General features: G+C 70.9%; 41 protein-coding genes, 1 tRNA gene and 1 pseudogene. 30 read left to right on the forward strand and 13 right to left on the reverse strand.

Annotated features, from left to right (window positions below; translation table 11 throughout):
* Positions 1 to 94 precede the first annotated feature (94 nt).
* Both ACWDS7_RS10825 and ACWDS7_RS10830 read left to right on the forward strand, forming a co-directional pair.
* Positions 95 to 904, forward strand: a pseudogene (locus tag ACWDS7_RS10825) (metallophosphoesterase); the annotation flags it as partial.
* A gap of 33 nt (positions 905 to 937) precedes the next feature.
* Positions 938 to 1,011, forward strand: a tRNA-Pro gene (locus tag ACWDS7_RS10830).
* Positions 1,012 to 1,052: 41 nt separating this feature from the next.
* On the opposite strand, the gene ACWDS7_RS10835 is transcribed toward ACWDS7_RS10830, so the two are convergent.
* The 4 genes from ACWDS7_RS10835 to ACWDS7_RS10850 all read right to left on the reverse strand — a co-directional run bounded on the left by ACWDS7_RS10835 (position 1,053) and on the right by ACWDS7_RS10850 (position 4,508).
* On the reverse strand, positions 1,053 to 2,018 hold the full coding sequence (locus tag ACWDS7_RS10835; protein ID WP_451929084.1) for a GDP-mannose 4,6-dehydratase: 966 nt from the start codon (positions 2,016 to 2,018) through the stop codon (positions 1,053 to 1,055).
* A gap of 3 nt (positions 2,019 to 2,021) precedes the next feature.
* Positions 2,022 to 3,296 carry a class I SAM-dependent methyltransferase gene (locus tag ACWDS7_RS10840; RefSeq protein ID WP_451929085.1) on the reverse strand — a complete coding sequence of 425 codons (1,275 nt, stop codon included), beginning with the start codon at positions 3,294 to 3,296 and terminating at the stop codon, positions 2,022 to 2,024.
* Positions 3,297 to 3,405: 109 nt separating this feature from the next.
* Positions 3,406 to 4,101, reverse strand: coding sequence for a hypothetical protein (locus ACWDS7_RS10845; protein WP_451929086.1), 696 nt, complete (start codon positions 4,099 to 4,101; stop codon positions 3,406 to 3,408).
* Positions 4,098 to 4,508, reverse strand: coding sequence for a cupin domain-containing protein (locus tag ACWDS7_RS10850; protein ID WP_306860671.1), 411 nt, complete (start codon positions 4,506 to 4,508; stop codon positions 4,098 to 4,100). Before ACWDS7_RS10850 ends, ACWDS7_RS10845 begins: the two co-directional genes overlap by 4 nt.
* Positions 4,509 to 4,885: 377 nt before the next feature.
* On the opposite strand from ACWDS7_RS10850, the gene ACWDS7_RS10855 reads away from it, so the two are divergent.
* The 19 genes from ACWDS7_RS10855 to ACWDS7_RS10945 all read left to right on the forward strand — a co-directional run bounded on the left by ACWDS7_RS10855 (position 4,886) and on the right by ACWDS7_RS10945 (position 24,357).
* Positions 4,886 to 5,731, forward strand: coding sequence for a phytanoyl-CoA dioxygenase (locus ACWDS7_RS10855; RefSeq protein WP_451929087.1), 846 nt, complete (start codon positions 4,886 to 4,888; stop codon positions 5,729 to 5,731).
* A gap of 4 nt (positions 5,732 to 5,735) precedes the next feature.
* Positions 5,736 to 6,866: a methyltransferase gene (locus ACWDS7_RS10860; protein ID WP_451929088.1), complete on the forward strand. Its 1,131-nt coding sequence runs from the start codon at positions 5,736 to 5,738 to the stop codon at positions 6,864 to 6,866.
* Entirely contained in the window at positions 6,835 to 7,581 is a 747-nt protein-coding gene (locus ACWDS7_RS10865; protein WP_451929089.1) for an rRNA methyltransferase, read from the forward strand. Before ACWDS7_RS10860 ends, ACWDS7_RS10865 begins: the two co-directional genes overlap by 32 nt.
* A 154-nt stretch (positions 7,582 to 7,735) precedes the next feature.
* Positions 7,736 to 8,758: a GDP-mannose 4,6-dehydratase gene (locus ACWDS7_RS10870; protein WP_451929115.1), complete on the forward strand. Its 1,023-nt coding sequence runs from the start codon at positions 7,736 to 7,738 to the stop codon at positions 8,756 to 8,758.
* Between the two features lie 40 nt (positions 8,759 to 8,798).
* The gene (locus ACWDS7_RS10875) at positions 8,799 to 10,184 is read left to right on the forward strand and encodes an NDP-hexose 2,3-dehydratase family protein (RefSeq protein WP_306860679.1); all 1,386 of its coding nucleotides are present in this window, start codon (positions 8,799 to 8,801) and stop codon (positions 10,182 to 10,184) included.
* A 5-nt stretch (positions 10,185 to 10,189) separates the two neighbouring features.
* A complete protein-coding gene (locus ACWDS7_RS10880) occupies positions 10,190 to 11,218 on the forward strand; it encodes a Gfo/Idh/MocA family protein (RefSeq protein ID WP_451929090.1) in 1,029 nt (342 codons plus the stop codon).
* Complete coding sequence (locus tag ACWDS7_RS10885; protein ID WP_451929091.1) at positions 11,215 to 12,186, forward strand: NAD-dependent epimerase/dehydratase family protein; 972 nt, start codon at positions 11,215 to 11,217, stop codon at positions 12,184 to 12,186. Before ACWDS7_RS10880 ends, ACWDS7_RS10885 begins: the two co-directional genes overlap by 4 nt.
* Before the next feature lie 349 nt (positions 12,187 to 12,535).
* Positions 12,536 to 13,603 carry a glucose-1-phosphate thymidylyltransferase gene (locus tag ACWDS7_RS10890; RefSeq protein WP_451929092.1) on the forward strand — a complete coding sequence of 356 codons (1,068 nt, stop codon included), beginning with the start codon at positions 12,536 to 12,538 and terminating at the stop codon, positions 13,601 to 13,603.
* Entirely contained in the window at positions 13,603 to 14,601 is a 999-nt protein-coding gene (gene rfbB / locus ACWDS7_RS10895) for a dTDP-glucose 4,6-dehydratase (protein WP_451929093.1), read from the forward strand. The genes ACWDS7_RS10890 and rfbB overlap by 1 nt, the downstream gene beginning before the upstream one ends.
* Positions 14,602 to 14,616: 15 nt before the next feature.
* Positions 14,617 to 15,645: an NAD-dependent epimerase/dehydratase family protein gene (locus tag ACWDS7_RS10900; RefSeq protein ID WP_451929094.1), complete on the forward strand. Its 1,029-nt coding sequence runs from the start codon at positions 14,617 to 14,619 to the stop codon at positions 15,643 to 15,645.
* Between the two features lie 319 nt (positions 15,646 to 15,964).
* Positions 15,965 to 16,618, forward strand: a complete 654-nt coding sequence (locus ACWDS7_RS10905) for a phytanoyl-CoA dioxygenase family protein (RefSeq protein WP_306860691.1) — start codon at positions 15,965 to 15,967, stop codon at positions 16,616 to 16,618.
* Positions 16,619 to 16,653: 35 nt separating this feature from the next.
* Entirely contained in the window at positions 16,654 to 17,925 is a 1,272-nt protein-coding gene (locus tag ACWDS7_RS10910; protein ID WP_451929095.1) for a nucleotide disphospho-sugar-binding domain-containing protein, read from the forward strand.
* Complete coding sequence (locus ACWDS7_RS10915; protein WP_306860695.1) at positions 17,922 to 18,920, forward strand: SDR family NAD(P)-dependent oxidoreductase; 999 nt, start codon at positions 17,922 to 17,924, stop codon at positions 18,918 to 18,920. Before ACWDS7_RS10910 ends, ACWDS7_RS10915 begins: the two co-directional genes overlap by 4 nt.
* Positions 18,917 to 19,639 carry a class I SAM-dependent methyltransferase gene (locus ACWDS7_RS10920; RefSeq protein ID WP_451929096.1) on the forward strand — a complete coding sequence of 241 codons (723 nt, stop codon included), beginning with the start codon at positions 18,917 to 18,919 and terminating at the stop codon, positions 19,637 to 19,639. Before ACWDS7_RS10915 ends, ACWDS7_RS10920 begins: the two co-directional genes overlap by 4 nt.
* Entirely contained in the window at positions 19,636 to 20,637 is a 1,002-nt protein-coding gene (locus tag ACWDS7_RS10925; RefSeq protein WP_451929097.1) for an aldo/keto reductase, read from the forward strand. The genes ACWDS7_RS10920 and ACWDS7_RS10925 overlap by 4 nt, the downstream gene beginning before the upstream one ends.
* A complete protein-coding gene (locus ACWDS7_RS10930; RefSeq protein WP_306860701.1) occupies positions 20,627 to 21,328 on the forward strand; it encodes an FkbM family methyltransferase in 702 nt (233 codons plus the stop codon). The genes ACWDS7_RS10925 and ACWDS7_RS10930 overlap by 11 nt, the downstream gene beginning before the upstream one ends.
* Positions 21,322 to 22,269: a phytanoyl-CoA dioxygenase family protein gene (locus ACWDS7_RS10935; protein ID WP_306860703.1), complete on the forward strand. Its 948-nt coding sequence runs from the start codon at positions 21,322 to 21,324 to the stop codon at positions 22,267 to 22,269. Before ACWDS7_RS10930 ends, ACWDS7_RS10935 begins: the two co-directional genes overlap by 7 nt.
* Entirely contained in the window at positions 22,266 to 23,087 is an 822-nt protein-coding gene (locus ACWDS7_RS10940) for a class I SAM-dependent methyltransferase (protein WP_451929116.1), read from the forward strand. The genes ACWDS7_RS10935 and ACWDS7_RS10940 overlap by 4 nt, the downstream gene beginning before the upstream one ends.
* A gap of 76 nt (positions 23,088 to 23,163) precedes the next feature.
* Positions 23,164 to 24,357, forward strand: coding sequence for a twitch domain-containing radical SAM protein (locus ACWDS7_RS10945; RefSeq protein ID WP_306860705.1), 1,194 nt, complete (start codon positions 23,164 to 23,166; stop codon positions 24,355 to 24,357).
* A gap of 115 nt (positions 24,358 to 24,472) precedes the next feature.
* Here the strand turns inward: ACWDS7_RS10945 and ACWDS7_RS10950 are convergent, their stop codons facing one another.
* The 4 genes from ACWDS7_RS10950 to ACWDS7_RS10965 form a co-directional block, all read right to left on the reverse strand.
* Entirely contained in the window at positions 24,473 to 28,276 is a 3,804-nt protein-coding gene (locus tag ACWDS7_RS10950) for a type I polyketide synthase (protein WP_451929098.1), read from the reverse strand.
* Positions 28,277 to 28,323: 47 nt separating this feature from the next.
* Positions 28,324 to 29,358 (reverse strand): ketoacyl-ACP synthase III family protein, encoded by a 1,035-nt coding sequence (locus ACWDS7_RS10955; RefSeq protein ID WP_306860709.1) that lies wholly within the window; start codon positions 29,356 to 29,358, stop codon positions 28,324 to 28,326.
* A gap of 256 nt (positions 29,359 to 29,614) precedes the next feature.
* On the reverse strand, positions 29,615 to 31,093 hold the full coding sequence (locus tag ACWDS7_RS10960) for a multicopper oxidase family protein (RefSeq protein ID WP_451929099.1): 1,479 nt from the start codon (positions 31,091 to 31,093) through the stop codon (positions 29,615 to 29,617).
* A gap of 26 nt (positions 31,094 to 31,119) precedes the next feature.
* Positions 31,120 to 32,568: an NAD(P)/FAD-dependent oxidoreductase gene (locus ACWDS7_RS10965; protein WP_451929100.1), complete on the reverse strand. Its 1,449-nt coding sequence runs from the start codon at positions 32,566 to 32,568 to the stop codon at positions 31,120 to 31,122.
* A gap of 194 nt (positions 32,569 to 32,762) precedes the next feature.
* Between ACWDS7_RS10965 and ACWDS7_RS10970 the strand changes: the two genes are divergently transcribed.
* Positions 32,763 to 33,701 (forward strand): putative sugar O-methyltransferase, encoded by a 939-nt coding sequence (locus tag ACWDS7_RS10970; RefSeq protein ID WP_451929101.1) that lies wholly within the window; start codon positions 32,763 to 32,765, stop codon positions 33,699 to 33,701.
* The gene (locus tag ACWDS7_RS10975) at positions 33,686 to 34,651 is read left to right on the forward strand and encodes an NAD-dependent epimerase/dehydratase family protein (protein WP_451929102.1); all 966 of its coding nucleotides are present in this window, start codon (positions 33,686 to 33,688) and stop codon (positions 34,649 to 34,651) included. The genes ACWDS7_RS10970 and ACWDS7_RS10975 overlap by 16 nt, the downstream gene beginning before the upstream one ends.
* On the opposite strand, the gene ACWDS7_RS10980 is transcribed toward ACWDS7_RS10975, so the two are convergent.
* Genes ACWDS7_RS10980 through ACWDS7_RS10995 form a run of 4 tightly spaced genes read right to left on the reverse strand, consistent with a single transcriptional unit; the run spans position 34,611 to position 38,900 of the window.
* Positions 34,611 to 35,225, reverse strand: a complete 615-nt coding sequence (locus ACWDS7_RS10980; RefSeq protein ID WP_451929103.1) for a dTDP-4-dehydrorhamnose 3,5-epimerase family protein — start codon at positions 35,223 to 35,225, stop codon at positions 34,611 to 34,613. The two genes, ACWDS7_RS10975 and ACWDS7_RS10980, sit on opposite strands and share 41 nt — an antisense overlap.
* A gap of 6 nt (positions 35,226 to 35,231) precedes the next feature.
* A complete protein-coding gene (locus tag ACWDS7_RS10985) occupies positions 35,232 to 36,488 on the reverse strand; it encodes a methyltransferase domain-containing protein (RefSeq protein ID WP_451929104.1) in 1,257 nt (418 codons plus the stop codon).
* A 14-nt stretch (positions 36,489 to 36,502) separates the two neighbouring features.
* Positions 36,503 to 37,624, reverse strand: coding sequence for a DegT/DnrJ/EryC1/StrS family aminotransferase (locus tag ACWDS7_RS10990; RefSeq protein ID WP_451929105.1), 1,122 nt, complete (start codon positions 37,622 to 37,624; stop codon positions 36,503 to 36,505).
* Between the two features lie 10 nt (positions 37,625 to 37,634).
* Positions 37,635 to 38,900: an acyl-CoA dehydrogenase family protein gene (locus ACWDS7_RS10995; protein ID WP_451929106.1), complete on the reverse strand. Its 1,266-nt coding sequence runs from the start codon at positions 38,898 to 38,900 to the stop codon at positions 37,635 to 37,637.
* 227 nt (positions 38,901 to 39,127) lie between these two features.
* Between ACWDS7_RS10995 and ACWDS7_RS11000 the strand changes: the two genes are divergently transcribed.
* The 7 genes from ACWDS7_RS11000 to ACWDS7_RS11030 all read left to right on the forward strand — a co-directional run bounded on the left by ACWDS7_RS11000 (position 39,128) and on the right by ACWDS7_RS11030 (position 46,375).
* Positions 39,128 to 40,267: a nucleotide disphospho-sugar-binding domain-containing protein gene (locus tag ACWDS7_RS11000; RefSeq protein WP_451929107.1), complete on the forward strand. Its 1,140-nt coding sequence runs from the start codon at positions 39,128 to 39,130 to the stop codon at positions 40,265 to 40,267.
* A 7-nt stretch (positions 40,268 to 40,274) separates the two neighbouring features.
* Positions 40,275 to 41,213 (forward strand): NAD-dependent epimerase/dehydratase family protein, encoded by a 939-nt coding sequence (locus ACWDS7_RS11005; protein WP_451929108.1) that lies wholly within the window; start codon positions 40,275 to 40,277, stop codon positions 41,211 to 41,213.
* Between the two features lie 126 nt (positions 41,214 to 41,339).
* The gene (locus ACWDS7_RS11010; protein ID WP_451929109.1) at positions 41,340 to 42,278 is read left to right on the forward strand and encodes a thiamine pyrophosphate-dependent dehydrogenase E1 component subunit alpha; all 939 of its coding nucleotides are present in this window, start codon (positions 41,340 to 41,342) and stop codon (positions 42,276 to 42,278) included.
* A complete protein-coding gene (locus ACWDS7_RS11015) occupies positions 42,278 to 43,240 on the forward strand; it encodes an alpha-ketoacid dehydrogenase subunit beta (RefSeq protein ID WP_451929110.1) in 963 nt (320 codons plus the stop codon). Before ACWDS7_RS11010 ends, ACWDS7_RS11015 begins: the two co-directional genes overlap by 1 nt.
* 18 nt (positions 43,241 to 43,258) lie before the next feature.
* Positions 43,259 to 44,296, forward strand: a complete 1,038-nt coding sequence (locus ACWDS7_RS11020) for a glycosyltransferase family 2 protein (RefSeq protein ID WP_451929111.1) — start codon at positions 43,259 to 43,261, stop codon at positions 44,294 to 44,296.
* Positions 44,293 to 45,342, forward strand: a complete 1,050-nt coding sequence (locus tag ACWDS7_RS11025; protein ID WP_451929112.1) for a hypothetical protein — start codon at positions 44,293 to 44,295, stop codon at positions 45,340 to 45,342. Before ACWDS7_RS11020 ends, ACWDS7_RS11025 begins: the two co-directional genes overlap by 4 nt.
* 10 nt (positions 45,343 to 45,352) lie before the next feature.
* The gene (locus ACWDS7_RS11030; RefSeq protein ID WP_451929113.1) at positions 45,353 to 46,375 is read left to right on the forward strand and encodes a glycosyltransferase; all 1,023 of its coding nucleotides are present in this window, start codon (positions 45,353 to 45,355) and stop codon (positions 46,373 to 46,375) included.
* 16 nt (positions 46,376 to 46,391) lie between these two features.
* Here the strand turns inward: ACWDS7_RS11030 and ACWDS7_RS11035 are convergent, their stop codons facing one another.
* Complete coding sequence (locus tag ACWDS7_RS11035; protein ID WP_451929114.1) at positions 46,392 to 47,150, reverse strand: phytanoyl-CoA dioxygenase family protein; 759 nt, start codon at positions 47,148 to 47,150, stop codon at positions 46,392 to 46,394.
* Between the last annotated feature and the right edge of the window lie 71 nt (positions 47,151 to 47,221).

Here is a 47,221-nt window from a genome sequence, read left to right on the forward strand (position 1 = left end):
GTGCTCGGCCTGGCCGGATTCATCAGCTGCGGCATCACGAGCCTGCTCGCCGTGATCTTCGGGCACGTGGCCCTCAACCAGATCAAACGGGACCGTGCTGGAGCCCGGCCAGCGCCCGGTGCGCATCCTGCAGCTGTCCGACCTGCACCTCACCCCGGGCCGGCGGATGCTCATCAACTGGGTCCGCTCGCTGGGCGACCTCAAGCCCGACCTGGTGGTCAACACCGGCGACTCCATCGCCCACCCCGACGCGATCGGCCCGCTCCTGCACGCCCTCGAACCGCTGCTGTCGCGTCCGGGCCTGTTCGTCTACGGCTCCAACGACATGTACGCCCCGCGCCCCAAGAACCCCGCGCGCTACCTCTGGCGCACCTCCAAGGGCGACCACGCCCAGAAGATCCCCTCGCTCCCCTGGGAGGAGCTGGGCTCCGCCATGGCCGTCGAGGGCTGGCTGGACATGAACAACACCACCGCCCGCATCAAGGTCGGCGATCTCGACGTGGCCGTGGGCGGCATCCACGACTCCCACATCAACCTCGACCGCTACGACCTGATCGCCGGCCCCGCTCCCGCCGAGGCCGACCTCCGCCTCGGCGTCATGCACTCCCCCGAGCCCCGGAACATGACCCGCTTCGCCTCCGACGGCTACCAGCTGCTGCTCGCCGGCCACACCCACGGCGGCCAGCTCTGCATCCCCTTCTACGGCGCCCTGGTCACCAACTGCGGCATCGACCGGGCCCGCGTCAAGGGGCTGAGCCGCCACGACTCCGCCTACCTCCACGTCTCCGCCGGGCTCGGCACCAGCCCCTACTCCCCGGTCCGTTTCGCCTGCTTTCCCGAGGCGAGCCTCCTGACGCTGGTGCCCCGCCGCCGAAGTGACGCAAGCACCCGCGAAGTCCGCTAGACTTTCCCAAGCACGAGCAAGACCGACGTGCACCGGGGTGTGGCGCAGCTTGGTAGCGCGCTTCGTTCGGGACGAAGAGGTCGCAGGTTCAAATCCTGTCACCCCGACGTAGCAGTACTTCCCGAGGTGAAGGGCCATCTCTGAGAGATCAGAGGTGGTCCTTTTCGCTTTCCGGCCGCCGGAGGGCGGTTCCGTCCGCGGACGGGTCTCCGCACCGCGCTCCTCCGCCCGGTCCGGCTCCGTCCAGTTCGGCCTGGAGCAGCCTGCGGATCATGCCGGTGAAGTCCACCGTGGGCCGCCAGCCGGTGACCGCGCGCAGGCGGCCGGCGTCACCGACCAGAGGCTTGCCGCCGCGGTGCGGCAGGGCGGGGTCCTGGCGGACGTAGCGCCGCCAGTCGAGCCCGGCGAGGCCGAAGGCGGTGGCGGCGAACTCCTCGACCGTGTGCGGTTCGCCGGTGGCCACGACGAAGTCGCCGGGGCCGTCCGCCTGGAGCACGGCGGCCATGGCGGCCACGTAGTCGGGGGCGTACCCCCAGTCGACGGTGGCGCTCAGCGAGCCGAGCGTGACCTCTTCCGCCCGCGCCGCGGCCCGTACGATCTTCCGCGAGACGAAGCCCGGCCGCCGCAGCGGCGACTCGTGGTTGTAGAGGATCCCCGCTGAGACGAAGACCCCCCGTTCCCGGTAGGCGCGGCAGTGCAGCAGCCCGGCCGCCTTGGTGATCCCGTAGAGCGAGGTCGGGCGGAGCGGGGTGGACTCGTCCTGCACGGCCGTCTCCGGCTCTCCGAAGACGTGGGAGGAGGCGGCGTAGAAGAGCCGCCCCGCCGGGGCGTGCGCCAGCAGCGCCTCGGCGAAGTACACCACCGGCAGGGTGTTGACCTCGTAGGAGGCGCGGGCGTCCGCCGGCCCGTCCTGCGCCGGGCCCTGCACGGCCGCCAGCAGGTAGACCTCGTCGGGCCGGACCGCCTCGACCAGCCGGACCACCTCGTCCCGGCGGGTGATGTCGGCGACCTCGCCTCTGCCCACGGCCACGACGGCGTCGCCCCGCCGGGCGAGCAGCTCGCGCAGGAGCGTGCCGTCCTGGCCGTGGGCGCCGACCACGAGGCAGGTCGCCACGGTTCACACCACTTCCAGCTCGGGCAGCGGGAAGACGAGCTTCCCGCCCGACCGCAGGAAGTCGCGCTCCCTGGCGATCATCGGCTCCCGGTAGATCCACGGCAGGACCAGGAACTGGTCGGGACGGCGCGCCCGGGCCTCCTCCTCGGAGACGATCGGGATGCCGGTGCCGGGGGTGTAGCAGCCGAACTTGTCCTGGTTGACCTCGGCGATGCAGGGCAGGTCGGCCTCGCCGAGCCCGCAGTACTGCAGGATCACGTTGCCCTTGGTCGAGGCGCCGTAGCCGAGGGTGAGCAGGTCCTGCTTCCGTGACTCGTCGAGGAAGTCGAGCAGCCGGTCGCGGTGCTCCCTGGTCCGGCGGGCGAACGCCGCGTAGGGGAGGTCTTCCTCACCGGCGCGGATACGGGCCAGGGCCGGGCCGTCGGCCCCGCGGTCGGCCGTGTTCCTGGCCAGGACGACCGAGAGGCTGCCGCCGTAGACCGCGTTCAGCTCGGCATGGACGACCATCAGGCCGGTGCGCTCGGCCATCCACTCGATCTGGCGGAGCGCGTAGTAGTCCAGGTGCTCGTGGCAGACCACGTCGTAGGCGGTGGAGTGGAGCATCGCGGGCAGGTAGCTCTGCTCGATCACCCAGATGCCGTCGTCGGTCAGGAGGTCGCGCACCTCCTCCATGAAATCCATCGGGCGCGGCAGGTCGTAGAACATCGCGATGGAGGTGACGACCTTGGCGCGGCGCCCGCCGAGCAGGTCGCGCGCGAAGAAGTCGGGGATCAGCTCGACGTGCGGCGGGTAGAACTCGGCGAAGGCCGCGGCCGCGGGATCCACCCCGACCAGGGCGGGGCCGTCGGCGGGATAGGCCGACAGCAGGGTGCCGTCGTTGCTGCCGATGTCCACGACCAGGTCGCCGGGGCCGAGATCGACCAGGTCCCTGATGGCGGCGACCTTGCCGCGCAGGTGGTCGGCCATGGAGCGGTTGAGGCTGGAGCGGTAGCCGTAGTGCTCGCCGTACATGAGCCCGAAGTCGGCGGTGTGGCGCAGCTGCACCAGGCCGCAGCCGCTCGGTGAGCAGACCACCAGCTCCAGCGGGACCTGCGGGACGGGCTCGTCGCGGGTCCGGGGGAAGACCCCGGTGAGCGCCTGCGGGCCGAGGTCGAGCACGGGCAGCAGCTCGGTGTTGTCGCAGATGCGGCAGCGGTCGATGACCGTCATGTGACCTGCGCCGGTCCGGTGACCGGTCGGCCGGCCCTTGATGCCGTCACCTCGTTCGGACGTTGTCATGCTTCTCCAGATCGTGTTCGACCATGAGCTGAGTGAGTTCGCTCGACCATGAGCCGAGTGAGTTCGGTGGGACGGGTCCGAGAGGCCGCCGGAGAGTCCGCCGGGCGCCTCATCCTCCGCCGGCTCCGCATCTCGCGCTGAGCCAGCCGACCACGTCCGCGGCGACCGGCCAGTCCGCCTCGGGTGTGGTGACCAGGGGGAACTGGTCGTCGATCCGGTCGCTGTCGAAGGTGGAGCGCGAGCCGACGGCGTCCCTGATCTCCCGCAGGGTGATCGTCGTCCTGGCGCCCACCTCCCACAGGCCCTTGGCCTCCAGGTGGGTGGCCACCCACCGGCCGCACCACTCGACCGGGGCGAAGCTCTGGCGTGACTCGCCCGCCGTGTAGACCGGCTGGTTTCCGATCATGTCCATCAGGACGCCCTTGACGTAGGCCGTGCCGTACATGGGACCCAGGCGGACGACCAGGTTGCCCGCGCAGAGTTCCTCCGCCTCGGCCCGGTGCGCGCCGTAGGGGGTGTCCGGCTGGGTGCGTGCGGAGATGCTGCTGATCTGGACGAACCTGTCCCACTCCCACTCGCGCAGGAATGCCCGGGTCTTGACCACCGTCTCGCGGTGGTCGTCGGCCGGGTTGTGCCGCGCCCAGTAGCGGCGTGACGGGCAGGCCGCGTTGATCAGCACGTCGAACGGGCCGCTGCGCCGTACTTCCTCGTAGTTCTCGCGGCTGACGGGGACGGCCACGGCCCCGAGCGCCTGGGTGATGGCCGCTCCGACGAAGCCCCGGGCGCCGGCCACCGCGACCCTCACACGCGCCTCAGGGTGTGCGGCAGGGGCTCGACCTGCACCAACGGGGGGTCGCATTCGTCCCAGGGCTTGGTGAGCATGGCGATGAACGTCAGCGACGAGACGGCGTGGACGGTGTGCATGACCCCGCTCGGCGTCCTGGTGCAGACCCCCCGCGAGACGTGGATGAACTCCTCGGGGCAGTCCGGGTCGTCGGCGTCGTCCTTGGTGACCAGCACGCCTTCGCCCTCGACGAAGAGCAGGTATTCGACGAAGTGCGGATGGTAGTGCAGGCCGCGCACCTTTCCCGGGTGCAGGTGCAGCATGTTGAATTCCAGGATGGGATCGGGTGGCACCCAGGTGAAAATTCCGCCGCGCCCGTCCCTGATCGTCTCCAGATTGCAGGACGGTTTGAGCACTTCGATTTTCATGCGGCCTCCACGCGTGAAAGACGTTGGGCTTCCCATAAGAAAAGCCGCGATCCGCCCCGGACGGCGTCTCCGCCGATTCTCCGGAAAGGTGGCGCGGACCGCGTGGTCGAAGGCCCCGGCCTCCGGTCCCGCCCGGGGTCCGGGAGTCGGGCCGGCGGGCTGCCACCGGCCGGCGACGACGGGCCGACGGTCAGCCGCCACGTCACGGATCCACCTCCCGTTCTATTGGGCGCAGGAGTTATCGAGGCTAACTCCCCCCGGGGGAATCGGATCTGAGGGAAATGCTAGTTCTTGGTCCGCGCGGGCCGCCGCGGGTTGGTTCCGGGATATAACGATCTCCAGGCGGTGGATTACTTGCCTATTCCATAAGGAGTGCGATGGGTGCCCAGGTACTCACAGATGAGCAGATCGAGAGCTTTGTCTCAGACGGCTTCATCCGGTTGGCGGGCGCGTTTCCCAAGGAACTCGCCGCCCAGGCTCGCGACATCCTCTGGAAGCAGCTCGGCATGGATCCGGACGATCCCACGACCTGGACCAGGGAGGTGGTCAGGCTGGGGGCCCAGAGCGACGAGCCGTTCGTGCGCAGCGCCAACACCCCCGCCCTGCACGCCGCCTACGACCAGTTGGTCGGGCCCGGACGGTGGAGGCCCATCGAGCAGGTCGGGACGTTCCCGGTCCGCTTCCCCGGCGTCCGGAGGCCGGAGGAGGCCGAGGACTACGGCTGGCACATCGACGCCAGCTTCCTGGCCGCCGAGGCGGAGGCGGCCGGCGGCCCGGACTGGGAGGGCGAGCAGGCGCTCGTCCCGCCCGACTACGACAAGATCTTCCGGTGCAACACGGTGTCGCGCGGGCGGTCGCTGCTGCTGCTGTTCCTGTACTCCGACACCGGGGACCGGGACGCCCCCACGCTCATCCGCGTCGGCTCCCACCTGGACGTGCCGCCCCTGCTCGAGCCGTACGGCCCGGAGGGGACATACCTGAAGGCCGGCGACGTGGGCGCGGGCCGGCCGCTCGCCTCGGCCACGGGTGAGGCGGGCGATGTCTACCTGTGCCACCCGTTCCTGGTGCACACGCCCGTCTCCAACACCGGCACCCGGCCCCGGTTCATGGCGCAGCCGTCCCTGCAACCGGTCGGGGAGCTGGAGCTCACCCGGGCCGACGGGCGGTATTCGGCGGTCGAGCGCGCGATCCGCCTCGGCCTGGGCCGGGAGGACGGACGCTAGCGCCATGGAGGAGCAAGCAGGGAGGACGGTCGCCAGCGCCATGGAGGAGCAGGTGGAGAAGAACCCGTGGCCGGACCTGCTGCGGCTCGTCTTCGGCGGCAGGGCCACCCAGGTGGTCGGGCTGGGCATCCGACTGAAGCTGCCCGAGGCGATCGGTGACGGTGAGCGTTCCTCGACGGACCTCGCGGCCGAGTACGGCGTGCCGGAGCACACGATGCTGCGGCTGCTGCGCGGGCTGGCCGCGCTGGAGGCGCTCACGGAGACGGGCCCGGGCCGCTTCGCGGTGGCCCCGGTGGGGGCGCTGCTCCGCGGTGACCGGCCGGGGTCGTTGTACGCGCTCGCCCGCATGCTCACCGACCCCGCGATGCTGACCGCCTGGCAGAACCTGGAGTTCAGCGTGCGCACCGGCCGCCCCGCGTTCGACGAGGCGTTCGGCACCGACTTCTTCGGCCATCTGAGCCGCGACCCCGAGCTGTCGGAGCTGTACAACACCGCGATGAGCCAGGGGACGCGGGGCGTGGCCGAGGCCCTCGCCCGAAGCTACGACTTCGGCCGTTCCGGAACCGTCGTGGACGTCGGCGGCGGGGACGGAACGCTGATCGCCGCGGTCCTGCGCGAGCACCCCGGGCTGCGAGGAGTGATCTACGACAGCCCCACCGGCGCGTCCCGGGCGGAGGAGACCCTGCGCCGGGCCGGTGTCGCCGGACGCTGCCGGATCGAGGCCGGCGACTTCTTCGCCGGCGTCCCGGAGGGCGCCGATCTCTACCTGCTCAAGAGCGTCGTGCACGGCTGGGGCGACGACCGGGCGGCGACGATTCTCCAGCACTGCGCGCGGAGCGTCACCGAGCACGGGCGGATCCTGATGATCGAGCACGTCCTCCCCGACACGGTGCCACCGGGCGCGGACCCTCTCCCCTACCTCAACGATCTCAACCTGCTCGTCAACGGCAGCGGCCTGGAGCGGACCCGGGGCGACTTCGAGCGATTGTGCGGGAAGGCCGGCCTCACCCTGGGTGAGGTCGCGCCGCTGCCGCCGACCGACTTCTGCCGGCTAGAGGCGCGACCCGGGATAACATGGGCGCTGAACGAGGAGGACGGGCAGGTTGGCGTACCGGTACGAGACGACGCGGGCTGACTACAGCGATCTCGCCAGCGGCGCCGTGCTCCACTCGGCCCCCGGTTTCCCCGCCTTCCCCGTGCGGCTCGTCTCCGAGATCTTCCAGCGGGCGCTCGCGCTACGGGGCGGCGACGAGCCCGCCGTGGTGTGGGACCCGTGCTGCGGGAGCGCATACCTGCTGACCGTCCTGGGGCTCCTGCACCGCCGCCGCATCGGGGCGCTGCTGGCCTCGGACGTCTCCACCGAGGCGTTGCGGATCGCGCGGGCCAACCTCGACCTGCTGACCGACACCGGGCTGCGGGCCCGGGCCGCCGAACTGAACGACCGGGCCGACCGTTTCGGCAAGCCCGGCTACGCCGAGGCCGCCGAGGCGGCCGGGCGGCTCGCCGGACGGCTCACCGCCGACGGCGGGCCGGTGCCGTACGCCCTGCGGCAGGCCGACGTCTTCGACCGGGCCGGGCTGGCGGCGGCGATCGCCGGGCACCGGCCCGACGTGGTGATAACCGATCCGCCCTACAGCGAGCAGACCGTGTGGCAGGGGAGCCGCGCGGACGAGGGCCTGCCGGAGATGCTGTCGGCGCTGGCGGCGGTCCTCCCGCCGCGCGCGGTGGTCGCGGTGACCGTCCGGGGCCGCCGGGTGCCCGCCGGCGCGGGCATGCGCCCCCGTCAGTCGTTGCGCGTCGGCACCCGGGCCGTGGCCCTGTTCACCGCCGCCGACCTCGCCGGGGCCTGAGCCGCCCACCGGTCCACTAGTAAATTCACTATATTGCTTTCGCAATTAGTGATACCGGTAAGAATGTCGCGTATCGTGAGCGGCGGCAACGGGTGATGCGCCCATTTCTCTATGGTCTCATGGCTGGGAGATTATCCTGACTAGGCGAGCACTGATCACTGGGATTACCGGCCAGGATGGCACCTATCTCGCGGAACACCTTCTCGATGCCGGTTATGAAGTATTCGGAATGATACGCGGTCAGGCCCCGCCGGCCATCCGCGGCGGGCGGCGGCCGAACCCGGAGGTCAGGCTCGTCAGCGGCGACCTGCTGGACCAGGCCAGCCTGGTCGCGGCGGTGGACCAGGTCCGGCCCGACGAGGTCTACAACCTGGGGGCCCTGTCCTACGTCCCCATCTCGTGGCGGCAGTCGGCCACCACCGCGGAGATCACCGGGATGGGCGTGCTGCGCATGCTGGAAGCCCTCAGAATCGTCGGCGGCATAACGGCGTCACGGACCCCGGGCCCAGGGCAGCCGCGCTTTTATCAGGCGTCCTCCTCGGAGATGTTCGGGAAGATTAGGGAAACCCCGCAAAATGAGCTCACGCCGTTTCATCCGCGCAGCCCGTACGGCGTCGCGAAGGTGTTCGGCCATTACACGGTGCAGAACTACCGTGAGTCGTACGACATGTTCGCGGTCTCCGGCATTCTCTTCAACCACGAATCACCGGTGCGCGGTCCGGAGTTCGTGACCCGGAAGGTGTCGCTCGCCGCGGCCGCCATCAAGCTGGGCCTGCGGGACTCCCTCCGGCTGGGGAACCTGGAGGCCGAGCGCGACTGGGGGTTCGCCGGCGACTACGTGCGCGGCATGGTGCTGATGCTGGGCCAGGAGAAGCCGGAGGACTTCGTCCTGGGCACCGGCGTCACGCACAGCGTGCGCGAACTGGTCTCGATGGCCTTCGCGCACGTCGGCCTCGACTGGCGCGAGCACGTGGTGGTGGACCCGGCCCTGTTGCGCCCCGCGGAGGTCGACCTGCTGTGTGCCGATCCGGCGAAGGCCAGGGAGCGGCTCGGCTGGAAGCCCGTGGTCTCCTTCGAGGAGATGATCGCCCTGATGGTCGACAGCGATCTGCGGCTGCTGTCGGACTCGCGGCACGCCTCCGACGGTCACGTGACCGAGTTGGCCGCACTGTGGTGAGCCGCCGTACCGTACGGCTCCAGACACCTAAGGACACGCGATGACGTCGGCAGATCTGGATAGCCACCGTAATATCGACGCCCGGGCGGACGGAGTGGGCGAGGGATTCCTGTCCTGGTTCGCCGAGCGGGTCCGGATGTCCGGCTGCCAGGTGGATCTCACCCCGCTGAACGAGCTGCGCGGGTGGGCGTTCGACGAGGCCACAGGGAACCTGGCGCACGAGAGCGGCCGGTTCTTCGTCGTCGAGGGCCTGCACATCCGCACCACCTACGGCCCGGTCCGCGAGTGGAGCCAGCCCATCATCAACCAGCCGGAGATCGGCATCCTCGGTCTGCTGGTGAAGACGGTCGACGGCGTGCCCTACTGCCTCGTGCAGGCCAAGATGGAGCCCGGCAACCTCAACACCATGCAGCTCTCGCCGACCGTCCAGGCCACCCGGAGCAACTACACCCGCATCCACCGGGGCGGCGGCACCAAATACCTGGAATACTTCACCCGCCCGCAGGCCGGGCGGGTCCTGGTCGACGTCCTGCAGTCCGAGCAGGGCTCCTGGTTCCTGCGCAAGCGGAACCGGAACATGGTCGTCCAGGTCGACGACACCGTGCCCGCCGCCGACGGGCACTACTGGCTCTCCCTCCACGAGATCCGGCAGCTGCTGAGGGTCGACGGGCTGGTCAACATGGACACCAGGACCGTGCTGTCCTGCCTGCCCGACTCCTTCCTGGCCGGCCCCGGCGGCGCGCTCGCCGAGGAGGGGATGGCCGCGGCGATCGTCCGGTCCGTCAGCGGGGAGGGCCGGCCCCATCACAGCGCGGCGGCCGTGCTGAGCTGGTTCACCTCGGCCAAGTGCCGGCACGAGCTCGCGGTACAGCGCGTGCCGCTGCGCGGGCTGCCCGGGTGGCGGCGCACGCCGGAGGAGATCACCCATGACGACGGACGCCACTTCAGCATCGTCGGGGTGACCGTGCGGACCAACCATCGCGAGGTGGCCGAGTGGAACCAGCCGCTGCTGTACCCCCAGGGGCGCGGGCTGGTCGCCTTCGTGGTGAAGAGCATCGGCGGCGTGGCCCACCTGCTGGTCCACGCGCGGTTCCAGGCGGGCCTGCTGGACATCATGGAGATGGGGCCCACGGTCCAGTGCAACCCGGAGAACTATCCGGGCGCCCGGCCGGAGTTCCTCGACTACGTGCTGCGGGCGCCGGCCGAGCGGATCGTCTACGACACGGTCCTGGCCGAGGAGGGTGGCAGGTTCTACCACTCGCAGAACCGCTATCTGCTGTTGGAGGCCGGTGAGGACTTCCCGCTGGAGGTGCCGGACGACTTCTGCTGGGTCACCGCCCACCAGCTCACCACCCTGCTGCGGCACGGCTACTACATCAATGTGGAAGCCCGCAGCCTGCTGGCCTGCCTGCACAGCCTGTGGTGACCAGCGTGTCGGAGAGAACCCCGGCCCCGCGCCCGGTCCGGCTCGGCCTGCTCGGCTGCGCCGACATCGCGCGGCGCCGTACCCTTCCGACGATCCTGCGCGAGTCCTCGGCCGAGCTGGTGGTCATCGCCGCCCGGGAGAGGGCGAAGGCCCGCATGTTCGCCGACGAGTTCGGCGGCGAAGCCGTCAAGGGCTACCAGGCTCTCCTGGACCGGCTGGACGTCGACGCCGTCTACATCCCGCTCCCGGCCGGGCTGCACCACAAGTGGATCGTCCGGGCGCTGTACGCCGGCAAGCACGTGCTCGTGGAGAAGCCGCTGACCACGCGGTACGCCGACACCGTGGAGGTCGTGGAGCTCGCCCGGTCGCGGGGCCTGACGCTGATGGAGAACCTCACCTTCCTACGGCACGGCCTGCATGCCGCCGTCCAGCGCCTGGTGGACGCCGGGGAGATCGGCGAGCTGCGCATGGTCGACGGCGCCTTCGGCTTCCCCCCGCTCGATCCCAGGGACATCCGCTACCGGCCGGACCTGGGGGGCGGCGCCCTGCTCGACGTCGGTGTGTACCCCCTGAGCGCGGCCCGGCTCTTCCTCGGCTCCGACCTGGAGGTGGTCGCCGCCACCCTGAAGGAGGACCCGGAACGCGGCATCGACGTGGCGGGCAACGCGCTGCTGTGCACGCCGGACGGCCGGACGGCCCAGATCGCCTTCGGGTTCGAGCACTCCTACCGGTGCGAGTACACGCTGTGGGGGAGCCAGGGGCGGATCCTCGTCGACCGCGCCTACACTCCCCCGCCGACGTGGCGTCCGGTGATCCGGCTGGAGCGCCAGCACGAGAGGCGGGAGCTGATCCTGCCGCCCGAGGACCAGTTCGCCAACACGCTCCGCGCGTTCGTCCTGGCCGTGGGCGCTTCCGAGCGGCCTGAGCAGTCGGCCGACACGGCGGCGATCTGCGTCCAGGCGCGGCTGGTCGACCAGATCCGGGACCGGGCACGGCTCCTGCGGGACCACGAGCTGAGTAGGGGGCACAGGTGAGTGACGGTCGCGTCATCGTGCTGGGCGGCACGGGGTTCTTGGGCCGCCAGGTGTGCATGGATCTCGCCGCCTCGGGCGATGACGTGCTCGCCGTGGCCAGGACCGCGCCCCGCCCCGCCCCGGCCTACCGGTTCCGCTCCCTTGACGTCTCCCGGCTGCCGACCGGGGACCTGGTCTCGGTTCTGGCCGCCGAGCGCCCGGACGCCGTGGTCAACGCCACGGGCGGCAAGTGGGGGCTGTCCGACCGCGAGCTGGAGGCCAGTTGCGTGGTGCCGACCCGCCGCCTCCTGGCGGCGCTGGAGCGGCTCAGGTACCGGCCGCGTCTGGTGCACCTGGGTTCGGTGCTGGAGTACGGTCCGATCGCTCCCGGCGGCCGGACGTCCGCGGCGCAGCCGCTCCGCCCCACGACCACCTACGGCAAGACCAAGCTGGCCGCGACCCAGGCCGTCCTGACGGCGGCCGCGGCGGGGACCGTGGACGCCATCGTGCTGCGGATCGCGAACGTGGCCGGTCCCGGCACACCGGCGGTCAGCCTGCTCGGGCGGGTGGCCGGTCAGCTCGCCGAGGCCGCCGCCGGCGGAGAGCCCGCGAAGGTGGAGCTGACCTCCCTGCGCGCCCACCGCGACTACGTGGACGTCCGGGACGTGTCCGACGCCGTCCTCGCCGCGACGCGGGCTCCGGTCACGGGCACGGCGATCGGCATCGGGCGGGGGGAGGCCGTCCCCGTACGCTCGCTCGTCGAGCTGCTCATCGAGGTGAGCGGGGTCGCCGCCCACGTGGTGGAGCTGCCGACCCCGGCCGGGTCGCCGGATCTCGGCGACTGGACCAGGGTCGACCCGCGTCCGGCCCGGGAGCTGCTCGGCTGGAGCCCGCGGCGGACCCTGCGCGACTCGGTGCGCGGGCTGTGGGACGAGGTCAGGGCGCGGACGGGGGTGCCTGAGCGGAGCTCGGCCGTCCCCGGGCAGTAGCGCTCAGCCGCGGATCGCGATCTCGCGGGCGTGGCCGCCGGGAAAATCGAAATTCGGGCGATAATCCACGCCGTCGGATTCAAGCGGGCGGGAACTCCGCCGGGCAAAGGGCCCGGTTTCGAGACGCCTCGGCGCCGGAACGGAATCCGCCGCACTCCCGTCGACAGGCGGTCCGCATTTCGGTAACGAGCCGTACGCCCGATCCGGCCCGGCCGGAATGAGACGGCGGCGATATTAGGGAAATCACGAATCAAACTTCGATAACTTTACGAAGAACTCAGATCGCCGACACAACTGGAGTCTTCGTGAACCAGCCTGTCATTCTGGGCCCGTCCTTCAGAGCCGACTCGTGAAGGCGCTTGTGCTGGCGGGCGGGGTCGGCTCGCGCTTACGGCCGATCACTCACACCTTGGCCAAGCAGCTCCTTCCGATCGCCAACAAGCCCGTGCTGTTCTACGTCCTGGAGTCGATCCGCGACGCCGGGATCCGCGAGGTGGGGATCGTCGTCGGCAACACCACCGCGCAGGAGATCGAGAAGGCGGTCGGGGACGGCTCGGACTTCGGGCTGGAGGTGACCTACCTGCTGCAGAACGAACCGCGCGGGCTGGCGCACGCCGTCCTCATCGCCTGCGACTACCTCGGCGACGACGACTTCGTGATGTACCTGGGCGACAACTTCGTCGTCGGCGGCATCAACGACCTCGTCGACCGCTTCCGCCGCGGACGTCCCGAGGCCCAGGTCATGCTCACCAAGGTGGCCGAACCCCACGCGTTCGGCGTCGCCGAGATGAACGAGGACGGCCGGGTCGTCGGCGTCGAGGAGAAGCCCCGGCACCCCAAGAGCGACCTCGTCCTGGTCGGCGTCTACGTTTTCAGCCCGGCCGTGCACAAGGCGATAGCGGAGATCAAACCGTCCTGGCGGAACGAACTGGAGATCACCGACGCGATCCAGTGGCTGATCGACCAGGGGCACCGCGTCGAACCCACGGTGATCTCGGGCTACTGGCGGGACGCCGGGAGCCTCGGCGACATCCTTGAGCTGAACCGCTTCGTCCTGGAGGGCATCGAGTCCTCCGTGGTGGGCGAGGTGGACGCGGCCAGCGAGCTGATCGGTCACGTCGTGGTGGAGCCCGGCGCGGTCGTCTCCGGCTCCCGCATCGTCGGCCCGGTCGTCCTCGGCGCCGGATCGGTCGCCCGTAACTCCTACCTGGGGCCGTTCACCTCCATCGACCGCGACTGCACGGTGATCGACAGCGAGATCGAGTGCTCGATCGTGCTGCGCGGCGCCCGCATCGAGGGGGTCGGCCGCGTCGAGTACTCGCTGATCGGCCGCGAGACGCGGGTGACCGCCGCCGACATGCCCAGAGCCCACCGACTCGTCCTGGGCGACCACAGCGACGTGCAGGTCAGCGGCTGATGCCCCGCGTCCTCGTCACCGGCGGCGCCGGTTTCATCGGCTCGAACTACGTCCGCGAACTGCTCTCCGGCGCCTACCCGGCCTGGCGCGACGCCGAGGTCACCGTCCTGGACAAGCTGACCTACGCGGGCAACCCGGCCAACCTGGAAGCCGTCAAGGACCGGCTCACCTTCGTCCACGGCGACATCTGCGACGAGAAACTCCTCGCCGACCTCGTGCCCGGCCACGACGTGGTGCTCAACTTCGCCGCCGAGTCGCACGTCGACAGGTCCATCGTCAGCTCCGCCGAGTTCGTGCGCACCAACGTGCTGGGCGTCCAGGCCCTCATGCAGGCCTGCCTGGACGCGGGCGTCTCCCGCGTCGTCCAGGTCTCCACCGACGAGGTCTACGGCAGCATCGACACGGGCTCGTGGGACGAGGAGACGCCCCTGGCGCCCAACTCCCCGTACTCGGCGGCCAAGGCGGGCGGCGACCTGATCGCCCGCGCCTACGTCCGCACGCACGGGTTGCCGGTCAGCATCACCCGCTCCGGCAACAACTACGGCCCCTACCAGTATCCGGAGAAGGTCATCCCGCTGTTCGTCACCCACCTGATGGAAGGGCGGGACGTGCCGCTCTTCGGGGACGGCCGCAACGTGCGTGACTGGATCCACGTGGACGACCACTGCCGCGGGATCCAGGTCGTCGCCGAGCACGGGGAGGTCGGCGAGGTCTACCACATCGCGGGGACCGCCGAACTGAGCAACCTGCAGCTCATCCAGCGCCTGCTCGACGCCTGCGGCGCCGGCTGGGACCGGGTCGAGCGGGTCCCCGACCGCAAGGGCCACGACCGCCGTTACTCGTTGTCGGACGCCAAGGTGCGGCGGCTGGGCTACGCGCCCCGCGTCGCGTTCGAGGACGGCCTGCTCCGGACGGCCCGCTGGTACGAGGCCAACCGCGACTGGTGGGAGCCGCTCAAGCGGCGGACCGGCGGAGCAGACGTCCATAGCCGCCCATAGCCTCAAGGAGCCCGAATGACTCATTGCCTGGTGACCGGCGGAGCCGGTTTCATCGGCTCCCATCTGGTGGAGCGCCTGCTCGGGGACGGGCACGCGGTCACCGTTCTCGACGATCTCAGCGGCGGCAGCAGGGGCCGCGTTCCCGCCGGCGCCGACCTGGTCGTCGGCTCGGTGACCGACGAGGCGCTCGTCGACTCCCTGTTCGCCGAGCGCCGCTTCGACCGGGTCTTCCATTTCGCCGCGTTCGCGGCCGAGGCGATCAGCCACTCGGTCAAGAAGCTCAACTACGGCACGAACGTGATGGGCAGCATCAACCTGATCAACGCGTCGCTGCAGACGGGGGTGTCGTTCTTCTGCTTCGCCTCGTCGGTGGCGGTGTACGGCCACGGCGAGACGCCCATGCGGGAGTCCTCGACCCCGGTCCCGGCCGACAGCTACGGGAACGCCAAACACGTGGTCGAGCGCGAGCTCGAAGTGACGATGCGGCTGCAGGGGCTGCCCTTCACCGCCTTCCGCATGCACAACGTGTACGGCGAATGGCAGAACATGCGCGACCCCTACCGCAACGCGGTGGCCATCTTCTTCAACCAGATCATGCGCGGCGAGCCGATCACGGTCTACGGGGACGGCGGCCAGGTGCGGGCGTTCACCTACGTCCAGGACGTCGTGGACGTGGTGAGCCGGGCCCCGGAGACCGAACGCGCCTGGGGCCGGGCCTTCAACGTGGGTTCGGCGAGCACCAACACGGTGCTGGAGCTGGCGCAGGCCGTACGCGCCGCGGCCGGGGTGCCCGAGCACCCCATCGCGCACCTGCCGGCCCGGGACGAGGTGAAGGTGGCCTACACGGCCACGGAAGAGGCCAGGTCGGTGTTCGGGGACTGGAGCGACACGCCGTTGTCCGAGGGCCTCGCGCGGACCGCGAAGTGGGCGGCCGAAGCCGGCCCGACGGAACTGAAATCGTCCTTCGACATTGAAATCGGCGGCCATCAGGTGCCGGAATGGGCGCGGTTCGTGGAGAAACGGCTGGGCTCGGCCGGGAGTTGACTGTGGTGAAAACACTAGTCCCCTTCCCCAAATGAATGGATAGGGTCAAGTTCTATGAACCGCGGAGTAATTGCACGCCGGACGCGGGGAGCGGAGCCCTGGATAAACGGTTCCGAATATGACGGATTTCGTCATGCCGACGGCTCCGCCCAGGATTATCCGCTGAATCGGGATCCGGCGGACCGGGCCCGTGCTCTCTCCGCGCCGTTCCCACACGCCAGGCGCATTCTCAGACCCGGGGCGCCGGAGGGCACGGACGCCCCGGCGTGCGACACCGTCACCGTCCGCCGAAGGGATTGACCAAACGATGAGCCCGGTGGTGCGAGACCATAGCCGGCAGGTCCTGCGGTTCCGCGAAGACGGCTTCGTCTGCGCCGGACCCGTGTTCGACGACGACGTGGTGCGGCGGCTCAGAGCGGGCGCGGAGAGGCTGATCTCCCGCTTCACGGAGCAGGGACACGTCTCCGACGACTACTGGAACTACGAGGTCGACGGGGAACCCCCGGTGCTGTACCGCATCCACAACCTTGAGAAGCAGGACTGGCCGGAGGCCGAGCTGCTGTTCCGGGCGGAGTTGAGCGACCTCGCCGCCGAGTTCATCGGTTCCCCCGCCGTCCCGACGGCTTTCGCGCTGGTGCTCAAGGAGCCGTACCGGGCGGCCGGGGTGCCCTGGCACCGGGACCGCGCCGACGTCGCGCCCCACACGGTGTGCAACCTGAGCGTCTGCCTGGACACGGCGGGCCCGGAGAACGGGTGCCTGGAGGGGGTCCCCGGTTCGCACCTGCTGCCGGACGACGCGGACGTCGTGTCGGTGCGCGACGGCGGCCCCAGGACGCCGATCGCCGTACAGGAGGGCGACGTCGTCGTGCACGACGTCCGGCTCGTGCACGGGTCGGGACCGAACCCCACCGAGAAGTGGCGCAGAACGATCGTCATCGAGTTCGCGGACCCCGAGATGTCCCTCACGTCCTGACCGTCCGGCCATCGAACACCGCCAGAAGGGATCTCATGAGGGTTCTGTTCACCGTGTCCAACTGGGCCGGGCATTACATGTGCATGGTGCCCCTGGCGTGGGCGTTCCGCGCGGCCGGGCACGAGGTCCGGGTGGCGTGCCCACCGCAGCAGGTGCAGGGGGTCGCCTCGACGGGGCTGATGCCCGTGTCGGTGCTCGACGCACCCGACATGATGGAGAGCGCCCGGCTGGCCTTCTACGTCCAGGCGCTCTACACCCCGCAGCAGACTCCCGAGGTGCCGCTGCCGCTGCACCCGTTCACGGGGGAGGCGCTCGCCTCGCTCCGCGACTTCGACACGAGCCTGCTGGGCGACTTCTGGAAGGACACGGTCACCTCGATCCAGCGCAGCTACGACGGCGCCGTGAACTTCGCCGCCGCCTGGCGCCCCGATCTGGTGGTGCACGACATCATGGCGGTGGAGGGCGCGCTGATCGGCGCGCTCCACGACGTGCCCAGCGTCTACTTCTCGCCGGGCTTCATCGGCACGATCGAGACCGAGCCGGGGCTCAACCTCGTGGCCAACGACCCCCTCTCGTGCTTCGAGAAGTACGGCGTGGACTGGACCCGCCACAAGATCAAATATGCGGTGGACCCCTCGCCGGACGTGGCCGTCCCCCCGATGGGCGACGCGCTGCGCATCCCCATCAGATACCAGCCCTACAACGGGGCGCAGGATCTGGACCCCTGGATGTTCGGTCCCGCGAAGGGGAAACGGATCTGCCTGGTCTGGGGCAACTCGGCGACGGGCGTCTTCGGCGAGCAGCTCCCCGCGCTGCACCACGCGATCGACTCCGCCGCCCAGCACGGCGCGGAGGTCGTGCTCACCGCGGCCCTGTCGGAGGTGGAGCGCCTCGGCCCGCTCCCGCCGAACGTGCGGGTGCTGCGCAACTGCCCGCTCGAACTGATCCTGCCGAGCTGTGACCTGCTCATCCACCACGGCAGCGCCAACTGCTACATGAACGGGCTCGTGATGGGCATCCCGCAGCTGTCCCTGGCCCTCAACTACGACGGGCGGATCTACGGCAGGCGGCTCGACCCGTTCGGGGCGACCAAGACGTTGCCCGGCCTGACGGCCACCCGGGAGGAGATCGACAAGGCCCTCGGCGCCGTGCTGTTCGATCGGCAGTACGGCCGGGAGGCCGCCGTCATGCGTGACTCCCTCGCCACTGCGCCGACCGCCACGCAGGTGGCCGACCTGCTCATCAGGCTCGCGGCGACGGGCGGACTGACCGGCGAGGACGTCGCCGAGCTTGCGGCCGCCCGATGACGGCCACGACCATGGAAGGCGCGCGGGTCGTCGTCACGGGCGGCGCCGGCTTCATCGGGTCCCACCTCTGCGAATCGCTGATCGCCCAGGGCTGCTCGGTGATCTGCGTGGACAACATGTCCACCGGCGATCCGGAGAACCTCGCGGAGGTCGAGCGCTCACCGCGGTTCCGGCTGGTCCAGGCGGACGTCACCGAGCCGTTCACCGTCGACCAGCCGGTCGACCACGTCGTGCACCTCGCCTCGCCGGCCTCGCCGCTCGACTACCTCCGCATGCCGCTGGAGACGCTGCGCGTGGGTTCGGCGGGCACCGAGAACGCCCTGCGGGTGGCGGTGGCGCACCGGGCGCGTTTCGTGCTCGCCTCGACGTCGGAGGTCTACGGCGACCCCGCGCAGCACCCCCAGCTGGAGTCGTACTGGGGCAACGTGAACCCGGTGGGCCCACGCGCCGTGTACGACGAGGCCAAACGCTACGCCGAGGCGCTGACGGCCGCCTACCGCCGCACGCTCGGCGCCGACACGGCCATCGCCCGGCTGTTCAACAGCTTCGGGCCGAGGATGCGCCGCAACGACGGCCGTATCGTGCCGACCTTCATCGACCAGGCCCTGACCGGCAGGCCGCTGACCATCAACGGCTCCGGCGAGCAGACCAGATCTCTGTGCTACGTGGACGACACGGTCAGGGGCCTGCTGGCCCTGATGTGCAGCTCGGTGCCCGGGCCGGTCAACATCGGCGCCACCCAGGAGCTCTCCGTGCGCGAGATCGCCGAGCTGATCGCCCGGGAGGTCGGGGTCGAGCTCCGCACCGTGTCCCAGTGCCTGCCGGTCGACGAGCCGGGCCGGCGCTGCCCCGACATCGAGGCGGCCAGGACCCAGCTCGGCTGGAAACCGGAGATGCACGTCGCCGAAGGGCTGCGCCGGACCCTTGAATGGTGGTCGACAGCCTACGCCGGAGGGACACCCAGCCGGATGGACACCGCGAGTGAGGTCGTATGAGCAACGTGAAGCAGACGTCGAAGAAGCCCCCGCTGCAGAGCATGGGTGATCTCAACTGGGTGTGGGAGTGGAGCTCGCCGGAGGAGATGCAGATCCAGCTCGCCGGCACCCAGCCCAGGGACGAATACCTGCGGGACCGCGTCGACCGGGCGGACTGGGTGGCCGAGCGGTTGGGGCTGACCCCGGAGGAGGAGATCTTCGAGATCGGCAGCGGCGAGGGGATCATGGCGAAGGTGCTCGCCCCCCGGGTGCGCAGCGTGCTCTGCACCGACGTCAGCCAGTCGTTCCTCGGCAAGGCGCGCGTCACCTGCCGGGACCACGCCAACGTCTCCTACCACCACATCGAGAACGACTTCCTGGAGAAGCTGCCCACGGCCGGCTTCGACGCGGGGTTCTCGCTCAACGTCTTCATCCACTTCAACGTCTTCGAGATCTACCTCTATCTCCGCGAGATCAGGCGGATCCTGCGGCCCGGCGGCCGCTTCGGCTTCAACTTCGTGGACCTCGGCGAGGTGACGCGCGACTTCTTCCACCACTACGCGGAGCGCTACCGCGAGGCCAACCCGGTGGAGTTCAAGGGCTTCCTGACCTGGCACGGGGCCGACCTCATCGTCAAGATCGCCAAGGAGGCGGGGCTGACCCCCCTTCTCGACGAGTTCGTCGACGAGCAGGGCGTCGGCTTCCTGATCCTGCGGCGCGACGAGGAGCCGGCCGCGTGAAGCACCGCTCTCTCGGCGCGGACGGTCCTCCGGTCTCCTCGATCTGCCTGGGCACCTGGGCGCTCAGCGGCCTGTGGGGCGGACGGATCGAGCCCGGGGTGGAGGCCGTACGCCGCGCCTTCGACCTGGGCGTGAACTTCTTCGACACCGCCCACGCGTACGGCGGCGGCGCCGCCGAGGCCGCGCTCGCCCGGGGGCTGGGCGACCTGCTGCGCGGCCGCCGCGCGGAGGTGGTGATCTCGACCAAGGGCGGCCTGGAGACCCGCGGGAACACCGTCGTCCGCAACAGCGACCCCGCCTTCCTGCGCGCCAACCTCACCGACAGCCTGCGCACCCTGGGCACCGACTACGTGGACGTGTTCTTCGTCCACTGGCCCGACCCGACCGTCCCGCTGGCGGAGACCGCGGGCGTGCTGACGGACTTCGTCAAGGAGGGCCTGGTACGGCACGTGGGGGTCTCCAACTTCTCGGTGGCGGAGATGACCGAGTTCGCCGCGGCCGCTCCCGCGGACGTCGCGCAGGTCCCCTTCAGCCTGCTCGCCCGTGGCGCCGAGCGGGACGTCCTGCCCCACTGCCGGGACGCCGGGGTGGGGATCATGGGCTGGTCGGCGCTCGCCCACGGCCTGCTGACCGGCGCGCTGCGGCCGGACCACTCCTTCGCCCACGACGACTGGCGCGCCTACTCCCCGATGTTCAAGGGGGAGCGGTTCGCCCGGCTGCTGAAGCTGGTGGACCTCCTGACGGCCTTCGCCGCCGAACGCGGCTGCACCGTGGCCCAGCTCGCGCTGGCGTGGGTGCTCAGCCACCCCGCGGGGGTGGTGCCCGTCGTCGGGGCCCAGTTCCCCGAGCACATCGAGGACAGCGTGAAGGCGGTGGAGGTCCGGCTCACCGAGGCGGACCTGGCGGAGCTCGACCGCCTGGTGGCGGACGCGCCGTCGGTGGGACCGGAGGCCGGGCCGCCGAGCAGGACCGGGGACGGTGGCGGACATGCGGCCTGAGGCGGGACTCGCCGGGATGAACGACTGGTACGACGAGCTCACCGTGCAGATCATCGAACGGGTCTGTTCCCCGACCGCCAACACCGTCGACATCGGCGCCGGCGGCGGGGACATCCTCGCGCATCTCCTCCGCGCCGCGCCGCGGGGCCGGCACTTCGCCGTGGAGCCGCTCCCCGAGCTCGCCGACCGCCTCGACCGGGAGTTCCCCGGCGTCACCGTGGTGCGGGCCGCGGCCTCGGACCGGACGGGACGGGACGGCTTCGTGCACGTGCTCTCCAACCCCGGCTACAGCGGGCTGCGGCGCAGGCCCTACGACCGGGAGAACGAGACCCTGGAGGACATCGTCGTCGACACCGTGCGGCTGGACGAGGTCGTCCCCGCTGACGTGCGCGTCGACCTGATCAAGATCGACGTGGAGGGCGGGGAGGTGGTCGCCCTGCGTGGCGCCGCCGAGCTGCTGCGCCGCTGCCGCCCGGTCGTCGTCTTCGAGCACGGCGGCGACCGCACCATGCGGGAGTACGGCACGACCAGTGCCGACCTGTGGGCGCTGCTGGTCACGGAACTGGATTACGGACTGCACACCCTCCCCGGGTGGCTGGAGCGCTCGCCCGCCCTCGACGCCGGGGACTTCGCCGCCGCACTGCGGGAGCAGTGGTATTTCGTCGCGGACCAGAGAGGCCAGGCATGGTGAACCCGAATACCGCGGCACGGCCGGAGGACACCGTCCTGCCCGAGTGCCACATCCGGGAGACAGGCGTGCTCCCCGAGCACCTGACCGCGTTCCGGCGGCAGGGGGTGCTGGCGCTGCGCGGCCTGCTCGACCCCGTCGAGCTGGAGGCCGTGCAGGAGGCCGCCGGGTCGCTGATCGACGACGCGTGGCGCACCCGGTCCATGACCGACACCATCTGGACCCAGGAGCCCGACCACCCCGACGCGGCCCCGGTCCGGATCGAGTACGTGGTCGACAAGTCCCCGGTGATCGCCCGGCTGGCGGGCCACCCGCTCCTGCTGCGCGTGATGGAGGCCCTGGTCGGACCCAACCTCATCCCCACCTGGGACAGCATGGTGTTCAAGACCACGGCGGGCGCGCCCCGGCTGTCCTGGCACCGCGACGGCGAGATGTACGCCGACGCGGTGGGCGTCACCGGGGCGGGCCGGGTGATCGACGTCGGCGTCTACCTCGACCCGGCGCCGGAGGACAACTGCGTCTGGTGCATCCCGCAGTCCAACTACTGGGACGACGACCGGATCACCGCGACCGCCGAGCGGCTCAACGCCAGCGAATGGGACACCACGGGTGCGATCCCGGCGGTGATGCGGCCGGGTGACGTGCTCCTGCACAACATCCTGACGCTGCACGGCGCTCCGGCCGTGCAGGGCAAGCAGCGGCGGGTCGTCTACTTCGAGTATCGGCCGGCGGAGGTGGAGTGGCAGCTCGGCCCGCATGTCCCCGAATACGTCGGCCGCAAGCAGCAGGTGCTGCGCTCCTGCGTCGAGCAGCGCGCGGCGGCGCACGAGCACCGGGACGAGGAGCCCTTCGACTACTGCCCGGCCGAGCCGTTCCGGCACTGGGTGGGCCGCCCCGACCTCACCACGCTCCGCTTCCCCCACGAGGAGAACTGGCGTTGGTGAACCTACTGAACCGGGTGCCCGGCCTGTTCGGCGGCTCGCGGGCCGGCGCGGCGGAACGCTCCCTGGAGGAGGTCATGGCCGAGCGGTTCCGGGAGCGGGTCGACCCCCGGCCGGGCGACTGGGCCTACGCCCACCTGCTCGATCTGCGCCAGGCGCTCGCCGAGACGCTGCGCGACGCCTCCGGCCTCTGGCTCGACTACGGCGCGGGCACCGCCCCCTACCGGGATCTGTTCTCCACGGCGGAGGTGCGGACGGCCGACTTCCCCGACGGGGAGGCGTACCGGGCCGACCACGCGCTCGACCCCGACGGCCGCTGCCCCGTCCCGGACGGGACGTTCGACGGCGTGCTGTCCACCCAGGTCCTGGAGCACGTCACCGATCCGGACCAGTACCTGCGCGAGGTGTTCCGGCTGCTGCGGCCCGGCGGGCGGCTGGTGCTGTCGACCCACGGCGTGTGGGAGGAGCACGGCGGCCAGGACCTGTGGCGCTGGACCGCGGACGGCCTGGCCGTCCAGGCCGAGCGGGCGGGGTTCGCGGTCGACCGGACGACGAAGCTGACATGCGGCCCGCGCGGGCTGCTGCTCCTGCTCCGCCAACACGGGCGCGAGCACGGCTGGCCCGGGGGCGGCGCCGTCGGGCTGGCGCTGGGCGCCCTGTGGTGGATCGACCGCCTCCGGCCGCGGGCGGTCGACGACTACCTCCAGAACGCCTTCGCCGGCCTCGGCCGCAGCGAGGGACCGGCCGAGCCGTTCTACCTGGACATCCTGCTCGTCGCCAGGAAGCCCCCGGCGCGGGCCGCGGAGCCGGGCGACAGTTGAGCTTCCCCCGGCCGGCGGCGGGAGCCGTCGGCCGTCCCGTTGGAGTCGAATCCACCTGACCGGTTAGGGCACTGACATGACGAACGGCGAGGCAGCCGCGGGGAGCATGTGCGTGCTCCCCTGGATCCATCTGTGTGCGTCCATCGACGGCGTCTACGGCCGGTGCTGCGTGGACGACGCGATGTACCACAACGAGCTGTACGAGCAGCAGGACGAGCCGGAGTTCACGCTCAAGGAGGACGCGATCGGCTGCTCGCCCCGGTCCCGGTACGCGCGGGACAACCCGGACCGGGTCATGGGGGTGGAGGAGGCGTTCAACAGCCCCAACATGAAGCGGACCCGGCTGGCCATGCTCGCCGGGGAGCGGGTGGCCGCGTGCTCGTACTGCTACCACCGGGAGGACCGCGGCGCCCTGTCGTACCGGCAGGAGATCAACGAGCGCTTCCGGGACACGGTCGACTTCGACGCGCTGGCCGCCCGCACCGCGGCGGACGGCACGGTCGAGGACTTCCCGTTCTTCCTGGACATCCGGTTCGGCAACACCTGCAGCCTGCGCTGCGTGATGTGCACCTATCCGGTGAGCTCGGGATGGGGGGCCAAGAAGCGCCCGCCGTGGTCGTCGGCGGTGATCGACCCGTACCGCGACGACGAGGAACTGTGGAAGACGCTGCGGGAGAACGCCCACCTGATCCGCCGCCTCTACTTCGCCGGCGGCGAGCCGTTCATGCAGCCGGGGCACTTCGCGCTGCTCGACCTGCTGGTCGAGACCGGGAACGCCGGCAACGTGGACATCGTCTACAACTCCAACCTCACGGTCCTGCCCGAGTCGGTCTTCCCGAAGTTCCGGCACTTCAAGAGCGTCGGGATCGGCGCGTCCTGCGACGGCGTCGGCGAGGTCTTCGAGAAGATCCGGACGGGCGCCGACTGGGAGACCTTCGTCGGGAACGTGCGCCGCGCCAAGACCGAGGTGAAGCTGTGGCTGCAGGTGGCGCCCCAGCGGGACAACGTGTGGGGGCTGCGGGACCTGCTGGCGTTCGCCCGGGACGAGGGTCTGGACATCGACCTGGCCAACGTCGTGCAGTGGCCCGCCGATTTCTCGGTGACCAACCTGCCGGAGGCGGAGAAGGCGGCCGCCACCGACGAGCTGACCTCCCTCGTCGAGTGGTGCGCCGGCCTCGGCTGGGACAAACCCGCCGAGGACCTGCGGGCGCTGCGAACGTTCATGAACGCCGCCGATCCCACCGTCCTGGCCCACGAGGGAACGGTGTGAGCACGGCGGTCCGGGACTCCGGCCGCGGCTGGTGAACCGCTGAACGGGAGGGCCGGACGGCCCTCCCGTTCCCGTTTCTCCGTGGCTCCCGTTTCTCCGGGGCGCGCTCCTCCGGCTAGGAGGACGCCGCGGTCCCGGTCAGCAGCCCGACCAGGTGGTCGGCGATGGCGGTGACGGTGGGCCGCTGCCAGAACACGGTGGCGGGCAGGCTGTGCCCCAGGCGCTTCTCCAGCCGCCGCCGGATCACCACCGTCATGACGGAGTCGAGCCCCTGCTCGGCGAGCGGGCGCCGGAGATGCAGGTCCGCCACGGGCAGTCTCATCTCCTTGGCGATCTGGCCGCGGACCTCCTCCAGGACGCGCTCGCGCAGCAGTTCGGGCGGCAGGCCCGCGAACGACATGACCTCCTCCGCCGTTCCCGGCCCGTCGTCGGTGACGGCCGCCGGCGGCTGTTCGATCACGGGGTAGCGCAGGCCGGGAAGGCTCGCCAGCACCCGGCCCGCCTCGTCGGCGACCAGGGCGTCGACCGTGTCCGGCCGCTCGGGGTCGGGCACGACCTCGACGAGCACCGCCTCCGGCGGCAGGCCGGACACGGCCACCTCGTCGATGTGCACCACCATGCGCAGCAGCGGGATCCCGGGGAAGGCCGCCGGCGCTATGGACATGACCGCGTCCAGCACCGGCGCCCAGGTGGTGGTGTCCGCCGACCGCACGCGCGCCCGCAGGGCGCCGTTGCCCGACAGCAGCTCCTCGACGGTCCAGTCGAACCCGGTCGACGGCACGCCGACCTCGGCCAGCCGCCGGTGCACCAGGCCGGGGTCGGCCGGCTCCAGGCGGTACTCCCCCGGGTCCACCAGCGACCGCGTCCCGGCCGCGGCCGTCTCCGCGACCGTGGCGTCGGTGTGGACGAGCCAGTCGGGGTCCTCGCCGACGTCGTCGCCGACCGTCCGCGACGCGAGGCGTACGGCGGCGCCGTCGTGCACGACCTGGATCTCCCTGCGGCCGGCCGTCATCAGCGGGTGCCGCATCGCCACGTCGGTCAGCACCGGCGGCACGCCGTCGCGCGAGGCCGCGTCGAGGAAGGTGGCCACGAGCACGGCGGCCGGGACGATCTCCACGCCGTTGAGCGCGTGGCTCCCCGGGTAGGGGCGGTTGGCGTCGTTGAGGACGGTCCGCCACACCCGCAGCGGGCTCCCGGCGATACCGCTCCTGGCGCCCAGCAGGGTGGCGGACGCCACGTCGTGGCCGCGTCCTCCGGCTCCGGCCCGCCGGGCGGGCCGGTGCCAGTGCCTGCGGTGCCGCCAGGGGTAGACCGGCAGCGTGGCCAGTCCCCCCTCCGGGTGCAGGACCCGCCAGTCGACGCCGATCCCGTTGCAGTGCGCGCCGGCCAGGCCGGCGAGGAAGGCGCGGAGCTCCGGGGCGTTCCTGCGCAGCGTCGCGCCGACGAAGAAGTCCTCGGAGCCGATCTCGGCCAGCGTCTCGTGGATCGAGTGCGTCACCACCGGGTGCGGCGAGATCTCGACGAACGCGCGGTGGCCGTCGCCGGCCGCCGCGGTGACGGCGGCGGCCAGGCGCACCGGGTTGCGGAGGTTCGCCGCCCAGTAGGCGCCGTCGGCCGTCATCGCCGCGCGCGGGTCGTCCAGGGCGGTGGTGTAGATCGGGATGCGCGGGCTCCGCGGCGTGAGGCCGGCCGCGGCGGCCGCCAGGTCGGCGAGCAGCGGGTCCATGTGCGGGCTGTGGAAGGCCACGTCGGAGGCGACCCTGCGCACCCCGACGCCCTCGGCCGACCACCGTTCGATCAACGCCTCGATCGCGTCCTGGCCCCCGGAGACCACCGTCGAGACCGGTGAGGAGGCGATCGCGGCCACCAGGTCGTCGTGGTCGCCCAGCCGCGCGGCGGCCTCCTCGAACGGCAGGGTGACCATCGCCATCGCGCCCTTGCCCGAGGCCCGGCGCAGCAGCGACGAGCGGCGGCAGATCAGCCGGGCGCCCTCCTCCACCGTCAGGATCCCCGCGGTGACGGCCGCCGGGATCTCCCCCACCGAGTGTCCGATCACGGCGTCCGGGGACACCCCGCGGGAGCGCCAGAGCTCGGCGAGCCCGAGCTGCATCGCGAAGATCATGGCCTGGACCCGGTCGACCTCGTCGAGGTCCCCGTCGAGGATCGCCTGCCGGGGGGAGAAGCCGATCTCCTCCAGGAAGATCGGTTCCAGGGCGTCGATCACCCCGGCGAACGCCGGCTCGGAGGCCAGCAGTTCCCGTCCCATACCGGACCACTGTGAGCCGTGCCCGGAGAAGACCCAGACCAGCTTCGCGTCCTGCGTGACGGGCGACCCGGTGACGGCGCCGTCCGCCGGCTCGCCGGCGGCCAGCCCGCGGAGTGCCGCGACGAGCCCGCCGCGGTCGGCGGCCACGGCGACCGCCCGGTGGGTGAGATGCGACCGGCGCAGGGCCAGGGTGTGCCCGGCGGAGGCCAGGTCGCCGCCCCGCGCGACGTGGTCGGCCAGCGCCCCCGCCCGGTCCCGCAGCGCGCTCTCCGAACCGGCCGACAGCGGGAAGAGCGTCTCGGTCCGGAGCGGGCCCGCCGGGCGCGGCGCCTGCCGTACCGGGGCCTGTTCGAGCAGTACGTGGGAGACGGTCCCGCCGTAGCCGAAGCCGGACACCCCAGCGCGGCGCGGATGCGCCCGCTCGGGCCACGGCGTGTGCCCGGTCACCAGGCGCAGCCCCAGCCGGTCCCACTCGATGGCGGGATTGGCCTCGGTGACCAGCAGGTTGGACGGGATCTCCGCGTGGTCCAGTGCGAGGATCGCCTTGATGACCCCGGCGATGCCGGCGGCGCCCTCCAGGTGGCCGATGTTCGACTTCACCGAGCCGATCAGGCACGGCTCCTCGCGGTCCCGCCCGTACACGGCGCCGATCGCCGCCGCCTCCATCGGGTCGCCGAGCGGGGTCCCGGTGCCGTGGGCCTCGACGTAGCCGACCGTGCCCGGCTCGACCCCCGCCGAGCGCAGGGCCCCGGCCATGACGTGCTCCTGCGCCTGGCCGCACGGCGCCATGATCCCGTTGGTCCAGCCGTCCTGGTTGACCGCGCTGCCACGCACCACGGCCAGCACCCGGTCGCCGTCGCGCTCGGCGTCGGCCAGCAGCTTCAGCACCACGACCCCGCAGCCCTCGCCGCGGCCGTACCCGTCGGCTGTGGCGTCGAACGACTTGCTCCGGCCGTCGGGCGCCAGGGCGCCCGCGGCGCCCAGCGTGAGCGACTGCCCCGGCGAGACGAGCAGGTTCACCCCGCCGGCCAGCGCGAGCGTGCTCTCCCCCAGCCGCAGGCTCTGCGCGGCCAGGTGCAGGGCCACCAGCGACGCCGAGCAGGCGGTGTCCACGGTGAGGCTCGGTCCGCGCAGGTCGAGCGCGTGGGAGACGCGGTTGGAGACGGCGCAGGTCGCGGCGCCGATGCCGGTCCAGGCGTCGATGCTCGGCAGGTCCTCCAACTGGCGGCCGCCGTAGTCGTAGGTGCAGACGCCGGCGAAGACACCCGTGTCGGTCCCGGCCAGTTCCTCTGGCGGGATGCCCGCGTGCTCCAGAGCCTGCCACGCCACCTCCAGCAGGATCCGCTGCTGCGGGTCCATCAGCTCGGCCTCGCGCGGGGAGATCCTGAAGAACTCCGCGTCGAAGCCGTCGATCTCGGTCAGGAAGTTCCCCGCCCGGATCACCCGCCGCAGGGCGGCCTCGAACTCGGGGCCCAGCTCGCGGTAGCCGTCCCAGCGCTCCGGCGGCACCTCGCCCGTGGTGTTGCCGCCGCGGGCGAGCAGCTCCCAGAACTCCTCGGGTGAGTTGACGTCTCCGGGAAGGCGGCAGCCGATTCCGATCACGGCGACCGGCTGGGGGGCCGCCGGGGGCGGCTGGAGTCCCTTGAGTTCCACGAGCATCCTCTGCTGTCGGATTTCTGAACGGATGAGGCCCTGGGGCGTCACTTCTCCCACGCCGGCGACTCCAGGACCTGGACGATCACGCAGGACACGACGAGGCCGGGCGCGGTGCCGAGCATCAACATGTGGTCGCCCGGTCCCAGCTCGCCCGTGCGGACCAGGTGCTCGAAGGACAGGATGTGGTCGCTCGCGCCGCAGTGCCCGATGGTCCGGCCGAACTCCCAGGTCGAGCGGGTCATCGGCAGGCCCCAGGCGGCCATGACGCGCTGCTCGACGACCTCCCTGGAGTAGTTCATGAAGGCGACCCGCGTGATGTCGCCGATCTCGATGCCCGACTCCTCCAGGGCCTGGTCGACCAGGGCAGTCGTGTGCTCGGGCATCGTGGCCATCGCCACCGACGCCGGGCTCCGGGTGGCGAACTGCTGCCCGATCCGGGCGCTGAAGTCGGTGGGGCGTCCCCGGGTGATGCTCGGCGGGAACAGCGGCTCGTCACCGCGGTGCAGCGCCTCCGCCTCCGGGATCGTCCTCGAACACACCGAGCGGAGCCGCGCGAACCCGGGCCGCTTGGTCAGGACCAGCGCGCAGGCGGCGTCCCCGCCGATGAAGCCGGGCCCCATCCGCCAGCGGTCGATCAGCGGCGTGCCGTAGTTGTCGGCGGCGACGAGCAGCGCGCCGGTGCGCTCGGGTACGGCCAGCAGATGGCTCGCCGCCAGCTCCATCGCGCTGAACAGGCCGTTGCACCCCTGGCGGATCTCCAGCGCCAGCAGGTCGCCGCCCACCAGGTGCCGCTGCAGGTAGGAGTGCGGCGGCCAGCCGTCCGGGCCCTGGTGCCAGGTGCTGGCGTACAGCAGCAGATCGAAATCCAGGGGAGAACCGCCCCACCGCTTGACCGCCTGCTGCGCGGCGCGCAGCGCCATTTCCGGGGGCGGTATCTCACCCGCGACCGCCGCGCCGCCCAGCTCGTGCGACTTCACGTCCTCCGCGGGGTAGAGACCGCGCTCGACGGCCCATTCGACATTCACGGTCGGCGGGACGAAGGCTCCCAGGGCGCTGATGAAAACATTCGGTGTACGCACGGATCAATCTTTCCAATCTCTATGCGGCCCCTTTCGGCGCGTGTTAACCCTATAATCTGAAATGAAAAACTGATTTAGGAATTCACCTAGGAATTCCTGTCCGCCAGATTTACCGGCGTTTGCGTGAGGCTTTCACGCGGCCCGCGGCGGACGCGCGGGTCGCGGCGCCGCTGACATGCCGCAGGCCCGGGTCTTCGCGGTGAAGACCCGGGCCGGGGCGTGCGGCGGCGCCACGTCCCTGGGATCCGTCCAAGGATCAGGGAATGATCTCCATCTGGGCCATCATGCCCAGCGCCGAGTGCTCCAGATAATGGCAGTGATACATGTACCGCCCCGTATAAGGCGTCTGGAAGGTCATCTGGATGCGCACCGTCCCTCTCGGCGGGAGATACACGGTGTCCTTGAGCCCGGCGTCCTCGGGGAGCGGCGGGCCGCCGTCCCTGCTCAGCACCTGGAACTGCACCAGGTGCATGTGGAAGGGGTGGTCGAAGGGGATCGGTGTCACGTCCGCGTTGACGATCTCCCAGATCTCCGTGGCGCCCTGCTTGACCTGCAGGTCCACCCGGTCCGGGTCGAACGGCCTGCCGTTGACCAGGCCGACCGGCGGCCTGGCCGACATGTCGAAGCTCATCGACACCTGACGCTCGACCGTGGCGGCGCCGAGCGCGGGCAGCGGGACCAGCTCGGCGGGCACGCTGCTGCGATCCCGCCCGTGCGCGGCCGACACGTCGAAGCGCAGGATCGGGTTCTCCCCCTCATACAGGTACAGCGGGCTGTCGTCCAGCCGCCCGGAGAAGTCCACCACGATCTCCACCCGCTCGCCGGAGGAGATCACCAGCTCCTCCCGTGACACCGGCGCGGGGAGCAGCCCCCCGTCCGAGGCGATCTTCGTCATCGGCACGCCGCCCATGTTCAGCCGGAAGACGTGCTTGAGGGAGGCGTTGAGCAGCCGGAACCGGTATTTGCGCGCGGCGACCGGGAAGTACGGCTGCGCCTTGCCGTTGGCCAGGACGGTCGTCCTGTTGTCGGGGTGGCCGAAGACCAGGGCGCCCTTCTCGTCGAACTGGGCGTTGCGCAGCATGATGGGCACGTCGTACTTGCCGCTGGGCAGGTTGAGGCGCCTGTCGGCCTTGTCGTGGATCAGGTAGAAGCCGTGCAGGCCGCGGTAGACGTGGTCGGCCTCCAGGCCGTGCGTGTGGTCGTGGTACCACAACGTCGCGCCGCGCTGCGTGTTCGGGTAGTCGTACACCCGGGTCGCCCCGGGTGCGATGAGGTCCATGGGATGGCCGTCGTTGGCCGCCGACACGTGGCCGCCGTGCAGGTGCACGTTGGTCAGCTGGTCCAGCTCGTTGACGAAGGCGACCTTCACCGGGCGGCCCGCCCTGGCCCGGATGGTCGGGCCGACGAACTGCCCGCCGTAGGTGAGCGCGGGGGTGCGCAGGCCGGGGATGATGTCCACCTCCGCCGCCCGGATGGGCAACGTGTAGGTGTCCACGCCTCCCGTCGTCCGCGAGGGCCTGAGCACGGGCGGCACGGGCATCCGCTCGGTGAACGGGGTGAAGGTCACGTGCGTGGCGCCCACCGTGCCGGCGGAGGGCTGTGGCACGTGGCCGCCGTGGTGCCCCTGGTGCCCGATCCCGGACAGGGCCGTCGGGGTGTCCCCGAGGAAGCGCAGCACTGCGCCACCGCCCAACGCGGTGACGCCGAACGCGAGTAAGCGCCGTCGGTTCAGCATGTGAGTTCCTACCGGGGGTCGGGGCTTCAGCTCAGCGGCCGGGTCCGCCCGATGCCCAGCGTGGGGCTGGTCCTCAGGTACAGGCCGGTGGTGGAGTCGAACAGGTCGTGGGCGTCGAGCTTGCCGGGCGCCTCGCTGACGGGCGCGTTCAACGTGTTGGCCGAGGCCATGAGGCGGGCCTGCTCGGCGGCGAGGAACAGCTGCTGGACCGAGTTGTCCTGATCCGCGGTGGGCTGGGCGATGCCCTCGTGCCGGCCCTCCGCGGCGTCGTCCATGTCGGCGATCCCCGCGACGAGCTGGGCGAACGCCCTCGCCCCGTCGACCTTCTCGTACTCGGTGTCGGCCCTGTCGTGCACCAGCGCGTCGGCCAGCGCGAAGTAGGACTCCTTGCCCGCCTGCTGCTGGTAGACGCCCGCGACCAGGGTGAACAGGCGCTCGTAGGCGTTGCGGTAGAGGGACTCGTAGAAGGCGCGGGCCTCCTCCTCGCTGACGTCGCCGTTGAGCGTGCCCAGGATGGACGCGGCGGCGAGCATGCCGCTGTAGAGCGCCAGGTGCACGCCGGTGGACAGCAGCGGGTCGAGGAAGCAGGCGCTGTCGCCCGCGGCGAAGTATCCGGGCCCGCAGAAGCTGTCGGCGACGTAGGAGAAGTCCTGCTCGACCCGGACGCCGGGCTGGTAGGTCCCGTTCTCGAGCAGGCCGCGCACCGAGGGCGACTCCTCGACCAGCGACGCGAGCATCGCTTCGAGGGACTCGTGCGCCTTGCGCCGCTCCAGGAACCGCGTCTGATGGGTGACGAACCCGACGCTGTAGCGGTCGCCGCGCAGCGGGATCACCCAGTACCAGCCGTCGGGGGCCGAGATCACGTTGATGCCGCCGGCCGGGGAGCCGGGGAGCAGCGCCCCGCCCTGCCAGTAGCCCCAGATGGCGACGTTCTTGAACGTCTCGGTCGGACGGCGGTTCTTGAAGTGCTGCGAGGGGATCAGCCCGGCGCGCCCCGACGCGTCGACCACGAAGTCGAACTCGGTGGTGCGCAGCTCGCCGGACTCGGGATCGGCCCACTCGGCCGCGACGGCACGGTCGCCGTCGAACAGCACCCTCTTCACCGTGGCGCCCTGGACGATCTCGGCGCCCTGTTTCGCGGCGTTGTTCAGCAGGACGTGGTCGAATTCGTCGCGGTCGACCTGCCAGGACCGCACGCCGGGGCCGAAGATCTTCGACCAGTCGATCGCCCAGTCCTCCTTGCCCCAGCGCAACATCACGCCGTTCTTCTCGGTGTAGCCACAGGCGTCGACCTCGTCCAGCGCACCCACGTAATCGACGATCGTCCGGCACGAGGAGGCGATGGACTCGCCGATGTGGTAGCGGGGGAACGTCTCCTTCTCCAGCAACCGCACCGACAGACCCGCTCTGGCGAGCAGGGCCGCAGCGGTCGATCCGGCCGGGCCTCCGCCGATGACCAAGACTGTGCTGGGCATTGAGCTCCGATCATAAAGTTCGCAACGGCCTGAATGGCGCGGGCTATGTGAATGGACGCCCACTCTACGTGCCGCCGAAAATTGGGATCAATAACCCGTGAAAGGTCTAGTAGAACCGCTAGTGCGGCGCCACCGCCCTAGGTCGTACCGGCGACGATTGCTATCGTTGGCCCTCCATCCCGTAAGGAAAACCAATGGACGACGAGTATGGCCGGAGCCCGCTCTGGGAACGGTACGGCAGGACCAAAGTGACGAAGGAGGCCGTCACCGATCTGGCCAACTTCAAGTCCAACGAGGTGAACTTCAAAATGGCCCTCTGGGATCCGGGGGTCAATGGCGTGAGGTATCTGAAGACCTTGGTCTTCAATCTGAGCGCCGGCCTGAGCGAGGCCAACCGGGCCAGGCTCCGCAGAATTCACAACCGTGAAGTGGGAAATCCCATCGCCGTCAGATACGACGGTGAAACGGTCTGCATGGACTATTTACAGGCCGTGTTCGAGGTGGAGTTCCTGGCCGGCCACCTCGACCTGGACGGATCGGCGGTCCTGGAGATCGGCGCGGGGTACGGCCGGACCTGCCACGCGATCATGTCCAACCACGATCTCGCCTCCTACCACATAGTCGATCTGGAGAACTCGATCCAGCTCTGCCGGGCCTACCTGGGGACGGTGCTGGAGGAGGAGCGGTTCGCGAGGATCCACTTCCACTCCGTGGACGAGGCGGGCGGGGTCGACGCCCTGTTCCGGGACCTGAGTTTCGACCTGTGCATCAACATCGACTCGTTCGCCGAGATGAACGCGCGGACGGTACGCGCCTACCTCGACCGCATCGCGGTGACCTGCCGCCACCTCTACGTGAACAATCCGGTCGGGAAGTATCTGGACAAGAGCCTGGACGGCCACTCCCAGGGGGACGAGGTCGTCGCCCTGGCGCTGAGCACCGGGCCGCTGCGGGACGTCATCGACATCCACGACAACCGCGCGGTCGAGGCGCAGTCGCGCAAGTTCGTCACCGCCTACAGGCCGGGCGACGGCTGGCGGTGCGTCGCCGAGGGCCGGTCCGTTCCGTGGACCTACTACTGGCAGGCGCTCTACCGCAACGACAGAGGCGTGGGCGGATGGCCCGGCCGCTGATCACGGTGCTCGGCGCCTCGGGGTTCGTGGGCTCTGCCGTTCTGACAGCGCTCGCCGAGCGCCCGGTCAGCGTGCGGGCCGTCTCTCGCAGGCCGGCCGCGGTGCCCGCCGCCGGTCCGGCCGAGTTCGAGGTGCGCACGGCCGACCTCACCGACGCCGAGAGCCTCGCGGCGGCGGTGGCCGGGTCCGACGCGGTGATCAATCTCGTGCTCGACGCCTCCGGCTGGCGCGGGGCCGACGACGACTCCGCGACCGCGCGGGTGAACGTGGACGTGATGCGCGACCTCGTCGGGTGCCTGCGGGCGGGCCGTAAAGAACGTCCCCCGGTGGTCGTGTCCGCCGGTTCGGTCTCCCAGGTGGGTCCGCCGCCCAGGTCACCGATCGACGGCACCGAGCCCGACCGTCCCCAGACCTCCTACGACCGCCAGAAGCAGTCGGCGGAGGGCCTGCTCAAACGCGCCTCGCACGCGGGGACCGTCCGCGGCGTCTCCCTGCGGTTGCCCACGGTGTTCGGCGACGGCCCCGACCGGGGCGTGCTGGCGACGATGGCACGCCGCGCACTGGCCGGTGAGGCGCTCACCATGTGGCATGACGGCACGGTCGAGAGAGAGCTGCTCTACGTCCACGACGTGGCGGACGCCTTCGTCGCGGCACTCGACCACGCGGACGCCCTGGCCGGCGGGCACTGGCTCCTCGGGCGCGGCCGGGGCGAACGGATCGGCGACGTCTTCCGGACCATCGCCGACCTCGTGTCCGCGCATACGGAGCGCCCGCCGGTCCCGGTCGTCTCCGTCCCGCCACCCGCGGACGCCCGACGGACCGACTTCCACAGCGTGGTGGTCGACTCGTCGGCGTTCCGCTCGGTCACGGGGTGGCGGCCCCGGGTGCCGCTGCGCGAGGCCCTCACCCTCATGGTGCGTGCCCTGGCCGGAAGCCCGCCTCAATCTTGACGCACGTCCGGTAGTCCGGCAGCAGGCCGGCGGCCAGGGCCTGGTCGAGGCGGGGCGCCGTCCGGTCCCGGTCGGACAGGACGGGCTCGACGTCCTCGGGGATGGGCAGGTTCAGCGCGGGGTCGAACGGCGACAGCGCCAGCTCGTTCTCCGGCACGTACTCCTGGGACAGGGTGTAGGACATCATGCTGTCGTCCTCCAGCGCGACGAACAGGTGGCCGACGCCCACCGGGAGGTAGAGCGAGCGGCGGTCCCGGGAGTCGAGGACGACGGCGTCCCACCGCCCGAACGTGGGGGACCCGACCCGCACGTCGACGACCATGTCGAGCACCCTGCCCCGCGGGCAGTGGACGTGCTTGGCGGTGCCGGGCGGCGCCGCCGTGAAGTGCAGGCCCCGGACCACGCCCCGGCGGGAGACGCTGTAGCTGAGCTGCCGCGCCGGGAACAGCGGGTATCCGACCGTCTCGACGAACGCCGACTCCTCGTACGGTGACAGGAAGACCCCCCGGTGGTCCGGGAAGACGGTCGGGGTGAAGGCGAACGCGCCCTCGACCGCCAGCTCGCGTGCGTGCATGTCGGCTCAGCTCTCCACGTGAACCCTGGGAACGTAGAGGATCCACCGGCCACCGGCCCTGCGGAACTCCTGCTCCTTGGCCATGATCTCGTCCGCGTGGTTCCAGGCGAACAGCAGCGCGTAGTCGGCGGCGGAGGCGGAGAACGCCTCCGCCGGCCGGACCGGGATGTGCGCCCCGGGGGTCAGCCGGCCCTGCTTCGTCGGCGTCGTGTCGCAGACCCACGACACCAGCTCGGGTCCGATACCGCAGAAGTTGGTCACGGTCGCGCTCTTGGCGGTCGCGCCGTAGGCGACGACCCGCTTCCCCTCCGCCTTCAGCCGCCGGAGCAGGGCGAGCAGGTCGTCGCGGATGCCGTTGACGTCGGCCGCGAAACGGCCCAGCCGCTCCGGGCTCGCGACGCGGCGGTCCTCCTCCTCGGCGATCAGCCGGGCGACGCTTCCGGCGGGCCTGCGGGCCCCGGCCCGCGCGATCGTGTAGCGCACCTCGCCACCGTGCACCGGCAGCCGCTCCACGTCGACCAGCTCGAACCCGAAGCGCCCGGCCATCGCCTGCACCGAGCGCGCGGTGAAGAAGAAGAAGTGCTCGTCGTAGATCTGGTCGAACGATGTCTTCTCCAGGATGTCCCCCAGGTAGGGGTCCTCGAAGACGAAGACGCCGTCGGGGGCGAGCAGCGCGTCGACCCCCTGGAAGACAGACTTCAGGTAGGGGATGTGGCAGATCGTGTTGGCCGCGTAGATGACGTCGGCCGGGCCCTCGGCCGCACGGACCTCGACCGCGGTCGACTCCTCGAAGAAGTCGCCACGCACCCGCAGGCCGCCCGCCCTGGCCACGTCGGCCACCTTCCCGGACGGCTCGAAGCCCAGGTGCCGGACGCCGGCCTCGTGGATGGTCCGCAGCAGCACCCCGTCGTTGGAGCCGATCTCGACCATGAAGGGATCGGGCCCGGTCAGCTCGGTCTCCAGAAAGCGGCGCGCGGTGTGCGCGAAGTGTTTCTGCATCACCGACGACCCGGACGAGTAGTACGGGTAGTCCTCGTGGAACATCTTCTCCCGCGGGACCTCCTCCATCAGCTGGACCATCGTGCACGCCTCGCACACGCCGACCGAGAGATGGAAGAAGAACTCCCCGGCCAGGTCCGGCTCGCCGAGGAATCGGTCGGAGAGCGGCTGGCGGCCGAGGTCGAGGAACTCCACGACGGTGCCCTCGCACACCCGGCACGTGCCCGTGGGCCGTGTCCCTCCAACAGCAGCAGCAGACATCATGATCTCCTTAACCGTCAGAGTGTCGCCAGCACCTCGCGCAGCGCGCCGATCACCTTGTCCTGGAGGTCGATCGGCATCGACGGGTACATGGGGAGAGAGAAGATTTCCTTCGCCAGCCGTTCGGTGACGGGCAGTGAGCCGTCCGCGTATCCGAGACGCGAGAAACCCGTCATGGTGTGAACCGGCCAGGGGTAGCTGATGTTCAGCAGAATATCGTGATTCTTCAGCTGTTCGATGATTCTGTCGCGCTGTGGATGGCGCACCACGTAGAGGTAATAGACGTGTTCGTTCCCGGCGGTCACCCGCGGCAGCACGAGACCGGTCGATCCGATGACGTCGCGCAATCCCTCGGCATAACGGGCGGCCACCGCGCGGCGGCCCGCGATGTAATCGTCGAGGCGCCGGAGTTTCCGCCGCAGAATCTCCGCCTGCACCTCGTCCAGACGGCAGTTGTGACCGGGCGTCTGGACGACGTAATAAACTCTGTCCATTCCGTAATAGCGCAGCTGCCGCAGGCTCCGCTCGACGGCCGGGTCGCCGGTCACGACCGCGCCGCCGTCCCCGTAGGCGCCCAGCACCTTGGTGGGGTAGAAGGAGAACATGGCGGCGGTGCCCATCGTGCCGGCGGTCCGGCCGTGGTGGCGGGCGCCGTGCGCCTGGGCGCAGTCCTCCAGGACGGACAGGCCGTGCTCGGCGGCCAGCCTTTCGAGCGGGGCCATCTCCACGCACTGGCCGTACAGGTGCACCGGGAGCAGCACCTTGGTCCGCGCGGTGATCGCGTCGGCCACCAGGCCGGAGTCCATCAGGTAGTCGTCCTCGCGCACGTCGACGAAGACCGGCGTGGCGCCCACGGCGTCGATCGCCAGGACCGTCGGGGCCGCCGTGTTGGAGACGGTGATCACCTCGTCGCCGGGGCCGACGCCCAGCGCCTGCAGGGCCAGCTTGATGGCGTTGGTGCCGTTGTCCACCCCCACGCAGTGGGGCATGCCGTGGTAGGCGGCGAATTCCTCCTCGAAGCGCCGGACGCTCTCGCCGAGCACGAGGTTTCCGGACTCGAAAACCGTCTCCACCGCGTCGAGGAGATCGGTCCGCTCCTTTTCGTATTCCGGCAGATAGTCCCACACTCGAATAGCCATGTTCGCCTCCCTACGACGGAGCCTGGGAGCGGAGGGCCCGGACGCTCATGTAGTCGTTGTCCTGGTCGAGATCCAGGGCCTGACCGCTCAGGTAGTCGACGCCGTCGACGTAGCTGTACGGCTGCATGAACGAGCCCGCCCGCACGTCCCGGTAAAGGCGCGCCAACGGGTGGTCGCCCGAATAGGAAAGGCCGCCGACCATCGTGAGGCAGTCGTTGACGACCCGCATGGACAGCTCGTTGACCGTCATCTTGGCGTACTGGAACGGCGTCATCATGCGCCGCCCGCGCTCGTCGAGATCCCCGGTCAGGTCGTCGGAGAGGGCGTCGGCGTTGAGCAGCGCGGCGCCGGCCGCCGTCCGCAGGGCGTAGAGCCGGGCGTCCGTCTCGGCGATGAGGGTGCGCGCCGCGGCGGGGACGCCCGACGACCGGCGGGCGCAGATGCCGACCGCGATGTCCCGGGCCGCCTGGGCGGCGCCGGCGTAGATCCCCAGCATGGTGATCGAGCTGACCGTCTGCCCGGCCAGTACGGCGTCGCGGCGCGCGCCGACCTCGCCGCGGTCGAGAATGTCCGTCGCCGGGACGGGACACCCGTCGAAGACGATGTCGAGCGTGCCGGAGGCCCGCATCCCGAGGCCGTCCCAGTTGTCCAGCACCGTGAGCCCGGGGGTGTCGCGGTGCACGACGGGCACGGCCAGCGTCCCCGGCCCCGCCTCGGCCCGCTTCAGCGCGTGCACGAAGAAGTGCGTGGCGATCGGCGCCATGCTCACCAGGGTCTTGCGGCCCGACAGCAGCCAGCCGCCCGACCCGTCGGGGGTCAGCTCGGTGACCGCGCCCGGAGCGTCCTTCAGCCCGCCGCAGACGGCCGCCTCGCCCGTCGCCATCGACCGCAGCAACCGCTCGGCCAGCTCCCGGACGTGCGCGGGGCCGTGGCGCCATTCGTAGGTCAGCGTGAGCCCGCGGCTCAACTGCACGTGCAGCGCCAACGCCGTCGAGGCGTCGGCCTCGGCGAGCGCGACCAGCCCCACCGCCACGTCGTACATCTTGCTGACGCCGAGACCGCCCAGTTCCTTGGGCACGGTCGCGCCCATCAGACCGGTCTTGGCGAAACCCTCGAAGGTCTCGACGGGGAAGGTTCCGGCCCGGTCGTTGCCACCGGCCTCGTCCCGGATCCGCGAGTCGAAACCGGTCAGCAGGCCGACCATGGTCCGGCCCTCCGGCGTGATCGGTGCCCGTAAATCTACCGCCGCCCACGAATGCACGGTCTCAGTTGACATTGCATGTTTCCGTTTCCGCAGTTCCGACCCGGCCCATGTCGAGCCGTCACGACGCCCTCGACACAGGGAACCACAAAATATATGAAAGATGGTTAGCGGGAAGGCTTCAAAGCGGGGATGATCAAGAAGTCTAGGCGAATCCCTCGATCTAATCGGGCTCCGGGATCTGCATTGTGTGGCCGCAGCTCGGTCGGATATATATTCAGCCGACCCTGACCGGAGGACTTGTGAAGATACTTTTTATCTCGGGGCCGACGAAGTCGAGCGTATTCGGTCTCGCGCCGCTCGCGATCGCGGCGCGAGGGAGTGGTCACCAGGTCATCCTGGCCTCGACGCGGGAAGCCGTGTCCGCGGCCCTGGGCATCGGCGTGCCGGCGTTCTCCACGACCCCGTTGTCGCTGACGGAGCTGATGACGCTCGACCGCGCGGGAGAGCCGCTGCGGATCCCGCAGGACGAGGCGGAGCTGCCCGTCTTCGTCGGCCACATGTTCGGGCGGCTGGCCGCCGCCGGCCTCGACCCGCTACGCGGACTGGTGGCCGGCTGGCGGCCCGACCTCATCGTCGGCGGGCCGCACGCCTACGTCGCGCCCCTCCTGTCCGCCGAGTTTGGCCTGCCCTGCGTGCGGCACCTGCTGACCGGCAACGCGATCGACAGGGAGGGGACCCACCCGGGCGTCGAGGAGGAGCTCCGTCCCGAGCTGGACAGGTTGGGGCTCGACCACGTCCCCGGCTTCGACATGGCCGTCGACATCTTCCCGGAGAGCACCAGGCCCGACGGCGCCACGTCCGCGCAGCCCATGCGGTGGATACCGACGAACGAGCAGTGCCCGCTCCAACCGTGGATGTGCGCCCGGGGGGAACGCCGCCGGGTGCTCGTGACCGCGGGCAGCCTGGCGACGCCCACGCACAACTTCGGCTTCCTGCGCGGCCTGACCGACGCCCTCACGGAACTGGACGTGGAGGTCGTCATCGCGGCGCCGGAGGAGGTGGGCGAGGGGCTGCGCGCCGAACGCGGCGTCGCCCACGCGGGCTGGGTCCCCATGGACGTGGTGCTGCCCACCTGCGATCTCATCGTCCATCACTCCGGCACGATGACCGCGCTGACGGCGCTGCACGCCGGCGTCCCGCAACTGATCATCCCGCAGGAGAGCAGGTTCACGGACTGGGCGCGGATGCTGTCCGCCCGGGGCGTCGCGATGACGCTGCCGCCCGGGCAGGACACGCCCGACGCCGTCGCGGCGGCCGGCCGGGAGCTGCTGGGGAACCCCTCCTACACCGAGGGGGCGCGCGCGATCGCCCGAGAGATCGCCGAGATGCCCCTGCCCGCCGAGGTCCTCGGCGTTCTGGAAAAGCTCGTGACAGCCTAGGAGCGACATGCGCGTGCTCGTGACCGGCGGAGCCGGGTTCATCGGGTCCCACCTCACCGACGCCTTGCTCGAACGCGGCGACGCCGTCACCGTCCTCGACGACCTGTCCACCGGCCTGGCCGGACGGCTGGACCCGGGGGTCGCCGTCCACCGGGAGTCGGTCACCGACGCCGCGGCGCTCACCCGGCTGACCGAGCGGATCCGCCCGGAGGTGATCTGCCATCTCGCGGCCCGGATCGACGTCAGGGCCTCGGTCGCCGACCCCGCGGCCGACGCCGGGGTCAACGTGGTCGGCACCATCAACGTGCTGGAAGCGGCCCGCGCGGTCGACGCCCGGGTCGTCTTCGCCTCCACCGGCGGCGCCCTGTACGGGGCGGACGCCGAGATCCCCTCTCCGGAAGGGCTGACACCCGAGCCGGAGGCCCCCTACGGGACGGCCAAGTACTGCGCCGAGCAGTACATCGGCCTGTACAACCGGCTCTACGGCACCGGCCACACCGTGCTCCGGCTCGGCAACGTGTACGGCCCGCGCCAGGACCCGGCGGGGGAGGCCGGCGTCGTGGCGATCTTCTGCGGCCGGGTCCTGCTCGGGCGGCGGCCGACCGTGTTCGGCGACGGCGCCCAGACCCGCGACTACGTCTACGTCGGCGACATCGTCGAGGCGTTCCGCACCGCCGTCGACCACGGGCGGCCCGGGGTGTGGAACATCGGCACCGGCGTCCCGACCAGCGTCCTGGACCTCCTGGAGCTCATCGGGCGGACCGCCGGCCATGCCCCGGAACCGCTGTTCGCCCCCGCCCGCCCCGGCGAGCTGCAGCACTCCGCCCTGGACGTCACCCGCGCCACCGCCGAGCTGAAATGGTGCGCCCGCACCTCCCTCGCGGCCGGGATCGCCAAGACCTACAAGTGGGCCGAGGCCGGCGAACCGATTGACGCCAAGTGCTGATTCTCTGGTGTTTTTCTCAGTTTTTCCCGATCTTTCATCGCATATAGTTAAATGTCCATGATTTCCATCGGGAAAGGGAGTTCTTTGACGAGCACGCCAGAACGATCCCGACGCCTTTACCGAGAGATGCGCCTGATCCGGGAATTCGAAGAACGGTGCTTCGAAATGGCCCTTTCCGGAGAACTGGTGGGCGGAATTCATCCGTACATCGGCCAGGAGGCCGTCGCGGTGGGCGTGTGCTCCCAGTTGGACGTCCAGGACGTCATCACCAGCACGCACCGCGGGCACGGGCACGTGCTGGCCAAGGGGGCCGATCCGAAACGGATGCTGGCCGAGCTGTACGGCACCACCGAGGGTCTCAACCGGGGCCGCGGCGGCTCGATGCACGCCGCCGACGTCAGCCTCGGCATCTTCGGCGCGAACGGGATCGTGGGCGCGGGTGCGCCCATCGCGACCGGCGCGGCCTGGGCGGCCCGGCGGGCCGGCCGGGAGCAGGTGGCGGTGAGCTTCTTCGGGGACGGCGCGCTGAGCCAGGGGGTCGTCCTGGAGGCGTTCAACCTGGCGGCGCTCTGGTCGCTGCCCGTCGTGTTCGTCTGCGAGAACAACGGCTACGCGACCAGCCTGCCGGTCGGCAGGGGCCTGGCGGGCGATCCGGTACGGCGGGCGGCGGGCTTCGGCATGACGGCGTGGTCGGTCGACGGCATGGACGTCGAGACGGTGGCCGAGGCGGCCGCCGTGGCGGTCGACGGGTGCCGCCGCGGCGCGGGCCCCTACTTCCTGGAGTGCAAGACTTACCGGTTCCACGGCCACCACTCCTTCGAGCAGCAGGTGGGCATCGACTACCGGGAGGGCGACGAGGTCGCCCGCTGGCAGGACCGCGACCCGCTGACCCTGCAGCGCGACCGCCTCCCGGCGGACGTCGTGGCATCCGTGGACGCCGAGATCGCCGCCCTGGTCGAGGACGCCGTCGCGTTCGCCCGGTCGAGTCCGGCGCCGGACCCCGGGGACGCGCTGGAGTATCTCTACGCCGGCCCGATCGCCGCGCGGCCGGGGTCGGTGCTCTGATGGCGCCCCTGGCCTACATCACCGCGCTGCACCAGGCGCTGCGCGACGAGATGGCCCGCGACGAGCGGGTGTGCGTCCTCGGAGAGGACGTGCGGCTCGGCCTGACCGGCATCACGCAGGGGCTTGCCCAGGCGTACGGCCCGGAACGGGTGGTCGACATGCCGCTCTCCGAGCAGGGGTTCACCAGCCTCGCCACCGGAGCGGCGATGGCGGGTCAGCGGCCGGTCGTGGAGTTCCAGATCCCCTCGCTGCTCTATCTGGTGTTCGAGCAGATCGCCAACCAGGCGCACAAGTTCTCGCTGATGACCGGCGGCCAGGTGAGCGTCCCCGTCACCTACCTGGTGCCCGGCTCGGGTTCGCGGTCCGGCATGGCCGGGCAGCACTCCGACCACCCCTACAGTCTCTTCGCGCACGTGGGGGTCAAGACCGTGGTGCCGGCGACGCCGTCGGACGCCTACGGGCTGCTGGTGTCCGCGATGCGCGACCCCGACCCGGTCGCCGTGTTCGCCCCCACGATGCTGATGGGGACGGCCGAGGAGGTCACCGGCGAGCTCGGCCCGGTCCCCCTGGGCAGCGCGCGGGTCCACCGGGAGGGGACGGACGTCACCGTGGTCGCCGTCGGGCATCTGGTGCCGACCGCGCTGCAGGTCGCGGCCGAACTCGCGGGCGAGGTGTCGATCGAGGTCGTCGACCCCCGGACGGTCTACCCCGTCGACTGGGCGACACTGGGCGATTCCGTCGCCAAGACCGGGCGGCTGGTGGTGATGGACGACTCCAACCGGATGTGCGGCCTCGGCGGCGAGATCCTGGCCACGGCGGCCGAGGAGTACGCGCTGGTCGCCCCACCGAAGCGGGTGTCGCGGCCGGACGGGGCCGTCATCCCCTACGCGCTCGCGCTGGACCACGCGCTGCTGCCCAGCGCCGCGCAGCTCACCGAGGCCGTCCGTGCCGTGCTGAAGTAAGAAGTAAGGAGACAGGCGATGGCATCCGTACGCCCGCCGCGCGTCGCGACGATCACGGTGGGGACGAACGAGATCAAATGGCTGGACCGCGGCCTGGGATCCCTGCTGGACAGCGACGTCACCGGCTTCGAGCTGGACGTGCACTACGTCGACAACGCCTCGTCGGACGGCAGCGTCGAGCACGTGGAGCACGAGTTCCCCGGGGTGAGGATCACCCGTAACTCCCGGAACCTGGGCTTCACCGGGGCCAACAACGTCGGCATCCGCGCGGCGCTGGCGGACGGCGCCGACTACGTGTTCCTGGTCAACCCCGACACCTGGACGCCGCCCGACCTGATCCGCGGCCTGGTCGAGTTCGCCGAGAAGTGGCCGCAGTACGGGATCATCGGGCCGTTGCAGTACCGCTACGACCCCGCCTCGACCGAGCTGCTGGAGTTCAACACCTGGACCCACACCGCCCTCTGGCTGGGCGAGCAGCACACCTTCGCGGGCGACATGCTCGATCACCCCTCGCACGCGGGCGGCCCGGAGGGGCGCGCGCCCAGGACGCTGGAGCACTCCTACGTCCAGGGGTCGGCGCTCTTCGTCAGGGCCGAGGTGCTGCGCGAGGTGGGCCTGCTCGACGAGGTCTTCCACACCTACTACGAGGAGGTGGACCTGTGCCGCCGCACCCGCTGGGCGGGCTGGCGGGTGGCCCTGCTCCTCGACCTCGGCATCCAGCACTACGGCGGGGGCGGCACCCCCGGCGGCAGCACCTACACCCGCGTGAACATGCGGCGTAACCGCTACTACTACCTGTTCACCGACGTGGACTGGGGCCCGTTCAAGACGGCCAGGCTCGCCGCCCGCTGGTTCGTCTCCGACCTCATGGGCAACGGCGTGGGCGGCCGGACCACGCCGGCCACGGGGACCAGGGAGACCGTGGAGGCAGTGGGGTGGCTCGCCCGCCGGGTGCCCGTCATCCTGGACCGCCGCGTGCGCCATCGCTCGTTGCGGGCCCGCGGCCGGCGGTCGCCGGCGGTGCGCGCGGAGCGGGAGAGGCCGGTGGACGAGTGAACCGGGCTCGGATCCTCATCTCCGGGAACTTCCACTGGCAGGCGGGATTCAGCCAGACCGTGGCCGCCTACGTGCGGGCGGCGGAGGAGGTGGGCTGCGAGATCCGCGTCAGCGCGCCGCTGTCGCGGATGGACGCCGAGGTGCCGCGGCACCTGCCGGTCGAGCAGGACGTCCGCTGGGGCACGCATCTGGTCCTCATGTTCGAGGCCAGGCAGTTCCTGTCCGCGGACCAGATCGAGCTGGCCGGCTCGTTCCCCAGGGACCGCCGGCTGATCGTCGACTTCGACGGGCACTGGGGAGCCGGGGAGGACGCCGCCGGCGACAGCGCGTCGAACAAGTACTCCGTCGAGAGCTGGCGCCTGCTCTACTCCACGCTGAGCGATCTGGTCCTCCAGCCCAAGGTGTCCGGGCCGTTGCCCCCGGGAGCGGAGTTCTTCAAGTGCTTCGGGCTGCCCCGGGCCGTGTCGCACCCGCTGGAGCTCGGCCGCAAGCGTGACTACGACCTCCAGTACATCGGCAGCAACTGGTGTCGCTGGGAGCCTCTCGTCGAGGTCGTGGAGGCCGCGGCGCGGGCCCGGCCACCGCTGCGCCGGCTACGGGTCTGCGGCCGCTGGTGGGAGGGCGAGACCTGCCCCGGGTTCGAGGACATCACCTCCGGCGAGCCGGGCTGGCTGCGCCGGCGAGGCGTCGAGGTCCACCCGCCGGTGCCCTTCGACCACGTCATCCAGGAGATGGGCCGGGCGTTGATCTCGCCGATCCTCGTCAGCCCGATGGTGACCAGGACGGGCCTGCTCACCGCCCGGCTGTTCGAGACGCTCGCCTCGGGCAGCCTGCCCGTGCTGCCGGCCGAGGCGGAGTTCATGGCCCCCGTCTACGGCGACGACGCCGCGCACCTGACGCTGGGCGCCGACCCCGCCGCCGTGCTCACCCGCCTGACCACGGACTACGAACACCACGCGCGGATCGTGGGCGGCGTCCAGGACCGGCTGCGCGTCGAGTACGGCTACCGCCGCGTGCTCGAAGACCTGCTGAGCTTCTTCCGCTGAGGAGACCGCGATGGAACCGCTGACGATCGCGTTGGTCAACGTGCCGCTGCGGCTGCCCACCGACACGCGGAAGTGGATCACCGTCCCCCCGCAGGGATACGGCGGCATCCAGTGGGTGGTGGCGAACCTCATGAACGGCCTGCTGGAGCTCGGGCACGAGGTCTTCCTGCTCGGCGCCCCGGGGAGCCCGGTCACCCATCCACGCCTCACGGTCGTGCCCGCCGGGGAGCCGGACGACATCCGGGAGTGGTTGCGCACGGCGCGGGTGGACGTGGTGAACGACCACAGCTGCGGCGCGGTCGACCCCACCGAGTTCCGGCCGGGCGTGGCCCTGATCAGCTCGCACCACATGACCACGCGCCCGCGCAACACGGCCGGCTGCGTCTACAGCTCGAAGGCGCAGCGGGCACACTGCGGAGGCGGTCCGGACGCACCGGTGATACCGATCCCGGTGGATCCGGCCAACTACCGGACGGCCGCGCGGAAGGAGGACTTCCTGCTGTTCATGGGCAGGATCTCGCCGCACAAGGGCGCGCTGGAGGCCGCCGCGTTCGCCCACGCCTGCGGGCGGACCCTCCTGATGGCCGGGCCCGCCTGGGAACCCGACTACCTCGACCGGATCAGGCGCGACTACGGCGACGCCGTCGAGCTGGTCGGCGAGGTGGGCGGACCGCGGCGCAACGAGCTGCTGGCGACGGCCGCGGCGGTGCTGGCGCTGTCGCAGCCGGCCACCGGCCCCTGGGGCGGCATCTGGTGCGAGCCCGGCGCCACGGTGGTCTCCGAGGCCGCCGCCAGCGGCACTCCCGTGGTGGGCACCCGGAACGGCTGCCTGGCCGAGATCGTGCCGCCGGTGGGCGGGCTGGTGCCGTACGGCTCCGCCTTCGACGGGCACGAGGCCCGCGGAGTCCTGGAACGGCTCCCCGCGCCCGGCGAGGTCCGGGAGGAGGCCATCCGGCTGTGGGGCCATGTGGAGATCGCCAGGCGCTACGAGGAGGTGTTCCGGGCCGCGCTGGCCGGCGCCTCGTGGGGCTGAGCCGCCGGCCGCCGGTTCAGCCGTCGACGAGCCACGGCCGGGGTTCGGGGTCCGCCACCTCGACGGCGGGCCCCATGAACACCAGCACGTAGGCGCGCCGCGGCTGGTCGGTCCGGTTCGGGCCCGCGTAGTGGGGGGTCCGGAAATCGTGCATCACCGCCCCGCCGGGAGCCAGCGGGCAGGGGACTCCGGCCGTCTCGTCCACCTCTTTCGTCATCAGACCGCGGATGCGGTCGTCGTGGTCGATATGGTGGTGCGGCAGGACGGGCCCCCGGTGCAGGCCGGGCGCGTAGTGCAGGCAGCCGCTGTCCACCGTGGCGTCGTCCAGCGTCGTCCAGATGCTGAGGCCGCGACGGGCCCAGCGCGGGTCCATGTACGCCTCGTCCTGGTGCCAGGGCGTCGGGGCGCCGTATCCCGGCGGTTTCAGAATCGCGTGCCCGTAGAATTCGAGTTCTTCCTCCGGAATCTCCAGAAACGCGGAGGCTATTGCGCGGCAGCGTGCGAAGTGCGCGCTCTCCGGTAACTCGGGGGCATACTTCTCGGGGTGGACGATCTGCGGGAGCCGCGGCGGTTCGGCGCCGTCCTTCCGCCCGGCGATGTCGTAGTAATCGGCGGTCCCGGTATTCCCGTGCCGGGCGAACAGCCGGTCGTAGACGCCGCGCAGCCAGGTGACCTCGTCGGCATCGGCGAGTCGCGGAAGAATGGTGAATCCGTCTCGCCGGAATTCCTCACGGCGAAGGCCGTCGATCTCGCTTCTCAACTCCGTCACGCCCACTGCTCCCTCCCTGGAGAAAGGCTCTCCACGAGAGGATACGAGAGGATCGCGGGCCGATCGCGGCCCGGCGC

Source organism: Streptosporangium sp. NPDC003464, from assembly GCF_053588315.1.

What these genes read in the sequence shown, in the direction of transcription:
- rfbB (WP_451929093.1), top strand. Translation starts at nt 13,603, where the DNA reads ATGCCCCGCGTCCTCGTCACCGGCGGCGCCGGTTTCATCGGCTCGAAC.
- ACWDS7_RS11020 (WP_451929111.1), top strand. Translation starts at nt 43,259, where the DNA reads ATGGCATCCGTACGCCCGCCGCGCGTCGCGACGATCACGGTGGGGACG.
- ACWDS7_RS10975 (WP_451929102.1), top strand. Translation starts at nt 33,686, where the DNA reads ATGGCCCGGCCGCTGATCACGGTGCTCGGCGCCTCGGGGTTCGTGGGC.
- ACWDS7_RS10855 (WP_451929087.1), top strand. Translation starts at nt 4,886, where the DNA reads ATGGGTGCCCAGGTACTCACAGATGAGCAGATCGAGAGCTTTGTCTCA.
- ACWDS7_RS10910 (WP_451929095.1), top strand. Translation starts at nt 16,654, where the DNA reads ATGAGGGTTCTGTTCACCGTGTCCAACTGGGCCGGGCATTACATGTGC.
- ACWDS7_RS10860 (WP_451929088.1), top strand. Translation starts at nt 5,736, where the DNA reads ATGGAGGAGCAAGCAGGGAGGACGGTCGCCAGCGCCATGGAGGAGCAG.
- ACWDS7_RS10960 (WP_451929099.1), bottom strand. Translation starts at nt 31,093, where the DNA reads ATGCTGAACCGACGGCGCTTACTCGCGTTCGGCGTCACCGCGTTGGGC.
- ACWDS7_RS10915 (WP_306860695.1), top strand. Translation starts at nt 17,922, where the DNA reads ATGACGGCCACGACCATGGAAGGCGCGCGGGTCGTCGTCACGGGCGGC.
- ACWDS7_RS10995 (WP_451929106.1), bottom strand. Translation starts at nt 38,900, where the DNA reads ATGTCAACTGAGACCGTGCATTCGTGGGCGGCGGTAGATTTACGGGCA.
- ACWDS7_RS10875 (WP_306860679.1), top strand. Translation starts at nt 8,799, where the DNA reads ATGACGTCGGCAGATCTGGATAGCCACCGTAATATCGACGCCCGGGCG.
- ACWDS7_RS10990 (WP_451929105.1), bottom strand. Translation starts at nt 37,624, where the DNA reads ATGGCTATTCGAGTGTGGGACTATCTGCCGGAATACGAAAAGGAGCGG.
- ACWDS7_RS10930 (WP_306860701.1), top strand. Translation starts at nt 20,627, where the DNA reads ATGCGGCCTGAGGCGGGACTCGCCGGGATGAACGACTGGTACGACGAG.
- ACWDS7_RS11030 (WP_451929113.1), top strand. Translation starts at nt 45,353, where the DNA reads ATGGAACCGCTGACGATCGCGTTGGTCAACGTGCCGCTGCGGCTGCCC.
- ACWDS7_RS10970 (WP_451929101.1), top strand. Translation starts at nt 32,763, where the DNA reads ATGGACGACGAGTATGGCCGGAGCCCGCTCTGGGAACGGTACGGCAGG.
- ACWDS7_RS10850 (WP_306860671.1), bottom strand. Translation starts at nt 4,508, where the DNA reads ATGAAAATCGAAGTGCTCAAACCGTCCTGCAATCTGGAGACGATCAGG.
- ACWDS7_RS10980 (WP_451929103.1), bottom strand. Translation starts at nt 35,225, where the DNA reads ATGCACGCACGCGAGCTGGCGGTCGAGGGCGCGTTCGCCTTCACCCCG.
- ACWDS7_RS11005 (WP_451929108.1), top strand. Translation starts at nt 40,275, where the DNA reads ATGCGCGTGCTCGTGACCGGCGGAGCCGGGTTCATCGGGTCCCACCTC.
- ACWDS7_RS10840 (WP_451929085.1), bottom strand. Translation starts at nt 3,296, where the DNA reads ATGACAACGTCCGAACGAGGTGACGGCATCAAGGGCCGGCCGACCGGT.
- ACWDS7_RS11010 (WP_451929109.1), top strand. Translation starts at nt 41,340, where the DNA reads ATGCGCCTGATCCGGGAATTCGAAGAACGGTGCTTCGAAATGGCCCTT.
- ACWDS7_RS11015 (WP_451929110.1), top strand. Translation starts at nt 42,278, where the DNA reads ATGGCGCCCCTGGCCTACATCACCGCGCTGCACCAGGCGCTGCGCGAC.
- ACWDS7_RS10900 (WP_451929094.1), top strand. Translation starts at nt 14,617, where the DNA reads ATGACTCATTGCCTGGTGACCGGCGGAGCCGGTTTCATCGGCTCCCAT.
- ACWDS7_RS10920 (WP_451929096.1), top strand. Translation starts at nt 18,917, where the DNA reads ATGAGCAACGTGAAGCAGACGTCGAAGAAGCCCCCGCTGCAGAGCATG.
- ACWDS7_RS10965 (WP_451929100.1), bottom strand. Translation starts at nt 32,568, where the DNA reads ATGCCCAGCACAGTCTTGGTCATCGGCGGAGGCCCGGCCGGATCGACC.
- ACWDS7_RS10945 (WP_306860705.1), top strand. Translation starts at nt 23,164, where the DNA reads ATGACGAACGGCGAGGCAGCCGCGGGGAGCATGTGCGTGCTCCCCTGG.
- ACWDS7_RS10985 (WP_451929104.1), bottom strand. Translation starts at nt 36,488, where the DNA reads ATGATGTCTGCTGCTGCTGTTGGAGGGACACGGCCCACGGGCACGTGC.
- ACWDS7_RS10935 (WP_306860703.1), top strand. Translation starts at nt 21,322, where the DNA reads ATGGTGAACCCGAATACCGCGGCACGGCCGGAGGACACCGTCCTGCCC.